This window comes from Nocardioides yefusunii, from assembly GCF_004014875.1.
Classification (GTDB): Bacteria; Actinomycetota; Actinomycetes; order Propionibacteriales; family Nocardioidaceae; genus Nocardioides; species Nocardioides yefusunii.
Genome location: NZ_CP034929.1, coordinates 2,920,355 through 2,976,859, shown reverse-complemented (window position 1 = coordinate 2,976,859; position 56,505 = coordinate 2,920,355). Strand labels below are relative to the sequence as shown.

57 protein-coding genes (2 of these 57 only partly in view) are annotated in these 56,505 nt (G+C 70.0%); 46 read left to right on the top strand and 11 right to left on the bottom strand.

Going from position 1 to position 56,505, the window contains the following annotated elements; all coding sequences use genetic code 11:
• A protein-coding gene (locus tag EOV43_RS13715) for a DUF6318 family protein (protein ID WP_128221794.1) crosses the window boundary here: on the bottom strand, positions 1-206 show its 5' end (the start). It extends 328 nt beyond the left edge of the window; the window shows 206 of its 534 coding nt (coding positions 1-206); it begins with the start codon at positions 204-206; its stop codon lies beyond the left edge, outside the window.
• 113 nt (positions 207-319) lie between these two features.
• Between EOV43_RS13715 and proC the strand changes: the two genes are divergently transcribed.
• From proC to EOV43_RS13685, 6 genes are all read left to right on the top strand, one after another.
• The gene (gene proC, locus EOV43_RS13710) at positions 320-1,120 is read left to right on the top strand and encodes a pyrroline-5-carboxylate reductase (protein ID WP_128221793.1); all 801 of its coding nucleotides are present in this window, start codon (positions 320-322) and stop codon (positions 1,118-1,120) included.
• Positions 1,121-1,178: 58 nt separating this feature from the next.
• Complete coding sequence (locus EOV43_RS13705) at positions 1,179-2,378, top strand: acetoin utilization protein AcuC (protein ID WP_128221792.1); 1,200 nt, start codon at positions 1,179-1,181, stop codon at positions 2,376-2,378.
• A gap of 219 nt (positions 2,379-2,597) precedes the next feature.
• The gene (locus tag EOV43_RS13700) at positions 2,598-2,780 is read left to right on the top strand and encodes a helix-turn-helix domain-containing protein (protein WP_128221791.1); all 183 of its coding nucleotides are present in this window, start codon (positions 2,598-2,600) and stop codon (positions 2,778-2,780) included.
• 117 nt (positions 2,781-2,897) lie between these two features.
• Positions 2,898-2,999 carry a 30S ribosomal protein bS22 gene (locus tag EOV43_RS13695; protein WP_008356322.1) on the top strand — a complete coding sequence of 34 codons (102 nt, stop codon included), beginning with the start codon at positions 2,898-2,900 and terminating at the stop codon, positions 2,997-2,999.
• 13 nt (positions 3,000-3,012) lie between these two features.
• On the top strand, positions 3,013-4,035 hold the full coding sequence (locus tag EOV43_RS13690) for an NAD-dependent epimerase/dehydratase family protein (RefSeq protein WP_128221790.1): 1,023 nt from the start codon (positions 3,013-3,015) through the stop codon (positions 4,033-4,035).
• Positions 4,028-5,041 (top strand): lysophospholipid acyltransferase family protein, encoded by a 1,014-nt coding sequence (locus EOV43_RS13685; protein WP_206611333.1) that lies wholly within the window; start codon positions 4,028-4,030, stop codon positions 5,039-5,041. Before EOV43_RS13690 ends, EOV43_RS13685 begins: the two co-directional genes overlap by 8 nt.
• 25 nt (positions 5,042-5,066) lie before the next feature.
• Here EOV43_RS13685 and EOV43_RS13680 read toward each other — a convergent pair whose 3' ends face one another.
• Positions 5,067-5,957, bottom strand: coding sequence for an HAD family hydrolase (locus tag EOV43_RS13680; RefSeq protein WP_128221789.1), 891 nt, complete (start codon positions 5,955-5,957; stop codon positions 5,067-5,069).
• A gap of 50 nt (positions 5,958-6,007) precedes the next feature.
• Here EOV43_RS13680 and EOV43_RS13675 point away from each other — a divergent pair, with 50 nt between their 5' ends.
• The 15 genes from EOV43_RS13675 to ccsB all read left to right on the top strand — a co-directional run bounded on the left by EOV43_RS13675 (position 6,008) and on the right by ccsB (position 22,113).
• A complete protein-coding gene (locus EOV43_RS13675; protein ID WP_128221788.1) occupies positions 6,008-7,648 on the top strand; it encodes a class I adenylate-forming enzyme family protein in 1,641 nt (546 codons plus the stop codon).
• 53 nt (positions 7,649-7,701) lie between these two features.
• Positions 7,702-7,959 carry a glutaredoxin family protein gene (locus EOV43_RS13670; protein ID WP_128221787.1) on the top strand — a complete coding sequence of 86 codons (258 nt, stop codon included), beginning with the start codon at positions 7,702-7,704 and terminating at the stop codon, positions 7,957-7,959.
• 204 nt (positions 7,960-8,163) lie between these two features.
• Positions 8,164-8,889, top strand: a complete 726-nt coding sequence (locus tag EOV43_RS13665; protein WP_277745775.1) for a redox-sensing transcriptional repressor Rex — start codon at positions 8,164-8,166, stop codon at positions 8,887-8,889.
• Positions 8,886-10,202 (top strand): glutamyl-tRNA reductase, encoded by a 1,317-nt coding sequence (locus EOV43_RS13660; protein ID WP_128221785.1) that lies wholly within the window; start codon positions 8,886-8,888, stop codon positions 10,200-10,202. The genes EOV43_RS13665 and EOV43_RS13660 overlap by 4 nt, the downstream gene beginning before the upstream one ends.
• Positions 10,199-11,122 (top strand): hydroxymethylbilane synthase, encoded by a 924-nt coding sequence (gene hemC / locus EOV43_RS13655; protein WP_128221784.1) that lies wholly within the window; start codon positions 10,199-10,201, stop codon positions 11,120-11,122. Before EOV43_RS13660 ends, hemC begins: the two co-directional genes overlap by 4 nt.
• A gap of 29 nt (positions 11,123-11,151) precedes the next feature.
• Positions 11,152-12,804: a bifunctional uroporphyrinogen-III C-methyltransferase/uroporphyrinogen-III synthase gene (locus EOV43_RS13650; RefSeq protein WP_128221783.1), complete on the top strand. Its 1,653-nt coding sequence runs from the start codon at positions 11,152-11,154 to the stop codon at positions 12,802-12,804.
• 122 nt (positions 12,805-12,926) lie between these two features.
• A complete protein-coding gene (gene hemB / locus EOV43_RS13645; protein ID WP_128221782.1) occupies positions 12,927-13,943 on the top strand; it encodes a porphobilinogen synthase in 1,017 nt (338 codons plus the stop codon).
• Positions 13,944-13,973: 30 nt separating this feature from the next.
• Positions 13,974-14,948 (top strand): hypothetical protein, encoded by a 975-nt coding sequence (locus tag EOV43_RS13640; RefSeq protein ID WP_128221781.1) that lies wholly within the window; start codon positions 13,974-13,976, stop codon positions 14,946-14,948.
• Between the two features lie 130 nt (positions 14,949-15,078).
• Positions 15,079-15,885 carry a hypothetical protein gene (locus tag EOV43_RS13635; protein ID WP_128221780.1) on the top strand — a complete coding sequence of 269 codons (807 nt, stop codon included), beginning with the start codon at positions 15,079-15,081 and terminating at the stop codon, positions 15,883-15,885.
• A 133-nt stretch (positions 15,886-16,018) separates the two neighbouring features.
• Positions 16,019-17,332, top strand: coding sequence for a glutamate-1-semialdehyde 2,1-aminomutase (gene hemL / locus EOV43_RS13630; RefSeq protein WP_128221779.1), 1,314 nt, complete (start codon positions 16,019-16,021; stop codon positions 17,330-17,332).
• The gene (locus EOV43_RS13625; RefSeq protein WP_128221778.1) at positions 17,332-18,030 is read left to right on the top strand and encodes a histidine phosphatase family protein; all 699 of its coding nucleotides are present in this window, start codon (positions 17,332-17,334) and stop codon (positions 18,028-18,030) included. Before hemL ends, EOV43_RS13625 begins: the two co-directional genes overlap by 1 nt.
• A gap of 4 nt (positions 18,031-18,034) precedes the next feature.
• Positions 18,035-18,676, top strand: a complete 642-nt coding sequence (locus EOV43_RS13620; RefSeq protein WP_128221777.1) for a TlpA family protein disulfide reductase — start codon at positions 18,035-18,037, stop codon at positions 18,674-18,676.
• Positions 18,669-19,430 carry a cytochrome c biogenesis CcdA family protein gene (locus EOV43_RS13615; RefSeq protein WP_128221776.1) on the top strand — a complete coding sequence of 254 codons (762 nt, stop codon included), beginning with the start codon at positions 18,669-18,671 and terminating at the stop codon, positions 19,428-19,430. The genes EOV43_RS13620 and EOV43_RS13615 overlap by 8 nt, the downstream gene beginning before the upstream one ends.
• Positions 19,427-21,154 carry a cytochrome c biogenesis protein ResB gene (gene resB / locus EOV43_RS13610; protein ID WP_239022134.1) on the top strand — a complete coding sequence of 576 codons (1,728 nt, stop codon included), beginning with the start codon at positions 19,427-19,429 and terminating at the stop codon, positions 21,152-21,154. Before EOV43_RS13615 ends, resB begins: the two co-directional genes overlap by 4 nt.
• Positions 21,151-22,113 (top strand): c-type cytochrome biogenesis protein CcsB, encoded by a 963-nt coding sequence (gene ccsB / locus EOV43_RS13605; protein ID WP_128221775.1) that lies wholly within the window; start codon positions 21,151-21,153, stop codon positions 22,111-22,113. Before resB ends, ccsB begins: the two co-directional genes overlap by 4 nt.
• Positions 22,114-22,212: 99 nt before the next feature.
• Here the strand turns inward: ccsB and EOV43_RS13600 are convergent, their stop codons facing one another.
• Positions 22,213-22,455, bottom strand: coding sequence for a hypothetical protein (locus EOV43_RS13600; protein ID WP_128221774.1), 243 nt, complete (start codon positions 22,453-22,455; stop codon positions 22,213-22,215).
• A 75-nt stretch (positions 22,456-22,530) separates the two neighbouring features.
• Between EOV43_RS13600 and EOV43_RS13595 the strand changes: the two genes are divergently transcribed.
• Positions 22,531-22,800, top strand: a complete 270-nt coding sequence (locus EOV43_RS13595) for a DUF4229 domain-containing protein (protein ID WP_128221773.1) — start codon at positions 22,531-22,533, stop codon at positions 22,798-22,800.
• A 50-nt stretch (positions 22,801-22,850) separates the two neighbouring features.
• The gene (locus EOV43_RS13590) at positions 22,851-24,137 is read left to right on the top strand and encodes a GNAT family N-acetyltransferase (RefSeq protein ID WP_128221772.1); all 1,287 of its coding nucleotides are present in this window, start codon (positions 22,851-22,853) and stop codon (positions 24,135-24,137) included.
• A gap of 105 nt (positions 24,138-24,242) precedes the next feature.
• Here the strand turns inward: EOV43_RS13590 and EOV43_RS13585 are convergent, their stop codons facing one another.
• Complete coding sequence (locus tag EOV43_RS13585; RefSeq protein ID WP_206611332.1) at positions 24,243-25,157, bottom strand: 1,4-dihydroxy-2-naphthoate polyprenyltransferase; 915 nt, start codon at positions 25,155-25,157, stop codon at positions 24,243-24,245.
• Positions 25,158-25,231: 74 nt separating this feature from the next.
• Here EOV43_RS13585 and EOV43_RS13580 point away from each other — a divergent pair, with 74 nt between their 5' ends.
• Genes EOV43_RS13580 through menD form a run of 4 tightly spaced genes read left to right on the top strand, consistent with a single transcriptional unit; the run spans position 25,232 to position 30,067 of the window.
• A complete protein-coding gene (locus tag EOV43_RS13580; RefSeq protein ID WP_128221771.1) occupies positions 25,232-26,404 on the top strand; it encodes a DUF4185 domain-containing protein in 1,173 nt (390 codons plus the stop codon).
• Positions 26,405-26,445: 41 nt separating this feature from the next.
• Entirely contained in the window at positions 26,446-27,483 is a 1,038-nt protein-coding gene (locus tag EOV43_RS13575; protein ID WP_239022133.1) for an AMP-binding protein, read from the top strand.
• Entirely contained in the window at positions 27,480-28,451 is a 972-nt protein-coding gene (locus tag EOV43_RS13570) for an o-succinylbenzoate synthase (RefSeq protein ID WP_128221770.1), read from the top strand. The genes EOV43_RS13575 and EOV43_RS13570 overlap by 4 nt, the downstream gene beginning before the upstream one ends.
• A complete protein-coding gene (menD, locus tag EOV43_RS13565; protein WP_128221769.1) occupies positions 28,448-30,067 on the top strand; it encodes a 2-succinyl-5-enolpyruvyl-6-hydroxy-3-cyclohexene-1-carboxylic-acid synthase in 1,620 nt (539 codons plus the stop codon). Before EOV43_RS13570 ends, menD begins: the two co-directional genes overlap by 4 nt.
• Before the next feature lie 56 nt (positions 30,068-30,123).
• Here menD and EOV43_RS13560 read toward each other — a convergent pair whose 3' ends face one another.
• On the bottom strand, positions 30,124-31,557 hold the full coding sequence (locus tag EOV43_RS13560; protein WP_128221768.1) for a glycoside hydrolase family 16 protein: 1,434 nt from the start codon (positions 31,555-31,557) through the stop codon (positions 30,124-30,126).
• Between the two features lie 91 nt (positions 31,558-31,648).
• Between EOV43_RS13560 and EOV43_RS13555 the strand changes: the two genes are divergently transcribed.
• Complete coding sequence (locus EOV43_RS13555; RefSeq protein ID WP_128221767.1) at positions 31,649-32,296, top strand: MBL fold metallo-hydrolase; 648 nt, start codon at positions 31,649-31,651, stop codon at positions 32,294-32,296.
• A 78-nt stretch (positions 32,297-32,374) separates the two neighbouring features.
• Here EOV43_RS13555 and EOV43_RS13550 read toward each other — a convergent pair whose 3' ends face one another.
• Complete coding sequence (locus EOV43_RS13550) at positions 32,375-33,700, bottom strand: isochorismate synthase (protein ID WP_128221766.1); 1,326 nt, start codon at positions 33,698-33,700, stop codon at positions 32,375-32,377.
• Positions 33,701-33,765: 65 nt separating this feature from the next.
• On the opposite strand from EOV43_RS13550, the gene EOV43_RS13545 reads away from it, so the two are divergent.
• The 17 genes from EOV43_RS13545 (at position 33,766) to EOV43_RS13460 (ending at position 52,133) form a co-directional block, all read left to right on the top strand.
• Positions 33,766-34,455, top strand: coding sequence for a demethylmenaquinone methyltransferase (locus tag EOV43_RS13545; RefSeq protein WP_128221765.1), 690 nt, complete (start codon positions 33,766-33,768; stop codon positions 34,453-34,455).
• A 261-nt stretch (positions 34,456-34,716) separates the two neighbouring features.
• A complete protein-coding gene (locus tag EOV43_RS13540; RefSeq protein WP_128221764.1) occupies positions 34,717-35,082 on the top strand; it encodes an NADH-quinone oxidoreductase subunit A in 366 nt (121 codons plus the stop codon).
• Positions 35,083-35,206: 124 nt separating this feature from the next.
• Positions 35,207-35,761 carry a NuoB/complex I 20 kDa subunit family protein gene (locus EOV43_RS13535; protein WP_128221763.1) on the top strand — a complete coding sequence of 185 codons (555 nt, stop codon included), beginning with the start codon at positions 35,207-35,209 and terminating at the stop codon, positions 35,759-35,761.
• Positions 35,758-36,462 carry an NADH-quinone oxidoreductase subunit C gene (locus EOV43_RS13530; protein WP_128221762.1) on the top strand — a complete coding sequence of 235 codons (705 nt, stop codon included), beginning with the start codon at positions 35,758-35,760 and terminating at the stop codon, positions 36,460-36,462. The genes EOV43_RS13535 and EOV43_RS13530 overlap by 4 nt, the downstream gene beginning before the upstream one ends.
• A complete protein-coding gene (locus EOV43_RS13525; RefSeq protein ID WP_128221761.1) occupies positions 36,462-37,802 on the top strand; it encodes an NADH-quinone oxidoreductase subunit D in 1,341 nt (446 codons plus the stop codon). Before EOV43_RS13530 ends, EOV43_RS13525 begins: the two co-directional genes overlap by 1 nt.
• Positions 37,799-38,515 (top strand): NADH-quinone oxidoreductase subunit NuoE, encoded by a 717-nt coding sequence (gene nuoE / locus EOV43_RS13520; protein ID WP_128221760.1) that lies wholly within the window; start codon positions 37,799-37,801, stop codon positions 38,513-38,515. Before EOV43_RS13525 ends, nuoE begins: the two co-directional genes overlap by 4 nt.
• Positions 38,512-39,834, top strand: coding sequence for an NADH-quinone oxidoreductase subunit NuoF (gene nuoF, locus EOV43_RS13515; protein ID WP_128221759.1), 1,323 nt, complete (start codon positions 38,512-38,514; stop codon positions 39,832-39,834). The genes nuoE and nuoF overlap by 4 nt, the downstream gene beginning before the upstream one ends.
• On the top strand, positions 39,831-42,341 hold the full coding sequence (locus tag EOV43_RS13510; protein ID WP_128221758.1) for an NADH-quinone oxidoreductase subunit G: 2,511 nt from the start codon (positions 39,831-39,833) through the stop codon (positions 42,339-42,341). Before nuoF ends, EOV43_RS13510 begins: the two co-directional genes overlap by 4 nt.
• Positions 42,338-43,657 carry an NADH-quinone oxidoreductase subunit NuoH gene (gene nuoH / locus EOV43_RS13505; RefSeq protein ID WP_128221757.1) on the top strand — a complete coding sequence of 440 codons (1,320 nt, stop codon included), beginning with the start codon at positions 42,338-42,340 and terminating at the stop codon, positions 43,655-43,657. Before EOV43_RS13510 ends, nuoH begins: the two co-directional genes overlap by 4 nt.
• Positions 43,654-44,235 carry an NADH-quinone oxidoreductase subunit NuoI gene (gene nuoI / locus EOV43_RS13500; RefSeq protein WP_128221756.1) on the top strand — a complete coding sequence of 194 codons (582 nt, stop codon included), beginning with the start codon at positions 43,654-43,656 and terminating at the stop codon, positions 44,233-44,235. The genes nuoH and nuoI overlap by 4 nt, the downstream gene beginning before the upstream one ends.
• The gene (locus tag EOV43_RS13495; protein WP_128221755.1) at positions 44,232-44,999 is read left to right on the top strand and encodes an NADH-quinone oxidoreductase subunit J; all 768 of its coding nucleotides are present in this window, start codon (positions 44,232-44,234) and stop codon (positions 44,997-44,999) included. Before nuoI ends, EOV43_RS13495 begins: the two co-directional genes overlap by 4 nt.
• Positions 44,999-45,298, top strand: coding sequence for an NADH-quinone oxidoreductase subunit NuoK (gene nuoK, locus EOV43_RS13490; RefSeq protein ID WP_128221754.1), 300 nt, complete (start codon positions 44,999-45,001; stop codon positions 45,296-45,298). The genes EOV43_RS13495 and nuoK overlap by 1 nt, the downstream gene beginning before the upstream one ends.
• A gap of 7 nt (positions 45,299-45,305) precedes the next feature.
• Positions 45,306-47,270, top strand: a complete 1,965-nt coding sequence (gene nuoL / locus EOV43_RS13485) for an NADH-quinone oxidoreductase subunit L (RefSeq protein WP_206611331.1) — start codon at positions 45,306-45,308, stop codon at positions 47,268-47,270.
• Between the two features lie 106 nt (positions 47,271-47,376).
• Positions 47,377-48,954 (top strand): NADH-quinone oxidoreductase subunit M, encoded by a 1,578-nt coding sequence (locus EOV43_RS13475; RefSeq protein WP_128221752.1) that lies wholly within the window; start codon positions 47,377-47,379, stop codon positions 48,952-48,954.
• Positions 48,951-50,684, top strand: coding sequence for an NADH-quinone oxidoreductase subunit NuoN (gene nuoN / locus EOV43_RS13470; RefSeq protein ID WP_128221751.1), 1,734 nt, complete (start codon positions 48,951-48,953; stop codon positions 50,682-50,684). The genes EOV43_RS13475 and nuoN overlap by 4 nt, the downstream gene beginning before the upstream one ends.
• Positions 50,672-51,688 carry a polyprenyl synthetase family protein gene (locus tag EOV43_RS13465; RefSeq protein ID WP_128221750.1) on the top strand — a complete coding sequence of 339 codons (1,017 nt, stop codon included), beginning with the start codon at positions 50,672-50,674 and terminating at the stop codon, positions 51,686-51,688. Before nuoN ends, EOV43_RS13465 begins: the two co-directional genes overlap by 13 nt.
• 133 nt (positions 51,689-51,821) lie before the next feature.
• Positions 51,822-52,133, top strand: a complete 312-nt coding sequence (locus tag EOV43_RS13460) for a hypothetical protein (protein WP_128221749.1) — start codon at positions 51,822-51,824, stop codon at positions 52,131-52,133.
• Between the two features lie 259 nt (positions 52,134-52,392).
• On the opposite strand, the gene EOV43_RS13455 is transcribed toward EOV43_RS13460, so the two are convergent.
• A complete protein-coding gene (locus tag EOV43_RS13455; protein ID WP_128221748.1) occupies positions 52,393-52,581 on the bottom strand; it encodes a helix-turn-helix transcriptional regulator in 189 nt (62 codons plus the stop codon).
• A gap of 98 nt (positions 52,582-52,679) precedes the next feature.
• Between EOV43_RS13455 and EOV43_RS13450 the strand changes: the two genes are divergently transcribed.
• Positions 52,680-53,018: a hypothetical protein gene (locus EOV43_RS13450; protein WP_128221747.1), complete on the top strand. Its 339-nt coding sequence runs from the start codon at positions 52,680-52,682 to the stop codon at positions 53,016-53,018.
• Positions 53,019-53,867: 849 nt separating this feature from the next.
• On the opposite strand, the gene EOV43_RS13445 is transcribed toward EOV43_RS13450, so the two are convergent.
• The 4 genes from EOV43_RS13445 to EOV43_RS13430 all read right to left on the bottom strand — a co-directional run.
• Entirely contained in the window at positions 53,868-55,244 is a 1,377-nt protein-coding gene (locus EOV43_RS13445; protein WP_128221746.1) for a phage major capsid protein, read from the bottom strand.
• Positions 55,241-55,759: a helix-turn-helix domain-containing protein gene (locus EOV43_RS13440; RefSeq protein WP_128221745.1), complete on the bottom strand. Its 519-nt coding sequence runs from the start codon at positions 55,757-55,759 to the stop codon at positions 55,241-55,243. The genes EOV43_RS13445 and EOV43_RS13440 overlap by 4 nt, the downstream gene beginning before the upstream one ends.
• Before the next feature lie 139 nt (positions 55,760-55,898).
• Positions 55,899-56,129: a hypothetical protein gene (locus EOV43_RS13435; protein WP_128221744.1), complete on the bottom strand. Its 231-nt coding sequence runs from the start codon at positions 56,127-56,129 to the stop codon at positions 55,899-55,901.
• On the bottom strand, positions 56,126-56,505 hold the 3' portion of the coding sequence (locus tag EOV43_RS13430; protein ID WP_128221743.1) for a hypothetical protein. It continues 238 nt past the right edge of the window; 380 of the gene's 618 nt are visible here — the last part of the coding sequence; the start codon falls outside the window, past its right edge; its stop codon occupies positions 56,126-56,128. Before EOV43_RS13430 ends, EOV43_RS13435 begins: the two co-directional genes overlap by 4 nt.

Here is a 56,505-nt window from a genome sequence, read left to right as displayed (position 1 = left end):
GCCTGAGCGTTATCGAGCTCGTTGAACCAGGTCCGGATGGTGTTCTCCGGGGTATCAGTTCGCCGTGGTTCTTCTGTCTGCTGCGTCTCGCTGGGGGAGGGTGTCGGGTGTGGCGGGGCAACGTCTGTTTTCGGCTCAGCCTCTGCACTGCACGCCCCCAGCAGCGCGACAGCGCTGAGCGCTGCGACCAACCTCTTCATCCCCATGACCCCTCCCGAGTGCTCCCGGCGCCGAAGGTAGCGGTTCGGGACCGTCCCGCGGCAGCGTGTCCGCGGTGCCTGTGGACACCGCCGTCGTGGGGGAGGGGCACAATGACGCCATGACGAAGACGGTGCTGGTCGGTGCAGGTGCGATGGGTGAGGCGATCCTCGCTGGACTCCTGAAGTCGGGACGTCCTGCTGACTCCCTCGTCGTGGTGGAGAAGCGTGCCGAGCGTGCCGCTGAACTCGTCGCCGCGCACGGCGTCACCGTCTCCGACGACCTCGGCGTCGTTGCGGGTGCCGAGCAGGTCCTCCTGGCCGTCAAGCCGCAGGACATCTTCGCCGTCCTCGACGAGATCGCTCCGTCGCTGGCTGCCGGTCAGACCGTCATCTCGATCGCTGCGGGTGTCACCATCGCCTCCATCGAGGCCCGGGTCCCGGCCGGCGTCGCGGTCGTCCGCGTCATGCCGAACACTCCCGCACTGGTCTCCGAGGGCATCTCTGCGCTCTCCGGTGGCCTCGCTGCCACGGGCGCCCAGGTCGCAGCCGCCGAAGAGCTCATGAGCGCCTGCGGCACGGTCGTCGTCGTTCCCGAGAAGCAGATGGACGCCGTCACCGCGGTCTCCGGATCCGGCCCCGCCTACGTCTTCTACGTCATCGACGCGATGGTCGAGGCCGGCGTCCACCTCGGCCTGCCCCGCCCCACCGCGCACCAGCTCGCGGTCCAGACCGTTCTCGGTTCCGCCGTGATGGCCCGCGACACCGGCACCCACCCCGCAGTGCTGCGTGAGCAGGTCACCTCTCCGGCCGGCACCACCGCCGCCGCCCTGCGTCAGCTCGACGAGCGTGGCGTGCGCGCCGCGTTCCTGGCTGCGCTCGAGGCCTGCCGCGACCGTTCCGCGGAGCTTGCCGGGTCCTGAACCCCCGACGCCGCACGTGTGACCCCAATCACGCTTGCGGCGTTGTACCGTCGCGCGCATGCCTGCCTGCACCGGTCCGTCGACCGTCGTCCATGACGCCGCGGTCGCCGAGTACGACTTCGGACCCCAGCACCCGATGTCGCCGCTGCGGGTCGACCTCACGATGCGCCTCGCCGACCAGCTCGGCGTCCTTGCGCACGACGACGCCGACCCTGGCCTCAAGGTCGTCACCGCGCCGATGGCCAGCCTTGAACTCCTCGCCACGGTCCACTCGGAGTCGTTGATCGAGGCGGTCCAGCGGGTCAGCTTCACCGGTCGCGCCGACCTCGCCCACGGCATCGGCACCGAGGACAACCCCACCTTCCCTGCCATGCACCGCGCCTCCGCGCACGTCGTCGGGGCCACCGTCGAAGCCGCGCGTCAGGTCTGGGAGGGCGAGTCGCAGCACTCGGCCAGCATCATCGGCGGCCTCCACCACGCCATGCCCGACAAGGTCAGCGGCTTCTGCGTCTACAACGACGTCGCCGTAGCGATCCAGTGGCTCCTCGACCACGGCGCCGAACGCGTGGCCTACGTCGACGTCGACGCCCACCACGGGGACGGCGTCGAGAAGATCTTCTGGGACGACCCGCGCGTCCTCACGATCTCTCTGCACGAGACCGGTCAGATGCTGTTCCCGGGGACCGGCCACCCCGCCGACCTCGGCGGCCGCGACGCCGAGGGCAGCGCCGTCAACGTCGCGCTCCCGCCCGGGACCGCGGACGCCGGTTGGCTACGGGCCTTCCACGCCGTCGTCCCCGATCTCCTCAAGGAGTTCGACCCGCAGATCCTGGTCAGTCAGCACGGCTGCGACTCGCACATGTCTGACCCGTTGACCCACCTCATGCTCAGCGTCGACGGCCAGCGCGCCGCCCACGCCGCGGTGCACCAGCTCGCCCACGACCACGCAGGTGGCAAGTGGGTCGCCACCGGTGGAGGCGGCTACTCGATCGGCTCCGTCGTCCCGCGGACCTGGACACACCTGTTGGCCGAGGTCGCCGGACGCCCCATCGATCCCGAGACGCCCACGCCGCTCGAGTGGCGCGAGCACGTCGAGCGGCTCCTGGGGGAGACCGGCCCGTTCCTGATGACCGACGGACGCACGCCCGCGTACCGCGACTGGCGCGACGGCTACGACCCCGAGGCGTGGCTCGATCGCGCCATCAATGCGACCCGTACGGCGGCGTTCCCGCTGCACGGCATCGACCCCACGCCCTGACACGCAGCGGTCTGGACCGACCGGATCGAGTCGGATCATCGCTTTTGGGGCATTTCAACTTGCCACGCCGCAGGGTCATCCGATCGGGTTGTGCACCCCTTCCTCAGGCGTCACATCCGGACTATCGTCACAACACACGCCACACGTTTGTGTCGCCGGAGGGGAAGCCGGCGCCGTGGGCGAAGAAGGACGGTGTCAGCCGTGGTGAAGCCCGCCGACATGTCAAACGTCAAGTTCCTGACCATTGCCGAGGTCGCCTCGATGATGCGCGTCTCGAAGATGACGGTGTATCGCCTGGTGCACGGTGGAGAGCTGCCTGCCGTCCGTGTGGGACGCTCCTTCCGGGTCACGGAGACTGCGGTCGACGAGTACCTGCGCAAGAGCTACTTCAACGTGGGCTGAGGCCCACCCCTGTCCACTTCCGCGAGCCGGGTTTCGGTGACGCGGCCCCAGACGGTTACTCTGGTGGAGTTTCGATCGGGTCGTCCCTTCGGCCTGCAGCACGTTGAAAGGTTTCCCGTGGGATCTGTCATCAAGAAGCGCCGTAAGCGTATGGCGAAGAAGAAGCACCGCAAGCTGCTGAAGAAGACGCGCGTTCAGCGTCGCAAGCTCGGCAAGTAAGACTTCGCGGCTCATGGGGAGGGTCGTGCTGGTCACCGGGATTTCCCGGGACGTCGGGCGCCGTTTTGCGCGCCATGCCGCAGCCGACCCCTCCATTGACCGTGTCATAGGTGTGGACGTAGTCCCACCACGCGGTGACATAGGCGAGGTCTCTTTTGTCCGAGCCGACATCCGCAACCCCGTCATCGCGAAGGTCATCGCTCGTGAGAACGTCGACACCGTCGTTCACATGAGCGTGATCGCGACCCCCGGCAAGTCCGGTGGTCGCAACGCGATGAAGGAACTGAACGTCATCGGGACGATGCAGCTCCTGGCCGCCTGCCAGAAGTCGCCGTCGGTCAAGAACCTCGTGGTCAAGTCGACCACCACCGTCTACGGGGCCAGCAACCGCGACCCCGCGATGTTCACCGAGGAGATGGGCCCCCGCGATCTCCCTCGCTCCGGCTACGCCCTCGACGTCTACGAGATCGAAGGGTACGTCCGCGGCTTCGCCCGACGTCGTCCCGACGTCCGTGTGACGACGCTGCGCTGCGCCAACGTCATGGGCCCCCATGTGGTGAGCCCGTTGACCTCCTACTTCCGCATGCCGATCATCCCGATGGTCGCCGGGTTCGACCCGCGCATGCAGTTCCTGCACGAGGACGACCTCTACGACGTCCTGCGGCACGCCGCCACCCACGACGTGGAGGGCACCTTCAACGTCGCTGGTGAAGGCACCTTGCTGCTCAGCCAGGCGATTCGCCGGATGGGCAAGATCGGTGCGCCGGTGCCCAGCTTCGCGGTGGGCCGGTTCGCCTCCCTGCTGCGGTCGGCGAAGCTCTCTGACTTCTCGCCCGAACTGGTCTCCTTCCTCACCTACGGTCGCGGCGTCGACACCACCCGTACCCGCGACGTGCTGGGGTTCCAGCCGCGGCGCACCACCGCAGATACCTTCGACGACTTCCGCGACAGCACCACTGCGCACGCCACGGCGTCCCCGTCCTCGGACACCCCTGTACCACTGACGCCGTTGGGGGCAGGATCGCCACGTGGCTGACGCAGACGTGATCCCTTTCGACGCGGACGACCGTGCCCAGCAGACTGCACAGGAGTCCCCACCGAAGGCGAGCACGTCGTCGACCACGACCCGCGACCGTGGTGCCATCCCCGGCATCCCGATCTCTGACTGGAAGGCAGCGATCGAGAGCGGTGCCCGTGAAGTCCTGGGCTCCGACTGGGAGGGCAAGCTCGCCCACGCCCTGGCGTTCATGCGTCGTCGACTCGAAGGTGACTACACCGTCGACGAGTTCGGCTTCGACGCCGAACTGACCGAGCGACTGCTGCTGGCGATGCTGCGTCCGGTCGCGGAGAAGTGGTTCCGGATCGAGGTCCGAGGCCTGGAGAACATCCCCGCCGACGGCGGAGCCCTCGTGGTCTCCAACCACTCCGGCACGGTCCCGGTCGATGCCCTGATGACGATGTTCGAGGTGCACGACCGCACCGGCCGTTTCCTGCGCCCGCTCGGGGCCGACCTCGTCTTCCGGCTCCCGATGGTGGCGCCGATCGCCCGACGTCTCGGTGCGACGCTGGCCTGTCAGGCCGACGCCGAACGGATGCTCACCTCCGGCGAGCTCGTCGCCGTGTGGCCCGAAGGGTTCAAGGGGATCGGCAAGCCGTTCTCCGAGCGCTACAAGCTCCAGCGCTTCGGCCGCGGCGGCTTCGTCTCCGCCGCGCTGCGCACCGGTGTCCCGATCGTTCCACTCTCGGTGGTCGGTGCCGAGGAGATCTACCCGATCGTCGGCAACCTGCCGTCACTGGCTCGTCTGCTCAACATCCCCTACATCCCGATCACGCCGTTCTTCCCGCTGCTCGGCCCCCTCGGGATGGTGCCGCTGCCGTCGAAGTGGCTCCTGGAGTTCGGCGAGCCGATCCGGACCGATGCCTACGACGCGGTCGAAGCCGAGGACCCGATGCTGGTCTTCAACCTCACCGACCAGGTCCGCGAGACGATCCAGCAGACCCTCTTCACGCTGCTCCTCGAACGGGAGAGCGTCTTCAGGTAGAGCCGTGAGAGCGGCTGCCGGTGGCTCAGAACCGACGTCGCACCGCGGCGGCGCCCAGGACCGCACCGGCCACCGCGCCGCCGATCGCCGCAGCGAACAGTCCGGCACGCACGGCCTTGCGTCCGGTCCGGTAGTCGTGGATCCGCCACCCGTTGGCGCGTGCGTGCGCCCGTAGGGCTGCGTCGGGGTTGATCGCCACCGGGTCGCCGACCAGTGACAGCATCGGCAGGTCGTTGTAGGAGTCGGAGTACGCCGAGCAACGCGCCAGGTCCAGACCTTCTCGTTCGGCCAGCGCCAGCACTGCTTCGGCCTTCGCCGGACCGTGCAGCAGGTCGCCGACGAGCCGGCCGGTGTAGACGCCGTCGGCCCGTTCTGCGACCGTGCCCATCGCGCCGGTCAGGCCGAGGCGTCGAGCGATCGTCGAGGCGGTCTCCTGCGGAGCAGCCGTGACCAGCCAGACGCGTTGACCGTTGTCGAGGTGCATCTGAGCCATCGCGCGGGTGCCTGGCCAGATCCGGTGCGCCATCGCCTCGTCGAAGATCTCCTCGCCGAGTTCCTCCAGTTCGGCCACGGTGTGGCCCTTGATGAAGGCCAGCGCCGCGGACCGCGTCGAGGAGATGTGGTCGGGATTCTCCGAGCCGATGAACCGGAACCAGGCCTGTTTGTAGAGCATGTCGAGCAGGTCGGCGGTGGTGAAGAACTTGCGCCGGTAGAAGCCCTTGGCGAGGTGGTAGATGCTCGCGCCCTGCATGACGGTGTTGTCCACGTCGAAGAACGCGGCAGCGGTGCGGTCCTCGGGAACGTCGAGTGAGTTCTCCACCTCTGCCGACGCGGCGGCCGCCTCTCCGGCCAGCGTCGAGCGCCGCCTCAGGTTGCTGGGGCGGGAGTGAGCACGGGCGTTCTCCGGCGGGTTCACGGGGTCAGACTAGGGGAGCGGACCTGCGTTTTTGTGCCAGTATCACGAGCATGCCTGAACCCACCGACGTCGCTGACCTGGCCGCACTCGCTGCAACCCGGGCGCCCGACCGCCTGGCACTCGTCGAGGCAGGTGGACGCAGCCTCACCTTCGCCGCGCTGGATGAGCAGGTCTCGCGTTTCTCGACCGGTCTGGGCGGCCTCGGCGTCGTCGGCGGGCAGCGGGTGATGCTCGTCCTGGGCAACCGGATCGAGTTCGTCGTCGCACACCTGGGCGCGCTGCGTGCCCACGCCGTCTCGGTGCCGGTGGACCCCCGCACCGGCGTCCCCGACCTGGCCTGGATGATCGCCGACTCCGGCGCCGCGCTCGTGGTCGCCGACGCGCACTCCGTCGCGACCGTGCGCGCGGCCGTCGCGCTGGTCCGCACCGTGGTGGGCGGTGGACACGTGGACGGTCTCGAGGACGTCGACCCCGCCGTCGTCGCGCGCGCCCGCGACCCCCGCATCCTCGTCGCGGGCACGGACCCCCGTGTCGAGGAGGGAGAGACGGCCTGGGCCGACGTCGTGGCCACCGACCCACGTCCGGTCCCGGCCTCGACCGACCCCGAACGGCTCGCTGCGCTGCTCTACACCGTCACGGCCGCGGGCCGACCCCGGGCCGCGATGCTCACCCACCGCGCCCTGCTCGCGAACCTGACCCAGTTCTCGCTGGTCCAACCGGCCACGATGCACGGCGACGACGTCGTCCTCGGTCTCCTGCCTCTGCACCACGTCTACGGACTCAACGCAGTCCTCGGGTCCGCCCTGTGGCACCGCGCCAAGGTGGTCCTCGTCGACCAGTTCCACCCCGAGACCACGCTCGACGTGATCGACGACGAGGCCGTCTCGGTGCTCCCGGTGGCGCCTCCGGTGATCCGGGCCTGGCTCGGGCACCCCGGGCTGCGTGAGCGTCTGGGGCCGGTGCGGCTGGTGCTGTCGGGTTCGGAGCTCCTGCCCGCCGACGTCGCTGCCGAGTTCGCTGCGCAGAGCGGTCTGCCCGTCCATCAGGGCTACGGACTGACCGAAGGGGCACCGGTGGTGACCACCACCCTGGGCGCCGCCGGTCACTCCGCAGCGGGAGACCCCGCGCCCGGCTCGTTCGGGGCGCCGCTTCCGGGGGTCGAGATCGGCATCGTCGACGACGCGACCGGTCGCCCGGCACGCGACGAGCCCGGGCGGCTCCGGATCCGGGGCGAGAACCTCTTCTCCGGTTACTGGCCCGACGGCACCGACGGCCCCGACGCCGACGGATGGTGGGACACCGGTGACGTCGGCTGGACCGACGAGAACGACGAACTGCACCTCGTGGACAGGGCACGCGACGTCATCGTCGTCTCCGGTTTCAACGTGTACCCCTCCGAGGTGGAGGAGGTCGTGGCGACTGCAGCGGGGGTCCGTGACTGTGCCGTGGTCGGTGCTGCTGATCCGACGTCGGGGCAGAGCGTGGTGGCCTACGTGGTCCTTGCTCCCAACTCGGAGGAGCTCGGGGTGCGGATCGCGATCACCGAGGTCGTGCGGGAGCAGCTCGCCCGGTTCAAGCAGCCCTCGCGGGTGGAGTTCGTGGACCGTCTGCCCACCACCGGATCGGGGCGTGTGGCGCGCGGACGTCTGCGTGGCATGGAACGTCGTCGTGCTGGTGGCCTCCTCGGCTGAGACGCCACGTCGTCGGCGCGGCGTCACGCTCGTCCGCGCGGCACAATGGGGGCATGACCGCGTCCTCGGAGGCCTCTGCCCGCGTCACTCTGTACGGCCGTCCCGGCTGCCACCTGTGCGACGACGCCCGTGCGGTGATCGCGCGGGTCTGCGCGGATCTGGGGGAGCAGTTCGTGGAGATCGACATCGACTCCGACGACGAGCTCTACGACCGCTTCGGGGAGGAGATCCCGGTCACCTTCGTCGACGGCAGGCAGCACGACTTCTGGCGGGTCGACGAGACGCGCCTGCGCACCGCTCTGCAGGCCTGAACACGCTCGCATCTCACGCATGTGGTCGCGCATACGTCTCCCGGGCGTTTCGTGATACCCCATCTTGGGTGCCGGTGGGTGGTGTGGTAGCCCCGCCCGGATGCGATTTGTACGGCGGTTCACAAACTCATAAAGTGACAGCGCCGCCTGACCCCAGCTCCGGACATACCGGAGGGTCGGACGACTGGAGAGAAGAGCCCGCCAGTGACCGCACGGAGCATGCCTGAGAGCGCCCGGGAAATTCCCGAGGCGACGGTGGCCCGGCTCCCGGTCTACCTGCGGGCCCTGACTGCGTTGTCGGAGGCCGGAACGGCCACCTGTTCGAGCGAAGACCTTGCTGTCGCGGCAGGGGTGAACAGCGCCAAGCTCCGCAAGGATCTCTCCCACCTGGGCTCGTACGGAACGCGTGGTGTCGGCTACGACGTCGACTACCTGCGCCACCAGATCGCCCGTTTCACCGGCCTCAACCACGACTGGCCCGTCGTCATCGTGGGCATCGGAAACCTCGGTCAGGCGCTGGCCAACTACTCGGGTTTCAGTTCGCGTGGTTTCCACGTCGTGGCACTGCTCGACGCCGACCGTGAGCGCGCCGGCGAGGAGATCGCCGGCCTTCCGGTGCGTCCTCTGGCCGACATCGAGTCCGTCGTCGCCCGGCACGGCGTCACGATCGGTGTGATGGCGGTGCCCACGCATGCTGCACAGACGGTGGCCGACCGGATGGTCGCTGCCGGCATCACCAGCATCCTCAACTTCGCCCCGAGCGTGCTCTCGGTCCCTGCCGGGGTGAATGTCCGCAAGGTCGACATGTCGATCGAGCTCCAGATCCTGGCCTACCACGAGCAGCGCAAGACCCTGCTCGACCAGGCCCGGGGAGCCGATCAGGTCGCCACGGATCTCGGAGAAGTGGCGACCGAGGAGGAGGTGTCATGAGCGTCCTTGTCGTCGGTGTCTCGCACAAGTCCGCGCCGGTCTCGTTGTTGGAGACCCTCGCTCTCGACCCCGAGGGCGCGCGCAAGCTCGTCCTCAACGTCTCCGCGCTGGACCACGTCGGTGAGGCAGCGGTCATCTCGACCTGCAACCGCATCGAGGTCTACGCCGACGTCGACCGCTTCCACGGCAGCGTCGAGGAGATCTCGCGCCTGCTGCTGGGCCGCGCCGACGTCGCCCCGGAGTCGCTCGTCCCGCACCTCTACGTCCACTACGACGACGGTGCCGTCACCCATCTCTTCAACGTCGCGGCTGGCCTCGACTCGATGGTCCTCGGCGAGGGCCAGATCCTCGGCCAGGCACGCGAGGCCCTGCGCGTGGGACAGGAGCTCGACACCGTCGGGCCGGTCCTGAACCTGCTCTTCCAGCAGGCCCTGCGTGTCGGCAAGCGTGCCCACGCCGAGACCGCGGTCGACGCTGCCGGTCCGTCGATGGTCTCGGCCGCGCTCGAGCACTCGATCGGTCGTCGTGGTGGCGTCGCCGGCAAGGACGTCCTCGTCCTCGGCGCCGGTGCGATGGCGTCGCTCGCCGTCTCCACGCTCCAGCGTGAGGGCGCGGCCCGGATCGTCATCGGCAACCGTTCGTTGGCCAACGCCCAGCGCCTCGCCGTCGACTACGACGCCGAGGCCGTCCCGTTGGCCGATGCCCGTGAGCTCATGGGCGAGGTCGACCTGCTGATCACCTGCACCGGTTCGTCCGGCGTCGTCGTGACTGCTGCCCACCTCGCGGCTGCCCGCGGTGACAGGGAGCGCGTCCTCGACGTCGTCGACCTCGCGATGCCCCGTGACGTCGAGTCCGCGGTCGCGGACGTGCCCGGCGTCCGCGTCCTGGGCATCGCCCAGCTCGCCGAGCAGCTCGGTGACGAGCACGACGCGATCCGTGCCGTCGCCGGTGCCCGCGAGATCGTCATGGAGGAGACCGCCTCCTTCCTGTCAGCCCGCCGTCAGGCGTCGGTCACCCCCACCGTCGTCGCGTTGCGCTCGATGGCGACCTCCGTGGTCGAGTCCGAGATGGAGCGTCTCTCCGCCCGCCTCGGCGACGTCGACGAGGCCGTGCTCGACGAGGTGCGCCGCACCGTCCACCGGGTCGCGGAGAAGTTGCTCCACCGCCCCACCACCCGGGTGCGTGAACTGGCCCAGGAGTCCGGAACGGTCTCCTACGCCCACGCGCTGGCCGAGCTGTTCGCGCTCGATCCCGACGCCGTCAGCGCCGTCACCCGCCCCGTCCCCACCCGCGCACAGGGAGTCGAGCGATGACCCGCGTCCTCCGTCTCGGCACGCGTGCCTCGGCACTCGCCACCACCCAGTCCGGCCACGTCGCCGACATGGTGCGGGCGCTCGGCCACGAGGTCGAACTCGTCCTCGTCAGCACCGAGGGCGACGTCAACCGTGCCCCGCTCGCGCAGATGGGCGGCACGGGCGTCTTCGTCTCCGCCCTGCGCGACGCGCTGCTCGACGGGACCGTGGACTTCGCCGTCCACTCCCTCAAGGACCTGCCCACGACGCCGCAGGACGGGATCACGCTCGCCGCGATCCCGCAGCGCGAGGACGTCCGCGACGTCATCGTCTCCCGTGACGGCCTCGCCCTGGCCGACCTCCCGGCGGGCGCGACCGTGGGCACCGGGTCGCCGCGACGTGCGGCCCAGATCAAGGCTCTCGGCCTCGGACTCGAGGTCGTGGGTGTGCGCGGCAACGTGGACACCCGCATCGGCAAGGTGACCAGCGGCGAGCTCGACGCCGTCGTCCTGGCCCACGCCGGAATGAATCGCCTCGGCCGTGACGCCGAGGTGAGCGAGGCCCTCGACCCCAGCGTGATGCTCCCCGCCCCCGGGCAGGGTGCGCTGGCGATCGAGTGCCGCAGCGATGACACCGGCCTGGTCGAGATTCTCGGTGAGCTCGACCATGCACACACCCGCGCAGCGGTGGTGTGCGAGCGCCAGGTGCTGGCCACGCTCGAAGCAGGGTGCTCCGCCCCGCTCGGAGCGTTGGCCGAGGTGGTCGACGCCGACAACGGTGCCGAACTGCGGGTCCGGGCAGTGGCCCTGTCGCACGACGGCACCGTCGTGGTCCGCAACGAAGCGGCCGGTCCTCCCGACGACCCACGGGGCCTGGGAGCCCGTCTGGGGAGCGCGATGCTCGCCGACGGCGCTGCGGCCCTGATGGAAGCAAATGCCTGATGGAAACACCAGTGAGGAATCAGCAGTCCATGACTTCACCGAAGACCCCCGCAGAAAAGCCTGCCCCGACCGGGTGGGTCTCGTTCGTCGGCGGCGGACCGGGTGACCCCGGCCTGCTGACCGTGCGCGCTGTCGAGCTGCTGAAGGCCGCCGAGGTCATCGTGACCGAGGCGCCGGAGCACGAGGCAATGGTCCGACTCGTCATCGGTGTTCCGGCACCGGTCGAGGGTGACGAGACCCCGTACGTCGGCCCGACGTTCGTCGACGGCGGTTTCGCCGACGACGGTCAGCCGCTGACCAACGCCCTGCGTGGCCGACTCGTCGTCAAGCACGGCAAGAAGAGCCGCGTCGTCCGCCTGCTCACCGGTGACCCCTTCACCTACGCCTCGGGCCCCGAAGAGGCCCAGGCGTGTGCGAAGGCGGGCATCGGCTTCGAGATCGTTCCCGGCGTCTCCGCCGTCTCCGCCGTGCCCGCGTACGCCGGCATCCCGCTGACCGACAAGAACCACCGCGAGATGGCCGTCGTGACCTGCGGCGGAACCGTCGACTGGAAGCAGTACGCCGACAACCGCACCCTGGTGCTGCTGTCCGGCGTCGGCGCGATGGGCGAGACCGCGAAGGCGCTGATGGAGGCCGGCCGTTCCCCGCAGACCCCGGTCGCGATCACCCGCGTGGGCACCACCACCGAGCAGTCGACGGTCACCACCACGCTGGAGAACGCTGCCGCCGACATTCGTGCCGCTCGCGTCGCTCCGCCGGCGATCATCGTCGTCGGTGACGTCGTCAACCTGCGCAGCACCCTGTCGTGGTTCGAGACCAAGCCGCTCTTCGGCTGGCGTGTCCTGGTGCCCCGCACCAAGGAGCAGGCCGGTTCGCTGTCCCAGCGCCTGCGCGACTTCGGTGGCGTGCCGGAGGAGGTCCCGACGATCTCCGTCGAGCCGCCCCGCAACCCGCTCCAGATGGACAAGGCCGTCCGCGGTCTCGTCGAGGGTCGCTACGAGTGGATCGCCTTCACCTCCGTGAACGCCGTCAAGGCCGTCCGCGAGAAGTTCGAGGAGTACGGCCTCGACGCCCGTTCCTTCTCGGGCCTCAAGATCGCCTGCGTGGGCGACAAGACCGCTGACGCCGTCAAGGCATGGGGTCTGCGTCCCGACCTGGTCCCCACCGGTGAGCAGTCTGCTCGCGGCCTGGTCGAGGAGTGGCCGCCGTACGACGACGTCCTCGACCCGATCAACCGCGTCTTCCTGCCGCGTGCCGACATCGCCACCGAGGTGCTCGTGACCGGTCTCGGCGAGCTCGGCTGGGAGTGCGACGACGTCACGGCGTACCGCACCGTCCGGGCCGCCCCGCCGCCGGCTCCGACCCGCGACGCGATCAAGACGGGCAAGTTCGACGCGGTGGTCTTCACCTCGTCGTCCACCGTGCGCAACCTCGTCGGCATCGCCGGCAAGCCGCACCCGTCGACGATCATCGCGGTCATCGGTCCCGCCACCGCCAAGACGGCTGAGGAGCACGGTCTGCGCGTCGACGTGCAGGCCGAGCGCCCCGACGTCGACGTGCTCGTCGACGCCCTGGCCGACTTCGGTGCCGCGCGTCGCCAGCAGTTCATCGACACCGGCCTGCCGGTGACGAAGCCGTCGGACCGCAAGGCCTCGGGTCGCCGCAAGGCTGCCGTCAAGTGATCCACTGACCTCACGTCGCAGGTCGCCACGTACGCCCCGTCCGGTTCCGGGCGGGGCGTGCGTGCGTCTCGCGGGACTTCGACGGCGGCGTGCGTCAGGGGGCCGGTGGCAGGATCGTGGGCATGGCCGAGCAGTTCCCCACCGTGTCCTCCCGATCCGCCGTCGAGACCCCGGTGGTGCGACCGCGGCGTCTGCGCACCTCCGAGCCGATGCGTCGCCTCGTGCGCGAGACGTCGGTGGAGCCGCGTCAGCTGGTGCTGCCGGTCTTCGTCAACGAGACCCTGAGTGAGCCGAAGCCGATCGCCTCGATGCCCGGCGTCGTCCAGCACACCTTCGCCTCCCTGCTCGACGCTGCCCGTGAGGCCGCCGACCTCGGTCTGGGCGGCATCATGCTCTTCGGCGTCCCGGCCGAGAAGGACGCGACCGGATCGGGGTCGCTGGATCCCGACGGCGTGCTCAACCGTGCCGTGCGTGAGGTCCGTGAGGCCGTCGGCGACCGTCTCACCGTGATGGCCGACCTCTGCCTGGACGAGTTCACCGACCACGGTCACTGCGGTGTGCTGACTGCCGACGGCACCGTCGACAACGACGCCACCCTGGAGATCTACGCCGCGATGGCGGTCGCGCAGGCCGAGGCCGGCGCCCACGTCGTCGCCCCCAGCGGCATGATGGACGGCCAGGTCGCCGTCATCCGGGACGCCCTCGACGACGCCGGGTTCACCGACGTCGTGATCCTGGCCTACTCCGCGAAGTACGCCTCCGCGTTCTACGGCCCGTTCCGTGACGCCGTGGACTCCTCCCTCGACGGCGACCGCCGCACCTACCAGCAGGACCCCGCCAACGCCCTCGAAGGCATCCGGGAGGCGCTGCTCGACGTCGACGAGGGCGCCGACATGGTGATGGTGAAGCCCGCGATGGGCTACCTCGACGTGCTGCGTCAGGTGAAGGACGCCGTCGACGTGCCAGTGGCCGCCTACAACGTCTCGGGTGAGTACGCGATGGTCGAGGCCGCTGCCGCGAACGGTTGGATCAACCGTGAGGCCGCGATCCTGGAGTCGCTGATCTCGATCCGTCGCGCGGGCGCCGACGTCGTGCTGACCTACTGGGCCGCTGAGGCGGCACGGCTGCTGCGCGGCTGATCCGTCGGTGGGCCGTGGTGGACTGGTCCCATGAACGACGAGGTGCGGACCGCGCGTGAGCTGAACGGTGCCGGGGAGGTGCTCTCGGCGCTGCGGACCGCCGTGGCCAAGCAGCGCAGCGTCGAGGCCGAACTGCTCCTGCTCGCAGCCGAGTGGGGCTTGCTGCACCCGTCCGCCGATGGCACCCAGCAGGCCGCCGACGCGGCCGTGCACTCCGAGGACGGTGAGTTCGAGCCGATCGCCGGTCCGGGCTGCCCGGGAGTGAGTGAGTACTCCGTCGCGGAGTTCGCGACCGCGTTGGGGGTGACGTCCGCGCAGGCGAAGCGGCTGGTCGGCAACGGACTCGAACTCGCCCACCGACTGCCGCGGCTCTGGTCGCGGGTGCAGTCCGGCGACGTCCCGGTCGCTGCCGCACGTCAGGTGGCCGACGCCTCCACCGCCGCGCACCCACCGCTGACCGTCGAGGCGGCGGACTGGCTCGACCAGCGCGTCGCCCCGTTCGTCGGACTCGTCGGACCGGACCAGTTGCGTGAGGCCCTCGACGAGGCCGTGGTCCAGTTCGGGCTCGCAGTCGAGAGCGACGCCGACGTCGTCGCCGGGCCCACGCGCAGCGTCGTCGTGTCCCCGCTCGCCGAGGCCTACTCCGGTCTGGCCCGGGTCGAGGCCGTCCTCGACCTCGCCGACGCCTTCGACCTGGAGCAGGCCGCGGAGTCCGGTGCACGCGATCTGGCGGCGCTGGCTCCGGGCACTGCCCACGCCGAACTGCGCGCCACGGCGCTGGGCGAGCTGGCCCGTCGTCAGAGCTCCTTCGACCTCGGCGGCTCGGCTGCTCGTCGGGTGGACCTCACCCTGCACTTCTCCGCCGTGCTCACCGCCGACGGCGACGTCGAGATCTCCCCGACCGGACGTCTGGCCGAGGCCGGGGGAGTGCTGTTGCGCCACGTGCGGGAGTGGACGCGTGGCAGCCACACCGAGGTGCACGTGCACCCCGTCGTGGACGGGTGAAGAGCCGGGTGAAGGGCGGGGTGAAACGCGGAGTGAAACCTCGTCGTTGACCGGACACGAGGCGTGGAGGCTTGGTGTGCTGCGGGCGTCCTGACGTCCTATGACGTCGTCCCCGACGCCACGGAGCGCCATGAATCCCCTCGATGAAGCCCCTGACCACGTTCTTGCCACCTCCACCGGGCTCGACCGGCGCGCCATGGTCCGGGCCGGAGCCTGGGCGCTGCCGGCCATCTCGGTGGCTGCGGCCTCGCCGAGCTTCGCCTCCTCCCCGACCGTGACCGATGAGCTCCACATGCTCGGTCTCGACGTCAGTTCGTCGACCTCCCACTCCGGAAGCGTCATGTCCGGCGGTCGCATCGCCTTCACCTACCACGTCTCGGGCTCCTACACGGACCAGGGACAGAGCGGTGCCGGACTCGGGACGTCCTTCAGCACCCGCACCACTGCCTCCTTGGGGGGCAGCGCGGGGTTGCGACTCTCGCAGGATCGCCGCGCCATGACCGGCGCCAGTGCCGCCACCCTCTATGGGAGCCGACGGATCTACACGCTCAACGTCACCACCACCGACCCGACGAAGGTGCGAGACCTTGAGTTCACCGTCGCCGGGCTGCAGGTCACGTGGAGCGGGTCCTCCTCGAGCCCGAAGTACTACCGGGTGATGGCTGTCGCTCCGCTCACCGAGGGACTTCTCGTGAGTGCGCGCGGACCGGGGATGTACGCGGTGTCGGCATCCGCGTCCACCGGTGTGCCGGCGCACTCTGCGGCCACCTACTCCTCCACGGCCCAGACCGAGCACGGCACCAACAACTACGTGACCTTCACGAAGCCCGGCCCGCTCACGGAAGTGAAGTTCGCGGTCTGGAACACCGTCAACGCGGACTCCCAGGGGTACTACGACGCCCACCTGGGCAACATCCGGGTGACGCGCGACCTCTGAGCGCAGCCGCGCACGCCCGGGCAGGGCGACGTCGGAGGACGCGGCGCGCACTGCTTGGAGGGCGATCGACGTCACCAAGGTGAGCCTTACTCCGAATGAGACACCGCTTGGTCGGCTGAGCAACAATGACACGGTGACGCTTCCGACCTCAGCAAGCGCAGCTCTCTTCGAGCGCGCCCGGTCCGTGACCCCCGGTGGGGTCAACTCTCCCGTCCGGGCGTTCAACGCCGTCGGCGGCACCCCGCGGTTCATCCGCTCGGCGCAGGGAGCCTGGCTCACCGACGCCGACGGCAACCGCTACGTCGACCTGATCTGCTCCTGGGGGCCGATGCTCCTGGGCCACGCGCACCCCGAGGTGCTGGCCGAGGTCAACGCCGCCGTGCTGCGCGGCACCTCCTACGGCACCCCGACCGAGCCCGAGGTCGAGCTCGCCGAGGAGATCGTGCGGCGCACGACGGCCGAGAAGGTCCGCTTCGTCTCCTCCGGCACCGAGGCCACGATGTCGGCGATCCGCCTCGCCCGCGGCTTCACCGGCCGCGACGTCGTGGTGAAGTTCGCCGGCAACTACCACGGTCACGTCGATGCGCTGCTGGCCTCCGCCGGCTCGGGTCTGGCCACCTTCGCGGTCCCCGGCACGCCCGGCGTCCCGGCGTCGGCCACCGACCTGACCCTCGTCCTGCCCTACAACGACCGCGCCGCCGTCACCGCCGCGTTCGCCGAGCACGGACCCCGCATCGCCGCACTGATCGTCGAGGCCGTCCCGGGCAACATGGGCATCGTCCCGCCCGAGCCGGGCTTCCACGCCTTCCTCGCCGAGACCTGCCGTGCGGCGGGCGCGCTCTTCGTCCTCGACGAGGTGATGACCGGCTTCCGCGCCACCGCCCAGGGCGGATGGGGACTCACCGGCGCCGTCGAGGGCTGGACCCCCGACCTCGTCACCTTCGGCAAGGTCATGGGCGGTGGCTTCCCGGCCGCCGCGTTCGGTGGCCGCGCCGACGTCATGAGCCACCTCTCGCCCGAGGGCAACGTCTACCAGGCAGGCACCCTGTCGGGTAACCCGATCGCGACCACCGCCGGACTCGCGACGCTGCGTCGTGCCACCGACGAGGTGTACGCCCACCTCGACGCTGCCGCGACCACGATCTCCGACGCCGCGTCCGCCGCGCTGACCGCCGCCGGTGTCCCGCACCGTGTCCAGAGCGCCGGCACGATGTTCTCGATCTTCTTCCGCGACGGAGAGGTGAAGAACTTCGCCGACGCATCGGCCCAGGACGAGAAGGCCTACGCCGCCTTCTTCCACGCGATGCTGGAGCAGGGCGTCTACCTGCCGCCCAGCGCCTACGAGGTGTGGTTCGTCTCCGCCGCCCACGACGACGAGGCCGTGGCACACGTCCTCGCTGCCCTGCCGAAGGCCGCCCAGGCCGCTGCTGCCGTTGGAGGCAACTGATGAGCACGCCCGAGTCGACCGGAACCGAGACCACGCTGGTCCACGTCCTGCGTCACGGTGAGGTCAACAACCCCGAGGGCATCCTCTACGGGCGCCGACCCAACTTCCACCTCTCCGCGCTCGGGGTGAAGATGGCCGAGCGGATCGCGGAGTCCATCGGCGACCGCGACATCGTGCACATCCGCACCTCCCCGCTGGAGCGCGCCCAGGAGACCGCCGCACCGCTGGCCGCGCGTCTCGGTCTCACCCCCGAACTGGACCCGCGCGTCATCGAGTCGACCAACCGCTTCGAGGGCATCTCGTTCCGCGACGGTGCGAAGACGCTGCTGCGTCACCCCGAGACCTGGCGCTACCTCTACAACCCGTTCAAGCCGTCGTGGGGCGAGCCCTACACCGAGATGGCCGCTCGCATGAGCGCTGCCGTCGAGGACGCCCGGGACGCCGCCCGCGGCCACGAGGCCGTCGTCGTCTCCCACCAGCTCCCGATCTGGACGCTGCGTCTGCACGCGGAGAAGAAGTCCTACCTGCACGACCCGCGCAAGCGTGAGTGCACCCTCTGCTCGCTGACCACCCTGCACTACGAGGGCGACCGTCTGGTCAAGGTCAGCTACTCCGAGCCGGCGGTCGACCTGATCCCGGCCAAGGACCGCAACGCCGCGTTCTCCGCCGGCGGTACGGACGACGAGAAGCGACCCTGATCCCGTGCACACCCCCCACACCCGCACCACGTCGCGTGGCCTCCTGGGCCGCGTCGTCGTCCTGCTGACCGTTGGCGTCCTGGCCCTGACCGGCTGCTCCTCGCTGAGCACCGGCGAGGGTGACTACGTGGCCGGAGACGGCACCGTGCGTCGGATCGCTGCCGAGGACCGCGACGAGCCGATCGTGCTGAGCGGCAAGAACCTCGACGGCGAGGAGATCTCGCTGGCCGACTACGCGGGCAAGCCCGTCGTCGTCAACGTCTGGTGGTCGGCCTGCCCGCCGTGCCGCAAGGAGCAGCCCGACCTCACCGAGGCCGCCGCGGAGCTGAGGGGTGTCGCCGAGTTCGTGGGCATCAACATCCGTGACTCCGGCGTCGACCAGGCCAAGGGCTACCAGAAGAAGTTCGACGTCCCCTACGACTCCTTCTTCTCGCCCGACGGCAAGGCGCTGATGCCGTTCTCCGGCAAGGTCCCCCCGAACGCGATCCCCTCGACCGTCATCCTCGACGCCGAAGGCCGGGCCGCCGCCTCCATCATCGGCGCGATCCCGTCCAAGCTGACCCTGGTCCAGCTCGTCCAGGACGTCGCCGGTGTGGAGGGCGACGCCGACGGCGACGCCGACGGCGGAGCCGCCTCCGATGGGTGAGACCTTCCAGCAGATCGCAGCCTCGGGTTCCTTGCTCCCCGCGATCGCGGTGGCCACGATCGCCGGCCTGCTCTCGTTCTTCTCGCCCTGCGTGATCCCGCTGATCCCGGGCTACATGTCGTACGCGACCGGCATCTCCGCAGCCGACCTGAACAACCCCGACGCCCCGCGTCGCACCGGCCGGATGCTGCTCGGCTCGACGCTCTTCGTGCTCGGCTTCACCGTCGTCTTCGTGACCGTCGGTGTCCTCTCCGGCGCCGCCGGCAACTTCCTGGCCGAGCACAGCCGCCCGATCACCGTCGTCCTCGGACTCCTGGTGATCCTGCTCGGCCTCTCGTTCGCGGGCTGGTTGCCGTTCCTGCAGCGTGACTGGCGCATCCACAAGGTGCCGGCCGTCGGGATCGCCGCCGCCCCGATGCTCGGCTTCCTGTTCGGCCTCGGCTGGACGCCCTGCCTGGGGCCGACGCTGGCGGTCATCTTCAACCTCGGCTTCAACGAGGGCACCGCCGCGCGCGGCGCGCTCCTGGCCGTCTTCTACTGCCTCGGCCTGGGCGTCCCGTTCGTCCTGGCCGGTCTGGCCTACCACCGGATGCTCGGTGCGTTCTTCTTCTTCCGACGTCACCAGGTGGCCCTGATGCGGATCGGCGGCGCGATGATGGTCATCGTCGGCGTGCTGCTGGTCAGCGGCCTCTGGAACGACTTCACCACGTGGTTCCAGACGTCCCTCAACTCCGAATTCGAGGTGGGCGTGTGAGCAAGCGCCGCAACAAGGACATCCCCCGGGACGCCACCGCGCCCGGCGCCTCCACCGAGGCCAGCGCCGAGACCAGTGCCGCCACCGAGATGAACGCCCGCGAGTTCGGGCGGTGGATCTGGCGTCAGTGGACGTCGATGCGCACCGCGCTGCTGCTGCTCCTGCTGCTGGCCCTGGCCGCCGTGCCGGGATCGGTGATCCCGCAGGAGAACATCGACATGTCGAAGGTGTCGAAGTGGAAGGACGCGCACCCCGATCTCGCGCCCGTCTACGAGAAGCTCGGCCTCTTCGACGTCTACTCCTCGCCGTGGTTCTCCGCGATCTACCTGCTGCTGGTCGTCTCCCTGATCGGCTGCATCGTGCCGCGCCTGCGGGTCTACGCGAAGGCGATGCGCGCCCGTCCGGTGAAGGCACCGCGCAACCTGACGCGCTTCAGCGACAACGCCACGTACACCACCGACGAGGATGTCGACGTCGTCGTCGAACGAGCCCGGGCCCTGCTGAAGAAGCGTCGCTTCCGGGTCGACGTGCACGACGAGTCCGCAGCCAACGCAGGGACCAAGGTCGCCTCGGTGTCCTCCGAGCGCGGTTACCTGCGTGAGGCCGGCAACCTGCTCTTCCACTTCTCGATCCTGGTGGTGATGGTCGGCTTCGCCCTCGGCAGCCTCTTCGGCTACCAGGGCGGCGTGCTGCTGCAGGTCGGCAACGGTTTCTCCAACAACCTCACCCAGTACGACGAGTTCTCCGCCGGTGGTCTCTACGACGCCGACGACATGCCGCCGTTCTCGTTCGACCTCACCGACTTCGACGCCGAGTGGCTCTACTCCGGCGCCGCCGCCGGACAGGCCCGCAAGTTCGTCTCGAAGCTGGAGTACACCGAAGAGCCGGGTGGCGAGCAGAAGTCCTACGACCTCCGCGTCAACCACCCGCTCAACATCTCCGGCACCGACATCTTCCTGATCGGCCACGGCTACGCCCCCGTCGTCACCGTCCGTGACAGCAGCGGCGAGGCCGTCTACTCCGGACCCACGATCTTCCTGCCCCTGGACCAGACGTTCCGGTCGATGGGCGTCATCAAGGCACCCGACGCCGAGGGCGGCCTCGCCTTCGAGGGCGAGCTGTACCCGACGTACGAGTTCGACATGGACCACGGCCCGTACTCCTCGCACGGCAGCCTGATCGACCCGAAGATGTCGCTGCTGGCCTACACCGGCGACCTCGGCCTCGACGCCGGCGTCTCCCAGTCGGTCTACATCCTCGACAAGGCCGGCATGGAGAAGGTCCTCAAGGCCGACGGATCCGACTTCCGCGTCGACATCTCTCCCGGCGAGACGGTGAAGCTGCCCGACGGTCAGGGCTCGATCTCGTTCGACGGCATCGTGAGCTGGAACAAGCTCCAGATCAGCCACACGCCCGGCAAGCTCGTCGCGCTCGCCGGTGTGGTGCTCGCCCTGATCGGCATGATCGGTTCGCTCTACGTCCGTCCGCGTCGCATCTGGGTCCGTGCCCGCCGCACCGAGGAGGGCACCCTCGTCGAGATCGGTGGCCTCGACCGTTCCTCCGGCGGCGACGTCTCCGAAGAGCTCGAGGAGATCCGGGCCGCGCTCGCCCCGGCCACTTCCTCCACCCCCAGCACCCTCCCTGCCGAGACGGACCCCGTCGCGCAGGAAACCCAGCAGTCCCCGCAGCAGGCCGGCGAGACCGGTGAGAAGGAGCAGTCGTGACCGACATCCAGTGGGAGGGCTTCAGCAGTGACGCGCTGTCGGCCGCCGGTGTCATCTACTTCCTGGCGCTGATCAGCCACCTCTTCGAGTGGGCTTCCCAGCGCAACTCGACGGTCGGCAAGGGCGTGACCTCCGACGACGAGACCCGCCGCACCGCGATGGCCCGGATCATCGGCACGACGCTGACCGCGTTCGGTCTCGTCGCCCACCTCGCCTCGCTCGTGGGCCGCGGCATGGCCGCCGACCCCAACCGCGTTCCGTGGGGCAACATGTACGAGTTCGCCGTCGCGGGCACGTTCTTCATGGTCCTCATCTACCTGGTGACGATGAAGAAGTTCCGCCTCGTGTGGATGGCACCGTGGCTGCTGATCTTCGTCACCGCGGTGCTGATGATCGCCGCGATCTGGCTCTACAAGCCGATCTCGCCGCTCACCGAGGCGCTCGACTCGTACTGGCTCGTCATCCACGTCGTCTCCGCCGTCATCGCGACCGCTGCGTTCTCCATCGGCGGCATCCTGGTGGCGCTGTGGCTGGTCAAGAACCGCGCCGAGAAGAAGGCCGCCGCCAACGGCGTCGAGCTCACCGGCTACCTGGCCCGCATCCCCGACGTGAAGACGCTCGACCGGATCTCGTACCGCATGCACGCCTTCGGTTTCCCGGTGTGGACGTTCGCCGTCCTCATCACCGGCCCGATCTGGGCTCACGAGGCCTGGTCGCGCTACTGGAACTGGGACCCCAAGGAGGTCTGGGCGTTCATCACCTGGGTCGTCTACGCCGCTTACCTGCACGCCCGCACCACCGCCGGCATGCGCGGCAAGGTCGCTGCGATCCTGGCGCTGATCGGCATGGCGACGCTGTGGTGGAGCTTCATCGGCGTCAACTTCTTCTCCACCACCTCGGTGCACTCCTACGCCGAGGGTGCTGCGGAGCTGACGACGATCGAGTCGCTCACCCGCTGACGCTCGGCTGGCACACGTCTGACGTACGACGAGGGCCGCTCCTCCTCACCTCAGGGTGGGGGAGCGGCCCTCGTGTCGTTCCCGGCCTGCGGCCGGCTGTCAGGGGGTGTCGGGCTGGTCGTCGTCGCTGGGCTCGTCGCCGGGTTCCTCGTCGTCGTCCTTGCGGCGACGGTTGCGTTCCTTGCGCTGCTCCCACTCGAGGTTGCGCAGGAAGTTGAGGTCGTCGTCGGGAGCAACCGGCTTGGGCGCCTGCTTGCGTCGCGCCACCCGCTTGTCGACGAACATCACGAGGGCGTAGACCACCAGGGCCACGGCGAACACGAACAGCAGGATCTTGAGCACGCACCCAGCCTAGGCGAGGCACCTGAGAGGACCGGCGAAGCAGCGCCGCCACCGGGGGCCGCCTACGATGGCGGGGTGAAGGAGTTCGCTGTCTACAACCTGTTGCGCCTGCTCATGCTCGTGGGTTGGGTGTGTGCCGTGCTTGCCGTCTGGTTCCTCGTGGACGACGCCGTCAGCGACCGCGACTTCCTGCTCGCGCTGATCCTCGCCTTCGTGGCCTCCGGCGTGACCTCGTGGTTCTTCCTCCGCGGTCCCCGTGAGGCGCTCGCCATCCGTCTCGGCCAGCGTGCCGACTCGGCTTCGCGCAAGTACGAAGAGATGCGCAAGGCTCCCGGCGAGGAGTGAACCGCCCCTGAGGGGTGGACGAAGCCCCCTGTCCCGGGGAGTGTGGGGGCATGGAGCTCGACTTCCGTGTCCTCGACCCGCGTGATGCCACCCTGGACCCCGACGTCGTACGGGGCTGGGTGCGTGGCGCCACGCGCGGTTTCCACCTGCCGCTGGTCGACGACGACCGCGCCGACCTGTACGCGCGGCGCTACGCCGCCGACTCCGCCCTCATGCGGGGCGCCTGGCTCCCCGCGGGCAGTTTCGGTGCCGGCCCTGAACCGGTCGCGACGTTGGCGTCGTGGCCCGGCGAGGTCAACACCGGATCCGGTCTCGTCGACGTCCGGATGATCACCGACGTCACCGTCTCCCCGGCACAGCGTCGTCAGGGACTGGCGAGTCGGATGATCGGCGACGAGCTCGCCGACGCCGCGCGCGCAGGGTTCCCGTTGGCGGCGCTGACGGTCACCGAGGGCGGCATCTACCGACGCTTCGGGTTCGGTCCGGCGACGTTCCGGGCCCGGGTCGAGGTGGACGTCTCGGCGCGGTTCTCCGTCGAGCACCCCGACGACGTCGGACTCGCCCAGGAAGGTCGTGTGGGCCGCTGCGTGATCATGCCGCCGGTCGAGATGTGGCCCGTCGTCGACGACGTCTTCCGACGCTGGCACACGGTCACGCGCGGATCGGTGAGTCGTCACGCCGGCTACCAGGACATCGCCACCGGCGCGATCGACTGGGAGACCCAGAAGCCCGTCGACACCCTGCGTGGGGCCGTTCATCTCGACGCCGACGACCGGCCCGACGGGTTCGTGCTGTGGACCCACTCGGGGTGGGAGAACCCCGTCGGCGTGCTGACGGTGACCGACATGGTGGCGCTGTCGTCCTCGGCGTCGTTGGGGCTGTGGGAGTTCCTGGCCGGTATCGACCTGACCCAGAAGGTGACCTCCTACGTCAGCCCGGACGACCGCCTGCGGTGGGCGGTCTCGGACCCGCGCACGGTGAAGCAGACCGCGCTCGACGACCTGCTCTGGCTCCGCGTCCTCGACGTGCCCGCGACGTTGACCTCGCGGCCCTGGTACGGCGACGGCGAGGTGCTCGTCGGGGTCCGGGACCGGCTCGGATTCACCGACGGGACGTGGCGCGTCGTGGTCCGGGACTCCGACGTCGAGGTGACGCGCACCGATGCTGCGGCGCAGGTGCAGGCCGACGTCTCGACGCTCGGGTCGCTGGTGCTCGGGGGAGTGAGCGTGGAGACCCTTGCCGTCACCGGGCGTCTGCGCGGAGACGCGACGGCAGTACGACGACTGGCCTCGATGGCCGACGGCGGCGACGTGCCGTACTGCGCCACCGACTTCTGAGCGATGCCTCCCGCGGCGCTGAAACCAGCGGGACGTCATAGGAATCGAGGGCCCAAGGCCCCGATTCCTATGACGTCCCGGAGAAGAGAAGGAACGGCGCTCGGCTCAGACGAGCAGACCCACAGCCACGCAGCCGGCCCACCACAGCTGGGAGATGCCGGTCGCTGCCAGCACCGGGATCAGCGCCGGGCCACCGGCGCCACCGAGCACCGTGCGGCATGCCGGGGCGGCCTTGACCAGGAACAGCAGGCCGACCAGCACCAGCCAGTCGGTGTTCGCGGCCAGCACGACCACCATCACCGTGGCCACGGCCACCAGCGCCACGTAGAACCAGCGGGTGCGGGCGTCACCCAGACGCACCGCCAGGGTGCGCTTGCCGGAGACGGTGTCGGTGGGGATGTCACGCAGGTTGTTGGTCACCAGCACCGCGCACGAGAGCGCGCCGATGCCGATGCCGCACCACAGCGCGTCGACCTCGAAGGTCTCGGTCTGCACGAACGTCGTACCGATGACGGCCACCAGGCCGAAGAAGACGAACACCATCACTTCGCCCAGGCCGATGTAGCCGTAGGGGTTCTTGCCGCCGGTGTAGAACCACGCCGCGACGATGCAGACCACACCCACCGCGACCAGCCACCAGGCCGTCGTCGCAGCCAGGACGAGACCGGCCACACCGGCGACGCCGAACGCTGCGAAGGCAGCACGCTTCACCGCCGACGGGGTCGCGCGTCCCGAACCGACCAGACGCATCGGGCCGACGCGGTCGTCGTCGGTGCCGCGGATGCCGTCGGAGTAGTCGTTGGCGTAGTTGACCGCCACCTGCAGCGCCAGGGAGACCACCAGCGCCAGCAGCGCCTTCCACCAGACCGCACCGTCGAGGTGGGCCGCGACCGCGGTGCCGGCCAGGACCGGCGCGACGGCGGCGGGCAACGTGCGTGGACGGGCCCCGGCGATCCAGTCGGCCACGGTGGCGGCGGGCTCGGGAGCGGGCGGGGCGGTGCTGCGGTCCTGGTTCGTCACCCATCGATTCTGGCAGGCCACGCAGTGAACACAGACCTCGACGTCGCCGGGGGTGGTGCAACTACCCTTCGGCCATGACGACACGAGCTGACCGACGACGCATCCTCCGACGCGTCACGAAGGTCACCGCGGCGTTCATGGTGATCGTCGTGCTGCTGATCCTCGGTTTCGCCGGCTGGCTGAAGTCGCGCAACGACGGCCCCGACCCGGTCGCGTCGGTGGAGTGCGAACCCTTCGAGCGGCCCCGCACCGTCGAGGACATCAACGACTTCATCGACACTCAACGTCCCGCGCCGGGCTGGGCGGGCGGCGACGTCGGGGCCTCCACCGCGCTCGCCGACGGCCGCAGCTTCTGGGTCTTCGGTGACACCTTGCGTCCCTCCACCGACGGTGGCCCCACGATGGTGCGCAACTCGATCCTGATCATGGGCGACGACTGCGCCGGGGTCTACCGTCCCGCCGACGGCCTCGCCGCGATCCCGGACCGCGACGGCGAGGTCGGCTACTGGCCCACCACCGTCGACTCCGCCCCCGACGGCGAGGGCGGGACCCGCGTCGTCGTCGGACTCACCCGGGTCAAGGCCGTCGGTGACGGCGCCTGGGACTTCCAGGAGCTCGGCGCCAGCGCGGCCCGCTTCCAGGTTCCCGCCGGTGGCGTCCCACAACTCGTCGAGGTCTTCGACATCGGTCCGGACGAGCCCGACCCGTCCAAGCCGTTGTGGAGCGCAGCTGCCTATCTGGCCGACGACGGCACCGTCCACCTCTACGGCACCCGCCGCTCGGAGGAGGACCTCGTCTTCGGGTACTCGTTGCACGCGGCCCGCACCACCGTCCCCGACCTCGCGCACCCCGAACGCTGGGAGTACTGGGACGGGACCACCTGGGTGAAGGAGGAGTCCGAGGCCGTCGCCGTCATCGAGGCCGAGAAGGGCGTCTCGCGTGCGTTGAGCGTCTTCGAACGCGACGGGACCTGGTACGCCGTCAGCAAGCAGGAGGAGTTCCTGGGCTCGGAGATGGTCATCTGGACCTCGCCCACTCCGACCGGTCCCTTCACCGCGACCGGGCCCGTCGCGAGCCTGCCCAGCGACGACGAGGTCGTCACCTACATGGCGCTCGCTCACCCCGAACTGCTCCCTGAGAAGGGCAGTGTCGTGGTCAGCTGGAGCGTCAACGCCGTCGACCCCACCACTCTCCAGAGCGACCCGAAGCTCTACCGGCCAGAGTTCCGACGCGTGCCGTTGCCGTGACCGACTCGGCGCTCGTGGAGTCGGGGGATAGCGTGGGGGCCGTGGATTTCCTGCGCCCGTCCGAAACACCCGCCGAGGCCGTGCAGCAACTGCGCGACTGGTTGGACGCCACGGCTCCGGTCCCGCTGCTGATCGAGACCTCAGGCTCCACCGGACACCCCAAGCGCGTCGTGCTCACCCGCGACGCCGTCCTCGCCTCCGTGCACGCCTCCGCGACCCGCCTGGCAGGTTCCCCCGACGCCACCGGTGGACGCTGGGCGCTGGTCCTGCCGTCCTCCTACGTCGCCGGCGTCCAGGTGATCGTCCGGTCACTGGTCGCCGGACACGACCCCGTCCTGGGCGCCTTCGCCGACGCCGACGGACCGGCCGCGTTCACCTCGCTGGTCCCCACCCAACTGCACCGGATGATGGACTCTCCCGACGACGTCGCCGCGCTGGCTGCGATGGACGCCGTGCTGCTCGGCGGCGGTCCTGTCGACGCCGGACTGCGCGCCCGCGCCGAAGCCGTCGGGATCCGGGTCGTGGCCACCTACGGGGCCTCGGAGACCGCCGGTGGCTGCGTCTACGACGGCCACCCCCTCGACGGCGTCGGCGTCGCGATCGACGCGACCGGACGGGTCAGGTTGGGGGGCCCCACGATCTTCTCCGGCTACCTCGACGACGACGCGCTCACCGCCGAGACCCTCGTCGACGGCTGGTACGTCACCAACGACCTCGGCACCCTCGACCACGACGGTCGCCTGAAGATCCTGGGCCGTGCCGACGACGTCGTCGTCTCCGGGGGCGTCAACGTGCCGCTGCCCGCGGTGCGCACCGCGCTGCTCACCCACGTGGACGTCGACCAGGCCGAACTCGCCGGCGTCGACAGCGTCGAATGGGGGACCGAGGTGGTCGCCGTCGTCGTGCCCGCCGCTGGCCGGACCCCGGAACTCGACGCACTGCGCAACCACGTCGCAGCCACCCACCCCCGTGCCTGGGCGCCGCGCCGCCTCGTCGTCGTCGACGCCCTGCCGCTGCTCGGCAACGGCAAGGTCGACCGCACCGGAGTCCGTGCCCTCGCCGCAGGCGGTGCCGCATGAGCGTCCACGTCTGGTCGGTCCCGCTGCGCAACCGCTTCCGGGGCATCACCGTGCGCGAAGGCGTCCTGATGGGCCGCCGCGGCGACGACGGGATCACCCGCTGGGGCGAGTTCAGCCCGTTCCTGGAGTACTCGCCCGAGGTCGCGCTGCCGTGGCTGCGCGCCGCCGAGGAAGCCGTCGCCGGTGACTGGCCCGTCCCGCTGCGCAGCAGCGTCCCCGTCAACGTCACCGTCCCCGCAGTGGGCCCCGAACGGGCCCGCGAGATCGTCGCCCGCGGCGGCTGCACCACCGCCAAGGTGAAGGTCGCCGACCCCGGCCAGACCCTCGCCGACGACATCGCCCGACTCGAGGCCGTCCGCGACGCGATGGGGCCGGGGGCGAAGATCCGGATCGACGTCAACGGCCTCTGGGACCTCGACACCGCGATCGCCTCGATCCCCGTCCTTGACCGTGCCGCCGGGGGACTGGAGTACGTCGAACAGCCCGTCATGGACGTCGAGGAACTCGCCAAGGTGCGTCGCCGCGTCGACGTCCCGATCGCCGCCGACGAGTCGATCCGTCGTGCCGAGGACCCCTACCGGGTGCGCGACCTCGAGGCCGCCGACGTCGCGGTGCTCAAGGTCCAGCCCCTCGGCGGAGTCCGCGCCTGCCTGCGGATCGCGGAGGACATCGGCCTGCCCGTCGTCGTTTCCTCGGCGTTGGAGTCCAGCGTGGGCATCGCCGCCGGCGTCGCGCTCGCCGCGGCCCTGCCCGACCTGCAGCACGCCTGCGGTCTCGCGACGGTGCAGATGTTCACCGCCGACCTCGCCGACGAGCCGCTGCTGCCGGTCGCCGGCCACCTCCCGGTCCGTGACGTCACCGTCTCCGAGGAGATCCTGCGCCGCCTCGCCGCGCCCAGCGACCGGGCCGCCCACTGGGTGCGTCGAATGGCTGCGGTGCGCACGGTGGGGGAGGATCACTCCCTGTGAGTGACTCCACCGAACTGGCCCGCGCCGTCGTCAGCACCCTGATCGACAACGGTGTGCGGGAAGCGGTCCTGTCGCCGGGCTCGCGCAACGCCCCGCTCTCGTTCGCGTTGCTCGCGGCGTCGCGGTCGGGTGCGATCCGGCTGCACGTGCGGATCGACGAACGCAGCGCCGGCTTCCTCGCCCTCGGCCTGAGCCGCGCTTCCGGTCGCCCGGTGGCGGTGGCCTGCACCTCGGGCACCGCGGTCGCCAACCTCGCCCCGGCTGTCCTGGAGGCCTCGCACGTCGACGCCCAGGTGATCGTCCTGGCAGCAGATCGCCCCGAGTCACTGCGCGGCACCAGCGCCTCGCAGACCACCGACCAGATCGGTCTGCTCCGCGCCCGCACCGTCGACGTCTCCGACGCCTACCAAGTGCGCGGCGAACTGGTGCCGCTGCTCAACTCCGGTGGCCCGGTCCACCTCAACCTGCAGTTCGCCGAGCCGCTGACGCCCGGCGACGACTGGTCCCCGCGTCCGGCCCCGGCCGCAGCGAACGGTTTCGGGATCGCCGCTCCGCGTCGCTCGGCCCGTGCCGCGGTGCTGGATCACGGCCCGCGCACCGTCGTCGTGGCCGGTGACGACGCCGGCGGTCGAGCCCGGATGATCGCCGAACGCGGCGGCTGGCCGCTCCTCGCCGAACCGTCCTCCGGAGCCCGCGACGGCGCCCACGCGCTGCGCACCTACCGCCTGCTGCTCTCCACCGAGCTCGGCGAGCAGGTCGAGCGCGTCATCCTGCTGGGCCACCCCACCCTCAGCCGCCCGGTCTCGCGCCTGCTGGCCCGTCGTGAGGTCCAGGTCGTCGACCTCGACCCGCGGTGGGCGCCGCGCCCCTTCCGCGTCGACGTCTCCGTCCACGACGTCGAGATCCCGACCGCCGACGAGGCCACCGCGACCCGCGACGCGGAGTGGCTGGAGACGTGGCGTCGTGAGGACTGGGCGCTCGGGATGCGGATCGACACGCTCCTGGCCGAGGACGACGCGGTGACCCCCTACGAGGCTGCTGCCGCGGTCGCGAAGTCGTTGCGCAGCACCGACCTGCTCTTCGTCGGCCCCTCCAACCCGATCCGCGACCTCGACCTGATGGCCCCCGTGCGCGGACGCGCCGCCCAGGTGATGAGCAACCGTGGCCTGGCCGGCATCGACGGTGTCGTCTCCAGCGCGATCGGCGCCGCCCTGGCCACCCAGGCCGTCGGCGGCACCCGCGCAGTGGCCCTGATGGGCGACGTCACGTTCCTGCACGACTCCAACGGCCTCGTGATCGGCCCCGACGAGCCGCGCCCTGACCTGACGATCGTCGTGGTCAACGACGACGGCGGGTCGATCTTCGCCGTCCTGGAGCAGGGCGCCCCGGAGTACGCGAACGACTTCGAACGGATCTTCGGCACCCCGCACGGCGTCGACGTGGCGTCGTTGTGTGCCGCGACCCGCACCCCGCACTGGAAGGTGACCTCCGCGCTCGAACTGCAGCACGCGCTGGCGCACCCGGCCGGGGGCATCGAGGTGATCGAGGTGCAGGTGGGTCGCGCCGACCGTCGTGAAATGGACGAACGGATCAAGGCACTCGCTCACCAGAGGTGAGCCAGGCCCTGATCCGTCCGCGGCGGTTCAGGTGCTGCGCAGGGGCGTGCGGTGGATCAGCGTCCGGTCTCCCAGACGCGCACCCAGTCGACGTACATGTGCTGGGGCAGGTTCTTGTCGCCCTTCAGCAGGTGGATCTCGTAGTCGGACGAGAGCAGCGACAGGGCCAGGTACTGCGGCTGGCCGGAGATGCCGGTGTAGGAGCGCCAGGTCTCCTTGCCGTCGATACGGAAGATGTAGTAATTGGGCGTCCACTCGACCGAGTAGACGTGGTACTTGTCCCACCAGTTGTCGCTCTTGTTGGCCAGGAACGACTTGATGTTGGGGATGTAGCCACCGGTCTTGACCCGCACGCCCTGGTTGTTCTGCAGCTTCCAGTGGTACGTGAACGAGGTCATGCCCTGGTTCTTCTTGGAGTAGCGCTCACCGAACGACTCGATGACGTCGATCTCCGCGCCGGTGCGCTTGGGGTCGACGGTGCCGGACTCGTGGACCTGCGGCTGCATCCAGAACGAGCCGTGCTGACCCATCGAGCGGGGGAACTTCATGCGCGCGGCGGCGTAGCCGTACTTGAACGAGTACTTGTTCTGGGTGGAGATGTTGCCGTTGAGGCGCCAGGCGACCTGGGACGACTTTCCGTTGGCGCGCTTGGCCTTGCAGGTGCCCTTCTTGGAGGTGTCCTTGAGGACACTCACCCGGAGCACGCCACCGGACGTGGTGGCCGCCTTCGGGCTGCCCTTCGAGCAGCGACGCAGGCCGTCGGGGTTGTAGTGCTGACGCTGGTGGTTCCAGAACTTGGAGCGCACACCGTTGGAGAAGGTGTCGGTGAAGTCGGCCTTCTTCCAGATCTTGGTGGACGCGGGCGCGGAGGCCTTCTTGCCGACCGCGACGCGGTAGGTGGCCCACGTGCCACGACGCTTGGACTTGGCCTTGAAGACGTAGGTGCCGTTCTTGGCGGTCTTCGCGACGGCGACGTTGACCCACTTCTTGCCCGACTTGGCCTGGAGGCGGACCTGGGTGGTGCGCTTGGGAGAGACGCTCACCTCGATCGCGTTGAGGGCGTTGTCGGGGGAGGCCTTCTTGCTGCCCTGCTGGGCGATGCGCGGCAGGAGACGCATGGTGATCTTGGTGGCGCTCTTGGCGCCGGCCACGGTGGAGACCTGGGCTGCGGTGAGTCCCTTGTCGTCGGCTACGGCCGTCACCTTCCCGGCAGGGGAGGTGGAGACGGTGGCCGTCGAGGTCGTCGAGGCGGAGGTGGAGATGCTGGCCGCCGGGCTGGTGGAACTCCCCGCGGCGGACGAGCTGGAGACAGGCGCCGGTGCGGTGGGCGCCGTGCTGGACGAGCTGGAGGTGGAGGTTGCCGACGAGGCAGGGGCGAGCGTGCCTCGGGAGACGGACTCCGGGCTCTCGGTCGGCCCCTGGGAGCAGGCGGCGAGAAGGGTGAGTGTGGCTGCGACGGTGATCCGGCGTCCGAGCATCGGGTTCCTCATGGTGGTTCTGGACGGGGGTTCTCATCACCCTATCGGCGTAATGTGGGTCACGCAGCAGGACTTTCCGAGGTTCCCACTACCATTCGGGGTCATGAGGATCACGAAGTTCGGGCATGCCTGCGTCCGCATCGAGCACGACAATGCCACTCTCGTCGTCGACCCGGGCGGTCTGACCGACGCCGAGGCCGTCGACGGAGCCACCGGCGTGCTCATCACCCATGAGCACTTCGACCACTACAGCGCCGACCACCTGCGTCGCGTCGACGCCCCGATCTTCACCGTCGCCGGTGTCGCGGCGGCGATCGCCGCCAGCGCCCCGGACCTGTCCGAGCGCGTCACCGTCGTCGCCCCGGGTGAGACGTTCACGGTCTCCGGCGTGACCGCCACCGCGATCGGTGAGCAGCACGCGGTGATCCACCCCGAGTTGCCGATGATCGACAACTCCGGTTTCCTGTTCGACCTCGCCGGCACCGCGGTCTTCCACCCCGGTGACTCGCTCGTCGTCCCGACCCAGAAGGTCGACCTGCTGCTCGCTCCGGCGTCCGCCCCGTGGCTCAAGGCATCGGAGGCCGTCGAGTTCGTGCGCGCCGTCGCCGCAGCCCGCAACGTCCCGATCCACGACGCGATCTACACCGCCCCGGGCCACGGAGTCCTGGACAACCTGATGAACAACCTGGCCGTCCCGCGCGGTCTGGAGTGGACCCGCGTCGCCGTCGGTGAGGACGTACCCGGCCTCTGAAACCCGCGAACCCCACCGATCTGAGTCGTGAAACTGCCGTTTCAGCGACTCAAATCGGTGGGGTTCGGTGCGTCTGGGTCAGTCGGTGGCGAGCGAGTCGCGCACCGGCACGAACTTCGCCTGGGACTCCGCGAGCTCGGAGGCGGGCTCCGAGCCCGAGACGATGCCGCAGCCCGCGAAGAGCCGCACCTGGTTGCCGCTGACGTGGCCCGAGCGCAGCGCGATGCCCCACTCGCCGTCCCCAGCAGCGTCGATCCAGCCCACAGGGGCGGCGTAGCGGGCCCGGTCCATGCCCTCGATCTCGGCGATCAGCGCGGTCGCGGTCGGGGTGGGGGTGCCACCCACGGCCGCGGAGGGGTGCAGGGCCTCGGCCAGTTTCAACGACGACGCAGCCGCCGCGTCGGAGACCACGCCGTTGACGTCGGTGGCCAGGTGCATGACGTTGGGCAGGTGCAGGACGAACGGGCTCTCCGGCACGTTCATCGACGAGCAGTGCGGGCCGAGGGCGTCGGCCACCGAACGGACCGCGTACTCGTGCTCCTCCAGGTCCTTCGACGAGTGCGCCAGCTGACCGGCCAGGGCCAGGTCGCGGGCCTCGTCACCGGTGCGACGGATCGTGCCGGCCAGGATCCGCGAGGTCACCAGACCGCGCTCGCGCCGCAGCAGCATCTCGGGCGTCGCACCGAACATGCCGTCGACGTGGAACGTCCAGCAGGTCGGGTACTGGGTGGCGAGGCGACGCAGCGGCCAGCGCACGTCGACGTCGTCGTCCGCGCGGGCCAGCAGGTCGCGGGCCAGGACCACCTTGTCGAGGTCCCCGGCGTCGATGCGGCGCACCGCGTCGGCGACGACACCCATCCAGGTCTCGCCGTCCAAGGAACCGTCGGAGAACGTGAGGCCGTGCGGGGCGCGGGTCGCGGAGACCTCGGTGCGCCAGACGTCGGCGTCGTCGTCAGTGAGGTCGGCGGGAGCCTCTCCCGCGACGGCGACGGTGGTCACCCACGCGTGCTCACCACGACGACCCACGACGACGCGCGGGACCACCAGCGAGGAGTCGCCGGTGTGGGCGTCGGAGAAGCCGAACGTGCCGAACGCGACCAGACCGGTGCCGGGCTGGGCGACCTCGTCGTTCACCTGTGCGGCCGCCACGACGGTGTTCCACCAGGTGTCGGCGTCGGCGAACCGGGAGGCACCTGACGCGGTGACGCGGGCAGCGACGCCCCATCCGACGAGGCCCTCGCCGTTGCGGATCCAGGCCACCGGTGCGTCCTCGGGAAGCAGGGCCAGCAGGTCGGCGGCATCGGCCACGTCGAGCCTGCGGGTGCGTGCGACCAACCGCACAGGAGGTGCGACTGCCTCCTCGGCGAGTGCGACGGAGGTGCTGCTGGGTGCCGGCTGGTTCACCCGTCCAGCCTACGACCCTGCGGCTGGGTTCCCGTCCCTGACGACCGTCTGACTAGGCTCGGCCCGTGGCCCGCGCAGAACTCGACAAGAAGCCGTCCGACGTCCGACGCATGTTCGACGCCGTCGCCAAGCGCTACGACATCACCAACACGGTGCTGTCGGGAGGCCAGGACGCGATGTGGCGTCGCGAGACGGTTGCTGCCGTCGGTGCGACCAACGGGGAGCTGGTCCTCGACCTCGCTGCCGGAACCGGCGTCTCGTCGGTGGAGTTCGCGAAGGCCGGCGCCCGCGTCGTGGCCTGCGACTTCTCCGTCGGCATGCTGCAGGCCGGCAAGACGAAGCGTCCCGACCTGGCGTTCGTCGCCGGTGACGGCACCCAGCTTCCGTTCGAGGACGACACCTTCGACGCCGTCTCCATCTCCTACGGTCTGCGCAACATCGTCGACCCGCTCCAGGGGCTCGCCGAGATGCGTCGCGTCACCAAGCCCGGCGGCCGGATCGTGGTGGCGGAGTTCTCCCACCCCACCTTCAAGCCGTTCCGTGTGGCCTACCTCGAGTACCTGATGAAGGCGCTGCCCGCGATCGCGCGCGCTGTCTCCTCCAGCCCCGACGCCTACGTCTACCTCGCGGAGTCGATCCGCGCCTGGCCGGACCAGCAGGGTCTGGCCGAGCTGATGGGCGAGGCTGGTTGGAAGGACGCCGAGTGGCGCAACCTGACCGGCGGCATCGTGGCGCTGCACCGCGCGACTGCGTGAGACTGCACCGCGCGACTGCCTGAGAAGCACCGCCTGACACGTTGTTCGAGGCCCGTCTCCCTCTGGGGAGGCGGGCTTTCGTGCATTGTCGCCGAGGAATGACTCCCCTGCGTAACAGTTCATCCCAGATGCGTGACTCAGGTCACGTCGCGGGTCTAGGGTCACAACGCAGGCCCTCTCGTGAAGGTTTTCACAAGGCTGGACGTGTCCGGCCGAACGCCTCCACCCGACGGGCACGTCCCAGGGGAGGGAGAGGCAGACGTGGAGCTCTACACACCGGTCGTCGTCCTCGGCGCGATCGCAGCCCTGTTCGCCGTCGGGTCGATCCTGCTCGCGCAGGTGGTCGGGCCCAAGCGGCACAACCCGATCAAGCTCGACACCTACGAGTGCGGCGTCCAACCCACCCCGCAGCCCGTCGACGGCGGTCGCATCCCGGTGAAGTACTACGTCACCGCGATGCTCTTCATCGTCTTCGACATCGAGATCGTCTTCCTCTACCCGTGGGCCCTCCACTCGGATGCGATGGGACTCTTCGGCTTCGTCGAGATGCTGCTCTTCATCGCCACCGTCTTCGTCGCCTATGCCTATGTCTGGCGCCGCGGCGGCCTCGACTGGGAGGCGTCGTGATCTGCACGCCATCCCTGCGTTCTCGTCCCTCGTCGGCCGCTCCGCTGCGCTGCGCACAGAGGCCGTCGTCGTTCCTCGGCCTTGGCCTGACGCACATCTCACGACGCCTGAGGGGGGAGAAGGCATGAGCATCGAGGACAAGCTCCCCAGTGGCGTCCTGCTGACCACCGTCGAGGGTCTGGCGGGCTACATGCGCAAGGCGTCGTTCTGGCCCGCGACGTTCGGTCTGGCCTGCTGCGCGATCGAGATGATGACGTCGGGTGGCCCCAAGTACGACCTCGGACGCTTCGGCATGGAGGTCTTCCGTGCCAGCCCCCGTCAGGCCGACCTGATGATCGTCGCCGGCCGGGTCAGCCAGAAGATGGCACCGGTCCTGCGCCAGATCTACGACCAGATGCCCGAACCCAAGTGGGTCCTCGCGATGGGCGTCTGCGCCTCCTCGGGCGGCATGTTCAACAACTACGCGATCGTCCAGGGCGTCGACCACGTCGTCCCCGTCGACATGTACCTGCCCGGCTGCCCGCCGCGCCCCGAGATGCTGATCGACGCGATCCTCAAGCTCCACGAGCAGGTCCAGCACACCGCGATGGGCAAGAACCTCGCCGCCGAGACCCTCGAGCGCGAGGACGCAGCCCTCAAGGCCGTCCCGCTCTCGCGGCACGAGGGAGGCCGACGATGACGCAGCCTCCCCAGCAGGGCTCCCCGCAGGGGTCCCCGCCAGAACGTCAGGAACAGACCCGGCGTGCGGTCGGGGTCCGACGCGGCATGTTCGGCGGCCGTGGCACGGGCGACGTCTCCGGGTACGCCGGCCTCGTCCAGCCGGTCCTCGAGCCCGAGTCCGCGCCCCGGCCGTACGGCGGCTGGTTCGACGAGTGCGTCGACGTCCTCTTCGACGTCGTCGGGCCCGACGCAGTGACTCGCGTCGTCGTCTTCCGTGGCGAACTCACCGTGCACGTCCCGCGCGAGCATCTCGTCGCCGTCGCCCGCACCCTGCGCGACGACCCCCGGTTGCGGTTCGAGGTCTGCTCAGGCGTCTCCGGGGTGCACGTCCCCGACGACGCAGGCCGCGAGCACCACGTCGTCACCCACCTGCTCTCCATGACGCACAACCGCCGGGTCCGGGTCGAGGCCACCGCACCCCAGGATGACGCCCGCGTGCCCAGCCTGGTCGGCGTCTACCCGACGGCGGACTGGCACGAACGCGAGGTGTGGGACATGTTCGGCGTCGTCTTCGACGGCCACCCCGCGCTGACCCGGATCCTGATGCCCGACGACTGGCCGGGCCACCCGCAACGCAAGGACTACCCGTTGGGCGGGATCGGCGTGACCTTCAAGGGCGCCACCACCCCGCCCCCGGACCAGCGGAGGTCGTACAACTGATGACACACGCCACCGACGAACCGCTCACCGTCACGGTCACCGGCCAGGACTGGGACGAGATCGCCACCGCCGTCCAGGACCGTCTCCACGACCGCCGCGGAGCCGTCCCCACCCGCGAACGCGTCGTGGTCAACATGGGTCCCCAGCACCCTTCCACCCACGGCGTGCTGCGCCTCATCCTCGAGCTCGAGGGCGAGACCGTCACCGAGGCCCGCTGCGGGATCGGCTACCTCCACACCGGCATCGAGAAGTCGATGGAGTTCCGCACCTGGACCCAGGGCGTCACGTTCTGCACCCGGATGGACTACCTCTCCCCGTTCTTCAACGAGGCCACCTACGTCCTCGGCGTCGAACGACTCCTCGACATCACCGACGACGTTCCCGAGAAGGCGCAGGTGATGCGGGTCCTGCTGATGGAGCTCAACCGGATCTCCTCGCACCTCGTCGCGATCGCCACCGGCGGCATGGAGATCGGTGCGCTGACGGTCATGACGATGGGGTTCCGCGAACGCGAACTCGTCCTCGACCTCTTCGAGACGATCACCGGCCTGCGGATGAACCACGCGTTCCTGCGTCCCGGCGGCGTCGCCCAGGACCTCCCGCACGGGGCCCTCGACGACCTGCGCACGTTCGTCGCGCTAATGCAGAAGCGGCTGCCCGAGTACGCCGCGCTCTGCAACGCCAACCCGATCTTCCGCCGCCGCCTCGACGGCGTCGGGGTCCTCGACCTCGCCGGCTGCACCGCTCTGGGGATCACCGGGCCGCCGCTGCGCGCCACCGGCTACCCATGGGACCTGCGCCGCACCCAGCCCTACAGCGGGTACGAGACCTACGACTTCGACGTCATCACCTGGGACACCGCGGACGCCTACGGACGGTTCCGGGTGCGCCTGGAGGAGATGCAGCAGTCGCTGCGGCTCGTCTCCCAGGCCGTCGACCGGCTCGCCGACCTCGTGGGGGCCCCGGTGATGGTGGCCGACAAGAAGATCGCCTGGCCCAGCCAGCTCTCGGTCGGCGCCGACGGTCTGGGCAACTCCCGCGACCACGTCCGGAAGATCATGGGGGAGTCGATGGAGAGCCTGATCCACCACTTCAAGTTGGTCACCGAAGGCTTCCCGGTCCCGGCCGGGCAGGTCTACGTCCCCGTGGAGTCACCCCGCGGCGAACTCGGCGCCCACCTCGTCTCCGACGGCGGCAAGAAGCCGTTCCGGGCGCACTTCCGGGACCCCTCGTTCGTGAACCTGCAGGGCACCGCGGTGATGAGCGAGGGCGGGACGATCTCCGACGTCATCGTCGCGATCGCCTCCATCGACCCGGTGATGGGAGGCGTGGACCGATGAGCACCGAACCCCTCAGCACCGAACCCCTCAGCACCGAACCGCTCAGCGCCGAGACGGTGGCCGAGCTGGCCAAGATCTCCGCCCGCTACCCGCACAAGCGGTCCGGGCTGCTGCCGATGCTGCACCTCGTGCAGTCCGCCCAGGGCCGGATCACTCCCGAAGGAATCCGGGCCTGCGCCGAGGCCACCGGCACGACGCCCGCCGAGGTGAGCGGCGTCGCGACGTTCTACACGATGTACAAGCGGCGTCAGGTCGGCGACTTCCACGTCGGGATCTGCGTCAACACCCTCTGCGCGGTGCTCGGCGGGGACGAGATCTGGGACGCCGTCTCATCCCACCTGAAGATCGGCCACGACGAGACCGCCACCCGCCGGGGCGGCGACGTCGCGACCGTCTCGCTGGAACGGATCGAGTGCAACGCGGCCTGCGACTACGCACCCGTCGCGACCGTGAACTGGGAGTTCATGGACAACCAGACCCCGGAGTCGGTGCTCGCGTTCGTCGAGGACCTGCGGTCCGGGCGCGAGGTCCGCTCCACCCGTGGGGCCCGGCTGGTGACGTGGCGCGAGGCCGAACGCGTGATCGCCGGGTTCCCCGACGACCTCGCCGACGAAGGACCCTCGGCCGGCCCGGCGTCGGTCCGGGGACGCGAGATCGCCCGTGAACGCGGCTGGACGGCCCCCGAGCCTGCAGAGCCGGGTGAGCAGTCGTGACGACGTTGACGCCCGTCCTCACCGACAACTGGGGCGAGGACCGCTCCTGGACGATCGAGGCCCACGAGGCCCGCGGCGGCTACCGGACCCTCGACACCGCCTTCGCGGCCGGGCCTGACGCCGTCATCGACATGGTCAAGACCGCCGGACTCCGCGGCCGCGGCGGCGCAGGCTTCCCCACCGGCATGAAGTGGGGCTTCATCCCGCAGGGAGCGGACGTCCCCGGCGGCACGAAGCCGAAGTACCTCGTGGTCAACGCCGACGAGTCCGAGCCGGGCACCTGCAAGGACATCCCGCTGATGATGGCCGCGCCGCACACCCTGGTCGAGGGCGTGATCCTGGCCGCGTACGCGATCCGCGCCAACCACGCCTTCATCTACGTCCGGGGCGAGGTCCTGCACGTCATCCGACGTCTCCGCAAGGCCGTCGCGGAGGCCTACATGGCCGGGCACCTCGGCCAGGACGTCCACGGCTCCGGTTGGGACCTCGACCTCGTCGTGCACGCCGGGGCCGGTGCCTACATCTGCGGCGAGGAGTCGGCGTTGCTCGACTCCCTCGAAGGCCGACGCGGTCAACCCCGGCTGCGGCCCCCGTTCCCGGCCCTCGAAGGGCTCTACGCCTGCCCGACGGTGATCAACAACGTCGAGTCGGTCGCGTCGGTGCCCGCGATCGTCGCGAACGGCCCGGAGTGGTTCGCCGCGATGGGGACGGAGAAGTCCAACGGGTTCGGGATCTTCAGCCTCTCGGGCCACGTCGTGAACCCCGGCCAGTTCGAGGCTCCGCTCGGGATCACGTTGCGTGAACTGATCGACCTCGCCGGGGGAGTGCGCCCGGGCCACACACTGAAGTTCTGGACGCCGGGCGGCTCGTCGACGGGCCTGCTGACCGCCGATCACCTCGACGTCCCCCTCGACTTCGAGTCGGTGGCCGCCGCGGGGTCGATGCTCGGCACCCGCGCCCTGCAGGTCTTCGACGACACCACCTGCGTGGTCCGCGCGGTGCTGCGGTGGACGGAGTTCTACAAGCACGAGTCGTGCGGCAAGTGCACCCCGTGCCGCGAGGGAACGTGGTGGCTGGTGCAGGTGCTGAGGCGCCTCGAGGCCGGGCAGGGCAGCGAGACCGACCTCGACCAGCTCCTCGACCAGTGCGACGACATCGCCGGACGCTCTTTCTGTGCCCTGGCCGACGGCGCGGTCTCGCCGATCATCTCCTCGATCACCCACTTCCGCGACGAGTACGTGGCGCACCTGCGTGAGGGCGGATGCCCGTCCGATCCCCGACGCTCCACGGTCTGGGCCCGTGAGGAGGCGCTGTCGTGACTGCGTCCGAGAACGTCATCCCGACCGTGACGCTGACGATCGACGGCGTCACCGTCACCGTCCCGCAGGGGACCCTGGTGATCCGGGCCGCCGAACAGGTCGGGATCGAGATTCCGCGTTTCTGTGACCACCCGCTGCTCGCCCCGGCCGGCGCGTGCCGCCAGTGCTTGGTGGAGGTCGCGACGCCCGGCCCCGACGGCACGATGCGGCAGATGCAGGGCCCACCCGGACGGATGAAGCCGCAGGCGTCCTGCACGCTGGTGGCGTCCGAAGGCATGGAGGTCCGTACCCAGCACACGTCGCCTGGGGCCGAGAAGGCCCAACGCGGCGTCATGGAACTGCTCCTGATCAACCACCCCCTCGACTGCCCGGTCTGTGACAAGGGCGGCGAGTGCCCGCTGCAGAACCAGGCGATGAGCGTCGGACGCTCCGAGTCGCGGTTCGCCGATCAGGGCATGACGAAGCGGACCTTCGAGAAGCCGATCCCGTTGAGCCCGCAGATCCTGCTCGACCGCGAACGCTGCATCGTGTGCCAGCGCTGCACCCGGTTCGCCGACGAGGTCGCCGGGGACGCGTTCATCTCCCTGGTCGAACGCGGTGCGCAGCAGCAGATCGGGATCGCCCCCGAGGCGCCGTTCCTGAGCTACTTCGCCGGCAACACCGTTCAGATCTGCCCGGTCGGGGCCCTCACCTCGGTGGACTACCGGTTCCGGGCCCGGCCCTTCGACCTCGTCTCGACCGAGTCCGTGGCCGAGCACGACGCCTGCGGTGCCGCGATCCGCGTCGACCACCGCCGCGGCAAGGTGGTGCGTCGACTCGCAGGCAACGACCCGGCCGTCAACACCGAGTGGATCAGCGACAAGGACCGCTTCGCGTTCTCCTACACCCGCGCCTCACGCCGGATCACCCACCCGTGGGTCCGCGACCTGCCTGCCGAGGGCTCGGGGCGTCGCAGCCGCGGCGAACTGCGTCCGGCGTCGTGGCCCGAGGCGATCGCCCGTGCCGCAACTGCCCTGCAGGCCGGACCGGTCGGCGTCCTCACCGGAGGACGGATGCCGGTCGAGGACGCCTTCGCGTGGTCGAAGTTCGCCCGCACCGTGCTCCGCACCGACGACGTCGACTTCCGCTCCCGCCCGCACTCCGCCGAGGAGGCGTGGTTCCTGAGCCGGTTCGTCGCCGGGCGTCTCGCCGAGACCCAGGTGCCCACCTACGCCGACCTCGAGGCGGCAGACACCGTCGTCCTGGTCGGGCTCGATCCCGAGGACGAAGCCGGAACGCTCTTCCTGCGGCTGCGCACGGCCGTGAAGGGGTACGGCACCCGTGTGGTGGCGCTCGCGCCGTTCACCACGCGTGGGTTGGCCAAGCTCGACGCCGACGTCCACCACGTCGTCCCCGGACGGGAAGCAGCCCTGCTCGCGACGCTGGACGACCACCTCGCCAGCCCGCAGTCCAGCGGCGTCAGCCTGGGTCGGGGCGACGTCGTCCTGGTCGGGGAACGCCTCGCCACCAGCCCCGGCGCACTCGTCGCCGTCACCGAACTCGTCGCCCGCACCGGCGCTCGACTCGCCTGGGTGCCCCGTCGTGCCGGGGACCGCGGTGCGGTCGAGGCCGGGCTGCTGCCGGGCCTGCTGCCCGGCGGACGACACCTCGAGGCCGCAGCCGACCGAGCCCTGATCGGTGCGGCCTTCGGCGACCTGCCCGAGCAGGTGGGCCGCGATCTGACCGGCATCGTCGCTGCTGCCCGGGCCGAGACGATCACCTCGCTGTTGGTCGGCGGCGTCGACCCCGACGACACCCCCGACCCGTCCGGCTTCCGCACGGCGGTCGCCAAGGCCACCCACGTCGTCTCCCTCGAACTCGCCTGGAGCGACGTGGCACTGGCCGCCGACGTCGTCCTCCCGGTCGCGCCGGTCACCGAACGCGAAGGCACCTTCCTCACGTGGGACGCCCGCGAACGCGGCTTCGAGCAGATCTTCGACGTCCCCGGCTCGCTGCCGGAGTGGCGGGTCCTGTCCGAGATCGCGACCGCGCTGGGACGCCCGTTGGGCTGGGAGAACGTCGACCAACTCCAGGAGGAGATCGCGGCGCTCGGCGGAGCGGCTGCCCCGACCGGGGTCGTCGCTGCGCCACCGCTGCCTGCGCCCGACGCCGGTGGGGGCCACTTCGTGCTGGCCACGCACCGCCAGCTCGTCGACCACGCCTCCCTGCTGGCCGGGCAGGACGCCCTGCTCGCGACGATGCGCCCAGCGGTGGTGGCGATGTCGACCACCGACCTCGACCGGCTCGGTGTCACGCCGGGAGACCTCGTCGACGTCGCCGGTGACCGCGGCGCCTGGACGTTGCCGTGTGCGGTGGCCGACCTGCCCGACGGCGTCGTCTGGATCCCGACCCGTTCCCACGGGCGCGGGGTCTGGGCCGAGCTCGCCGCGCCGGGTCAGGGCGTCGACGTGCGGCCTGCCCGCGTCGCGTCGCCCGTCGTGTCGCCGGACCAGGAGGTGTCGGCATGAACGGCCTCGACCTCTTCGGTCACGACTCCTTCCCCACGGTGCTGCTCAAGGCCGTCGGGGTGTTCCTCGTCCTGGTGCTGCTGACGCTCTTCAACATCTGGTTCGAGCGGCGCGTCGTGGCCCGGATGCAGCACCGGATCGGGCCCAACGTCAACGGCCCCTTCGGACTGCTGCAGTCGCTGGCCGACGGCACCAAGCTGATGTTCAAGGAGGACATCATCCCGAGCGCGGCCGACAAGGTCGTCTTCGTCCTCGCGCCGCTGATCATCGTGGTCCCGGCGTTCGTGACGTTCGCGGTGATCCCGTTCGCCGGTGAGGTGCGGATCCCGTTCACCGACACCGTCACCCCGCTGCAGCTGACCGACATGCCGGTCGCGGTGCTCTTCGTGGTGGCGACGGCCTCGATCGGGATCTACGGGATCGTGCTGGCCGGCTGGTCGTCGGGGTCGACGTACTCGCTGCTCGGCGGGCTGCGCTCCAGCGCCCAGATGATCTCCTACGAGATCGCGATGGGGCTCTCGTTCGTGGCGGTCTTCCTGTTCGCGGGGTCGATGTCGACCTCGGAGATCGTCGAGGCGCAGGACGGGCTCTGGTTCGGGCTGCTCCTGCTGCCGTCGTTCTGCGTCTACGTCGTCGCGATGGTCGGCGAGACCAACCGTGCCCCCTTCGACCTGCCCGAAGCGGAGGGCGAACTCGTCGGCGGATTCCACACCGAGTACTCCGGGATGAAGTTCGCGATGTTCTTCCTGGCCGAGTACATCAACATGGCCACCGTCTCCGCGCTCGCCACCACCCTCTTCCTCGGCGGTTGGCACGCTCCGTGGGGCGTCAGCCACCTGTGGCCCGGCGCCGACGACGGAGCCTGGGGTGCGCTCTGGTTCTTCGCGAAGATGTTCTGCTTCATCTTCGGGTTCATCTGGCTGCGCGGCACCCTCCCGCGCCTGCGCTACGACCAGTTCATGGCGTTGGGCTGGAAGGTCCTGATCCCGGCGTCGCTGGCCTGGATCGTCGTCGTGGCCGGGATCCGTGCGGTCGCCGTCGACGGTGGTTGGTCCCGGACGGTGCTGTTCACGACCGTGTCGGTGCTCGGTGTCGTCGCGGTGGTCGCCTTCCTGGTGTGGCCGCGGCGTCGGGATCGGGTCGAGGTGCCCACCTGCGAGGTCCCGACCCCGGCCGGGCACGACGTCCCGGCGTTCCCGGTCCCGCCGATGCCCGCCGGTGGCCCGGTCCGCGGCGCTGCCGCCCCGCTCGTCTTCGACCCCACGCCCGTGGCGGTTCCCCCAGTCCTCGAGGAAGCGGCAGGTGAGCAGCGATGAGCGAGCAGCAGGAACCACGCGAGTCGTTCACCGACAAGGTCGCCGGCTTCGGGGTGACGTTCACGACGATGTTCCGCGAACCCGTCACCGAGCAGTACCCGTTCGAGAAGCAGCCCACCGCGCCCCGGTTCCACGGACGCCACCAGCTCAACCGCTGGCCCGACGGGCTGGAGAAGTGCGTCGGGTGTGAGCTCTGCGCGTGGGCCTGCCCCGCCGACGCGATCCTCGTGGAGGGTGCCGACAACACCGACGAGGAGCGCTACAGCCCCGGTGAGCGTTACGGCGCGGTCTACCAGATCAACTACCTGCGCTGCATCCTCTGCGGACTCTGCGTCGAGGCCTGCCCGACGCGGGCCCTGACCATGACCAACGAGTACGAACTCGCCGACGACTCCCGCGGCGCCCTGATCTGGACCAAGGAACAGCTCCTCGCCCCGCTCGGCGAGGCGATGGAAGCGCCGCCGCACCCGATGCTGCTCGCCGACGACGCCCAGTCCTACTACCGCGGAGAGTTCGACCCCGCCGCCGTCTCGGCGCTCGCCGAGGAGGCCGTCCGCGACGAGGAGGAGAACTGGTGACCGCCTTCTGGATCCTCGCCCCGGTGATGGTGCTCTGCGCGCTCGGCATCCTGTTCGTCCGCAGCGCCGTGCACGCCGCCCTGCTGCTGGCGGTGGTGATGATCTCGATGGCCGGGCTCTACCTCGGCCTCGAAGCGCCCTTCCTCTTCGTGGTCCAGGTGATCGTCTACACCGGCGCCGTGCTGATGCTCTTCCTGTTCGTGGTGATGCTCGTCGGCGTCGACCACTCCGACGACGCAGGCGAGACGATCCCCGGCCAGCGCGCGGGAGCCGTCGTACTGGGCACGTTGCTGGCCCTGACGTTGGCGATCGGCGTCGCGCAGGTCGGGTTCGGTGCCGCGACCGGGCTGGGGGAGGTGAACGCGGGCGGCAACGTCGAGGCGATCGCCGACCTCCTGTTCAGCCGTTGGGTGCTCGCCTTCGAGGCCACCAGCGCCCTGCTCGTCACCGCCGCGGTCGGCGCGATGATGCTGACCCACCGCGAGGCCGGCCCGCGCGTCACCCAGGCCCGACTCGCCGCCGCCCGGATCCAGGCCTACGCCGAGACCGGGATGCACCCCGGGCCGCGTCCTGCTCCCGGCGTCTACGCTCGCAGCAACTCCGTCGACACCCCTGCGCTGCTGCCCGACGGCAGCCCGGCGCCCGCGTCGGTGCCACGCCCGTTGGCGGGACGTGACCAGGTGCGAGCGGTCGGGCCGGAGGCGGCTCACATCGACGTCGTCCTCGACCAGGTCGCCGGCCGCGTCACGGAGGAGGAGGACTGATGGAGACCGGACCCCTGCTGGTGCTGGCGGCGCTGCTCTTCGCGATCGGAGCGGTGGGCGTGCTGGTGCGCCGCAACGCCCTGGTGGTGTTCATGTGCGTCGAGCTGATGCTGAACGCCTGCAACCTCACCTTCGTCACCTTCGCCCGCCAGCACGGCAATCTGGAGGGGCAGATCGCGGCGTTCTTCGTGATGGTGGTCGCGGCCGCCGAGGTGGTCGTCGGGCTCGCGATCATCATGACCGTCCACCGTTCGCGTCGGACCGCGTCCGTCGACGACGCCCACCTGCTGAGGGGCTGAGGCGGACATGTCCCTTCTTCTGACCGCCGCCGAACACGTGGTGCCCGTCGTCGACCCGACCCCGGCCGAGGGGTGGCTGTCGCTGCTGTGGCTGGTGCCGGCACTGCCGCTGGCCGGCGCGGTGCTCCTGCTGCTGGTTGCCCCGCTGTTGCCCGGCGCTGCGCGGGGCGTGTTCGACCGGGTCGCGCCGTGGGTCGCGACCGCACTGGTGGCGGCGTCGTTCGTCGTCTCGGTGGCGTTGCTCGTCGCGTTGCTCTCCCGCGACAGCGCAGACCGACAGGTCTCCCAACATCTGTGGACGTGGTTCTCCGCAGGCAGCTTCACCGTCGGTTTCGACTTGCTCCTGGACCCGCTCAGCATCCTGTTCCTGTTGCTCGTCACCGGCGTCGCGACGCTCGTCCACGTCTACTCGACCGCCTACATGGCTCACGAAGAACGCCGTCGTCGGTTCTTCGGGTACCTCAACCTCTTCGTCGCCGCGATGCTCGTCCTCGTCCTGGGCGGCAACTACGTGGTGCTGTTCCTGGGCTGGGAGGGCGTCGGGCTGGCGTCGTACCTGCTGATCGGGTTCTGGCAGCACAAGCCGTCCGCGGCAGCGGCCGGACAGAAGGCGTTCGTCACCAACCGGATCGGCGACGTCGGGCTCGCCCTCGGCATCGGTCTGATGGTCGCCAGCTTCGGGTCGGTCGACTTCGCCGCCGTCAGCGCGCTCACCCCGGCGGCCGGGGAGGGGACCATGACCGCGCTCGGTCTGCTGCTCCTGCTCGCGGCCTGCGGCAAGTCTGCGCAGGTGCCGTTGCAGGGCTGGCTGCTCGACGCGATGGAGGGCCCCACCCCGGTCTCGGCGCTGATCCACGCCGCCACGATGGTGACGGCCGGCGTCTACCTGCTGGTGCGTTCCAGCTTCGTCCTCGAGTTCGCCCCCACCGCGCAGACCGCCGTCGTGGTGGTCGCGGTGGTGACGCTGCTCTACGGAGCGGTCCTGGGTTGCGCGCAGGACGACGCCAAGAAGGTGCTCGCCGCCTCCACGATGAGCCAGATCGGCTACATGGTGCTGGCGGCCGGGCTCGGCACTGTCGGGTACGCCTTCGCGATCCTGCACCTGCTCACCCACGGCTTCTTCAAGGCCACGATGTTCCTCGGTGCCGGCTCGGTGATGCACGCGATGGACGACGACGTCGACCTTCGCCACTACGGCGGCCTCGAACGCGTCCTGCCCGCCACCTACGCCACGTTCGCGCTCGGCTACCTGGCGATCATCGGCTTCCCCGGGTTCTCCGGCTTCTGGTCGAAGGACAAGGTGATCGAGACCGCGCTCGCCGAGAACCCGACCGTCGGTCTGCTGGCCCTGCTCGGCGCCGGGATCACCGGTTTCTACATGACCCGGATGTTCCTGATGACGTTCTGGACCCAGAGGCGGTGGCGCGACGGCGTCGAACCGCACGAGTCCCCGAAGGCGATGACCGCCCCGATGATGGTGCTCGCCGTGCTGTCGGTCTTCGGTGGCTTCCTGCTGGTGGGCAACTGGATCGTCGACTTCCTGACGCCGGTGGTCGGGACCGCACCGCACCACGAACTGGCCGTCCCGACCTGGGTGGTGACGCTCGCGGTGACCGTCGTGGTCGCCGTCGGGGTCGCGGCCGCATGGTTCCTGGTCGGGGCCCGACGGGTTCCCGACGTGGCGCCGCGCGGCAACGTCCTGGTCCGGGCAGCACGCGCCGGACTCGGCGTTGACGCAGCCACCGAGGGGCTCGTCGTCGCACCCACCCGTCGCTTGGCGTCGGGCCTGGTGACCTTCGACCGGGCCGTCGTCGACGGAGTGGTCGAGGGCGGCGCGGAGGGTGCCGGGCTCTTCTCGACCCTCGTGCGGAAGGCGCAGAACGGGTACGCCCGCTCGTACGCACTCTCGGCCGTGGGCGGGGCAGTGGCGTTGGTACTGCTGCTGTGGCTGATGGGACCGGGACGCTCATGACCTGCGCATTGAAGGCCGCCGTGACGACCGCCGTGACGACCGACGCGACGACCGCCGTGACGACCGCCGTGACGACCGACGCGATGACGAGGGGAGGACAGCGCTGATGGGTGTACTGACCTGGCTGGTCCTGGTTCCGCTGGTGGGAGCGCTGGTGGTGGCACTCGCCCCGCTCGACGCATCCACGTCCAAGAAGGTGGGGATCGGATTCGGTCTCGCCGCCCTCGTCCTGCCCGTGGTGGTGTGGTTCCGCTACAGCGGCGCTGACGCCGACGCGGGCGGGATGCGGTTCGCCGAGACCCACGACTGGATCACCCTCTTCGGCACCCACTGGGCGCTCGGCGTCGACGGGATCTCGCTGGTGATGGTGCTGCTCACCGCGTTCCTGGTGCCGGTGGTGATGGTGGCGGAGTGGCGTCGGATGGACGAAGGTCGCCCCCGCTCGTTCATGGCCTGGACCCTCGCCCTCGAAGCACTCAGCCTCGTGGTCTTCCTCGCCACCGACGCGCTGCTCTTCTACGTCGTCTTCGAGGCGACCCTGATCCCGGCGTACTTCCTCGTCGCCGGGTTCGGCCGCGAAGGACGCGCCCGTGCCGCCACCAAGTTCCTGCTCTTCCAGCTCGCCGGGGGACTGGTGATGCTGGCCGGGATCATCGGCCTCTACGTCGTCTCCGCCCAGGCGGCGGCACAGTCAGGCAGTCCGGGGGAGACCCCCTCCTACCTGCTCAGCGACCTCGCTGCCCTCGACCTCGACCCCACGACGCAGCGCTGGCTCTTCGTGGCGTTCTTCGTCGCGTTCGCGGCCAAGGCGCCGTTGTTCCCGCTGCACACCTGGCTGGCCGACACCACCGGTCAGGCCTCCGCGGGGACGTCGGTGCTGCTGGTCTGCGTCCTCGACAAGATCGGCACCTACGGGATGCTGCGGTTCTGCCTGGGGCTGCTGCCCGAGGCGTCGGAGTGGGCGACGCCGCTGGTGCTGACCCTCGCGCTGATCTCGGTGGTCTACGGCGCGCTGCTCGCGATCGGCTCCGACGACCTGCTCCGCCTCGTCGGTCTGACGTCGCTGTCGCACTTCGGGCTGATCACCGTCGGGATCTTCGTCTGGTCCCGTCCCGGCGGTTCGGGTGCGGTGCTCTACATGGTCAACCACGGCCTCGCGACCGCGGCGTTGTTCCTCGTCGCGGGCTACTTGGTGCAGCGCACCGGCACCACCTCGATCGCCGCGATGGGCGGGGTGCAGAAGGCGGCACCGGTGCTGGCCGGGCTCTTCGTCGTCGCCGGGATGGCCACCGTCGGGCTCCCGGGCCTGTCGCCGTTCGTCTCCGAGCTCCTCGTCATCGTGGCCGCGTTCGGCTGGGCGTGGTGGGTGGGCGCGGTCGCGGTCACCTCGATCGTGCTGGCCGCCGTCTACGTCCTCTCCGCCTACCGCCGCACCATGACCGGCCCCGAACGGCCTGAGCTCGCGGGCGTCGTCGACCTCTCGGCCCGTGAGGTGTGGGCGCTGGCGCCGGTGCTGGTGGCCCTCGTCGTCCTCGGGGTGCGTCCGGCGCCGGTCCTCGACCCGGTCGACGAGAGCGTCGACCGTCTCTTCACCAGCGTCGGTGTCGTCGATGATCGGCCCGACGTCACCCGTCCCGACCAATCAGCCGAGCAGGCAGCCGAGGCCGAGGAGGTCGCCCCGTGAACGACGTCGCCGAGTTCGCGAAACCGTCGCTGGAGTACGGCCACCTCTCGCCCCTGCTGATCGTTCTGGCCGGAGCGTTCCTGGCGGTGCTGGTGGAGGCGTTCGTCCCGCGTCCGCGCAGGTTCCTTGTCCAGACGCTGCTCACCGCCGTCGTCCTGGTCGCCGCGATCGTGGCGACGCTGGCGGTCTCCCTCGACCTGCCCGAGGCCAGCGGCGTCGACGTGTCGGGGCTGAGCGCCTCCGGCGTCGTCGGGGCGATGGGGTCGTTGGCCCTGGACGGCCCGACGTTCTACCTCTGGGGACTGCTGCTGGTGCTGGCCCTGCTCGGCACGGCGCTCTTCGCCGACCGCAGCGTGGGCGGTCTGAGCAGCTTCGCCGGACAGGCCGCCGTCGCGCCGCAGGACGAGCACGACCAGCCTGCCGCCCGGGCCCGGTGGGAGCAGACCGAGGTGTACCCGCTGCTGCTCTTCGCGGTCGCCGGGGGACTGCTGCTGGTCGCCGCCCACGACCTGCTGGTCCTCTTCATCGCCGTCGAGATCCTGTCCCTGCCGCTCTACCTGCTCTGTGCGACGGCTCGGCGTCACCGCCTGCTCAGTCAGGAAGCGGCCCTGAAGTACTTCCTGCTCGGTGCGTTCGCGTCGGCGTTCCTGCTGATGGGGATCGCGTTCACCTACGGCATCGCCGGTTCCACCACCTACGACGCCGTCGCGGTCGCCGTGGCGGGGGAGGGCGAGGCGGGAGCGCCGGACCGGGTGCTGCTGCTCGCCGCGATCGGTCTGCTGCTCGTCGGCCTCGGGTTCAAGGTGGGCGTCGCGCCGTTCCACGCCTGGACGCCGGACGTCTACCAGGGAGCGCCGAGTCCGCTGGTGGCCTGGATGGCCGCCGCCACGAAGGTCGCCGCGTTCGCTGCGCTGACCCGGTTGCTGCTCAGCGCCTTCGGTTCGGTGCGCGACGACTGGACGCCTGCGGTCGCGGCACTCGCGCTCGTGTCGATGGTCGTCGGCACCCTCTTCGCCCTCACCCAGGATGACGTCAAGCGGCTCCTGGCGTACTCCTCGGTGGCCCACGCCGGGTTCCTGATGGTGGGTCTGCTCGGCAAGCCGTCGAACGAGGCCGATTCCACCGGACTCGGTGTCACCACCGCGGTCCTGATCTACCTGACCGCGTACGCGCTCACCACGGTCGGCGCGTTCGCGGTGGTCTCGACGGTGCGCGAGAGCGGTGCCGACGGAGCGGCTGGGGCCGAGGCGACGTCGTTGCAGAGCTGGCGTGGTCTGGGGCGGCGCGCCCCGTGGACGGCGGCGGCGTTCGGGTTCCTGGTGCTGGCCCTGGCCGGGATCCCGTTGACGTCAGGGTTCGTCGGGAAGTGGGCGGTCTTCGAGACGGCTGCGAGCGACGGTCACTGGGTGGTCGTGGTGGTCGCGGTGCTCACCAGTGGGGTCGCGGCGGCGTTCTACGTCCGGGTGATCGGGCAGATGTTCTTCGCCGAGCCGCTGCCCGTCGCCGTGGTTCGGGAGACGGCCGGAACCGACATCGGGGGTGGTGGCGACACCTCGGTGAGCGTGGCCACCCGCCCTGTTGTGACGCAAGGGACTGAAGTGACGGTCCTGCCGATGACGTGGTTGACCGGGTCCGTGATCGTGGTGGCCGCGGCCGCCACCCTCGTGCTCGGCGTGCTTCCGGACCCATTGGTCGATCTCGTGGGGCGTGCGGGAGAATGGATCAGGTGAGCACTGACGCAACTGCCGGACTGGCCCTCCCCGTCGTCGACGAGGCATTGGCTGAGCGCCTCAAGGAGCGCCTCGCCACGGTCGAGGAGATGCTGGCCGGGTACACCCAGGCCCGCACCACCTACGTCTCCGAGGCTGCGGCTCACCTGATGTCCGCCGGCGGCAAGCGGTTCCGTCCGCTGCTGGTCCTGCTGGCCGCTGAGACCGGCCCCAACCCGGCGGCCGAAGAGGTCTTCAAGTCCGCCTGTGTCGTGGAGTTGACGCACGTCGCGTCGCTGTACCACGACGACGTGATGGACGAGGCCCCGTTGCGTCGTGGTGCCCCCACCGCGAACGCCAAGTACGACAACAACACCGCGATCCTCGTGGGCGACTTCCTCTTCGGACGCTCCTCGGAGCTCACCGCCGACCTCGGTCCTGAGGCCGTCCGGATCCAGGCCCGCACCTTCACCGAGCTGGTCGAGGGTCAGATCCTCGAGGGCGTCGCGCCGGCCGAGGGCACCGACCCGCTGCAGCACTACCTCGAGGTCGTGGACGGCAAGACCGGTTCGCTGATCGCCACCTCGGCCCGCTACGGCGCGATGTTCGCCGGCGCTTCGGAGGAGGTCGTGGAGGCCCTGGCCGCCTACGGCACCATCGTCGGCTCGGCGTTCCAGCTCTCCGACGACATCCTCGACATCGCCTCCGACTCCGAGGACTCCGGCAAGACGCCCGGCACCGACCTGCGCGAGGGCGTCCCGACGCTCCCGACGCTGATGGCCCAGGCCTCCACCGACCCGGCCGACGACCGCCTCAAGGCGCTGCTCGCCGGTCCGATCACCGACGAGGACGAGGTCGCCGAGGCGCTGACGCTGCTCCGCGCGCACCCCGCGATGGAGCGTGCCCAGGCCTACGTCCAGGACCAGGCTGAGCAGGCCAAGGCGCTGCTGAAGGTGCTGCCTGAGGGCGGCGTCCGTGAGGCGCTGGAGACGTTCGCCGACGTGGTGGCCTTCCGCTCCTCCTGATTCACCGCAGACTCCTCGAGGGTCCCGTCCCGCCGTCGTGGTGGACGGGACCTTCGTCGTTCCACGACTGCAGCGTGCAGGTCACGCTCCTGAGGTATGGCCGCGTCGCGTGGCCGCTGCCAAGGTGGAATCCGTGCAGATCAAGGGCAGCCCGCGTCCCCCGGCGCCTGCGCAGACCTTCCAAGGTCAGGCGCAGGCCTTCGCCGCCGCGCAGCAGGCGCCTCCGGCGACACCTACCGCAACGCGCACGCCGTCGGGTCGGCTCGCGGCCCTGGGGCACTTCCTGGTGTTCCTGATGTGCTGCGTTCTCGTCCTCGCCGCCTGCGCGTTGGTCTGGGGCGCGATGCTCCTCGCCGCGTGGATCGGCCCGTGGTTCCTGCCGACGCTGGTGACGCCCGCGGCGGTCATGGTCGCGGTGCTGCTGCTGGCCCGCGCTCGCCCCTGAACCTCTGCGGACGAGAACGACGCAGGGCCGGCTCCCCGAGGGGAGCCGGCCCTGTCGCACTGTGCGCGCGCAGCCCGCGGACGGGCGACGTCGTGCGTCAGCGGTAGTTCTGGTAATGACCCCGCCTGAACCCGATCTGATCGCCAACGGTGAGAAGTGGCTCTGACCTGTGGTTATGCGGTTCTGGCTTGATGGGTGTTTGGGGTGCTTGATGAATCTTTTGCGGACTCTGTGCGGACTGGAGGCGCCGCGGCGCGGGTCACTCGTTGATGGTGCGGCCGTGCTCGCGTGCCCAGGCCACGACGTCGGCGCGCTCCCAGATCTTCCCGGCCTTGAGTACGGCGACGGGATCGGGGAAGTCGTCCCCCTCGGTGAGCTGGTGGACCCGCTGTCGGGACACGTTGAGGAGCTCTGCGATCTCGGCGGCGCCGGCCAGGTTCTCGGGCATGGCCCGATTCTGGCAAACCCCTTGACGAGCGACAAGGGTTCCGTCAATCTAGGTCCTACTTGACGACCGTCGAGGACACGGGATCTAGGGGACCTCGCATGATTACTGCCGCAGCTGCCGCCGACACCTTCACCGACTTCCGTCCTGTGTGCCCGGAGTGGTGCTCGACGCCGGGCGAGCACGAGGCGCGGGACTTCCGTGTGTGTCCGGGCGATGACGAGGGCACGGTGCAGGTGCTGCTCAGGCACGTTGGGCCGCGGTTCGGTCCGTTCCAGGGGCAGGGCGAGGGCGATCTCGTGTCCGGTGCGATGACGCTGACGATCGAGAGCAACCTCGAGGTCCTCAGGCTGGCTGGCTTGAGTGCTGAGTCGGGCGTTCTCCTGGATCTGGCTGACAACGCCGCATCGGCGGCACGCTGGTTGGAGTCTCAGTCCTGAGGACGAGGTGCCGAGGAAGCGCAGTGCCCCACCCGTCACGGGTGGGGCACTGTTGTACTTGGTTCAAGGAACGAGAGAGGAAGCGGACGTGGGCACAGAGCGGGTTGATGTCCCTGAGGCGGAAAAGGTCCAGATGCATGGGCGGAGCATGGCAGCGCGACAGTCGGCAGGCGAGACCGTTTCAACTCTCGGGGTGCACGCAAGAAAAAAATCCCGTGTGAGAAATGGTCGAGGGCGGGGTCAGCATGCGAGGTTCACGCTTAAAAAGTCGGGCAGATCGCCGCGGGAGGTGTGTCCGGGTGCGTGCCTGCGTGCGTGAACGCGTGCCTGCAGCGTGTCGCGGTGCGACTTCTGCATTGCGGCTGAGTCGGGCCGAGGCTGGCCGTGCCTGCCGGCGAGGTCGGCTCTCCTTGGGACTCGCGCTGGCTGAGCCTCGCCCTGGCCGGAGTGGGCTTCAAGGGGCAGCAAGCGAGCCCCCGAGGCAACGTCGGAGACGCTGTCTCGGGGGCTCGTGACCCTGCTCATGGCCATCACACCGACCCGGCCGGGATGGAAGGGATGCGCCGTCGCAGAGCGCTCCCGGACGGGCCTGAGCAGGGAGTCAGGGGGTGGAGGAGGGGCCCTCCGCAGGGGTGGCGGTCCCGGGGAACCACTCGGGCACGAGTTCGCCGGGAGTGAAGACGGCCTGCTCTCCGGTCTCGGGGTGCGTGTAGGTCACGTGGTGCTGGAAGCAGCCTCGGGGCGTGTGAGCCTGTGCCGGGTCCGGTTCCCCGTCGAGGTAGAAGACGGTGGCGGGATCTCTTCGGTGCTCCCCGCCGTCTATGATCAGGGGTTTCTTGCGGCTGGGCATCAAGCCCCCAGAAGAGCGCGGTGCACGGAGAACGCGCTGGAGCGTGCCGGCTGGATGTCGCCGCGCCAGTGGGCGACGATGCCGACCTGGCCGTTCTCGGCGTAGCGCTCGGTGAGGATCTGGATCTTGATCCCGCCGAGGCGCTGGCCGATGAGGAGCTGGGACCAGTTTCCGGCGAACACGTCCGTGGCGGTGGTCATCGTGCCCTTGGTGTAGGACGGGATCTGGTTCGTGACGAAGCTCGGGACAGCCTTGACCGCGTCGGGGACCTGCAGGGGCTGGCCGTCGGTGGCAGTTGCCTTGGCGTACTGGCGGGCCACCTTGGAGTTCCAGAGCAGTCCAGTGGGGGTCTCGTTGCCGTCCTGCACCGTGAACAGGAGATCGATGATCTCGCTCCAGAACGTCGCGGCCGTCTGCGTGGTGCCGTTCGCTGCAGCGGTGCCGAGCACGTTGGCGGGCCGGTTGGCGTTGAGCGCGGCCAAGACACCGCGAGGGTTCGGGGGAGTGGCGAGGTTGATGGCGCCGGCGCCCGTCGTGATGCCGCCATAGAGGCCCGCGACGTCGATCGTGTTCGCGATGGACTGGGAGATGGCCTGCTCGATGAGCTGCTGGCCCTCCTGAGAGTCGTCGAACCACTCGAGAGATGCCACGGTGAGCGCGCTGGCGGTCTTCGCGGTCAGGGTCACGTTGTCGAACGTCGGGTCTGACGCGGTGATGGTGGAGCCCTCGGTGCGGAATCCCGACGTCGGGTCGGAGAGCAGGCGACCGATCTCGACGGTCTTGGTCTCCATCGGGATCAGGGTTGCCCCGGCCTGACCGAGTGCAGAGAGGCTGCGTGCCTGGTCGATGATGGTCGCGGACCAAGAGGTCGGCACGACAGCCGCGCCGCCTCCGCTGGTGGCCAGCGCGCGGACGAAGGAGCCGACGTTCTCATGCGCGCTCATGACGGCCGAGTCCTGGCGCGTTGGCGCGAACTGGGCGACGCGCTGCGTCAGCGTCTCGCCGGAGCGCAGCGCAGCCGGGGCACCCGTGTCGGTGTTGATCCAGGCGCCTCGGGTTCCGAGCTCGGCGGGCGCGCCGGCACCGGAGGCCAGAGAGGGCGAGGGAGACGCGGGTACGCGAACCTCGGCGCGGGCCGTGGCCAGGGCGTCATCCGCGGCGGCGGCCTCGAGGTCAGCGATGGTCCGCTCGATGCCACGCGCCTCGGAGTCGATCTGGCCCTGGCGCTGGCGCAGTTGGGCGACACGCGCTTCGTCGGAGGGCGCGGCGGTGCCGCGCTCGGCGATCTGGGCCAGCTCGTGGACGTTGGTTGCCCGCTCGTTCAGCAGGGACGCCAGCGCGGAGCGCTTGCGGGTGATGAGTTCGTGCAGGGTCATGGGCCCTCGTTTCGTGTGGAGGAGTGAATGAGGTTCACCAGCCAGCGGCCGGCGACCTTGCTGCCTCGCAGGCTCCCGGTGGTGATCCGCTTGCGGACTGCCCTCTCCGAGATGCCCAGCAGGCGTGCCGCCTCTGCTGTTGAGGACCACGGTTGTTCAGCCAAGGGGGTTCTGTCTGCACGAGGTTCCGGAAGCGGAACCGAGGCGCCGACCGACTTGGCCATGCCCGCGGCGTGCTCCAAGTCGCGAGCCCACGGGAGTGCTCCCTGCCCGCGCCACTGCAGTGCGCTGTCGGTGCGAGCAGCTAGCGCCGCGAGGTGTTGCAGTTCGGGCCCGTCGATGATCGCGACGACGCGGCCGTCCATGAGGTGGGGGCGGATCACCTGCGCGGCCTCGGCGGTCGGTGATCGCAGGCCGGGCAACACGGTCCCTTGCCCGTGAGCCGGAGCGTGTCGCACGAGCTCCAGGGCGACCGACACGAGCAGCAGTCGGTTCGGGCCAGGTGCGGCCGGCACGCGAGGCAGGGACGGGGACGCCCTTCGGCGTCCTCTCCTAGCCAGCCTCCACGGCAACCCACCGGGTGCGGCACCGCGGCTACAGCATCAGTCTCTGCGGCCTCGCGCTGCTCTCGGGCGTCGGCGGAGTCGACGGGGATCACGCTCGGTTCTCCCGCCTGCTGGTGTGACGCGAACGCTGCTCGGCTTCGAGGCAGCCTCGAGTCAGGGCCTGCAGTCGGCGGGCCAGGAACTCCACCTTGTTGGCGTCGACCAGTAGTGCTCCGGTCTCGGTGACGCAGGTGATGATGTCGCCGGCCACGCGGTCGGCGTCCTCGAGTGCCTGGCGCACGTCGGCGTACTGGTCCGTGCTCAGGTGCTCGCTGCTCACGACGCCGCCTCCATGCCTTGGGCGTCGGCGAGGGCTGCCCTCACCTTCTCCATTCCATTCATCTCCGCGACCGTCACGCGCGCGTGACGGTGAGTTGCGGTCGGTGAATGAGTGTTGATTCCTGAGGTAGTTCCTTGTGGTTCCTGTACTTCCTTGGGGCGACGGTCAGCGTCGTATGCCTCGCCACTGAGCGTCGTACGTTCGGTCAGTGAGCGTCGTGTGTCCCTGTCGCTGAGCGTCGTGTGCTGCTGTGTCGCGTCTGTCGTCGGTACCGCTTTGCCCACAGGACGATGAGCGTCGTGTGTTCCGGTGAAGTGAAGGAAGTACTCGGCGCGCCTGCCGGTGGCGGACTCCTGGGCGTTGGTGAGCGCGCCGG

What these genes read in the sequence shown, in the direction of transcription:
- EOV43_RS13670 (WP_128221787.1), top strand. Translation starts at nt 7,702, where the DNA reads ATGACCGCGTCCTCGGAGGCCTCTGCCCGCGTCACTCTGTACGGCCGT.
- nuoL (WP_206611331.1), top strand. Translation starts at nt 45,306, where the DNA reads ATGTCCCTTCTTCTGACCGCCGCCGAACACGTGGTGCCCGTCGTCGAC.
- EOV43_RS13615 (WP_128221776.1), top strand. Translation starts at nt 18,669, where the DNA reads ATGGGTGAGACCTTCCAGCAGATCGCAGCCTCGGGTTCCTTGCTCCCC.
- hemC (WP_128221784.1), top strand. Translation starts at nt 10,199, where the DNA reads ATGACCCGCGTCCTCCGTCTCGGCACGCGTGCCTCGGCACTCGCCACC.
- EOV43_RS13555 (WP_128221767.1), top strand. Translation starts at nt 31,649, where the DNA reads ATGAGGATCACGAAGTTCGGGCATGCCTGCGTCCGCATCGAGCACGAC.
- EOV43_RS13660 (WP_128221785.1), top strand. Translation starts at nt 8,886, where the DNA reads ATGAGCGTCCTTGTCGTCGGTGTCTCGCACAAGTCCGCGCCGGTCTCG.
- EOV43_RS13625 (WP_128221778.1), top strand. Translation starts at nt 17,332, where the DNA reads ATGAGCACGCCCGAGTCGACCGGAACCGAGACCACGCTGGTCCACGTC.
- EOV43_RS13445 (WP_128221746.1), bottom strand. Translation starts at nt 55,244, where the DNA reads ATGACCCTGCACGAACTCATCACCCGCAAGCGCTCCGCGCTGGCGTCC.
- EOV43_RS13530 (WP_128221762.1), top strand. Translation starts at nt 35,758, where the DNA reads ATGACGCAGCCTCCCCAGCAGGGCTCCCCGCAGGGGTCCCCGCCAGAA.
- EOV43_RS13465 (WP_128221750.1), top strand. Translation starts at nt 50,672, where the DNA reads ATGGATCAGGTGAGCACTGACGCAACTGCCGGACTGGCCCTCCCCGTC.
- EOV43_RS13705 (WP_128221792.1), top strand. Translation starts at nt 1,179, where the DNA reads ATGCCTGCCTGCACCGGTCCGTCGACCGTCGTCCATGACGCCGCGGTC.
- EOV43_RS13535 (WP_128221763.1), top strand. Translation starts at nt 35,207, where the DNA reads ATGAGCATCGAGGACAAGCTCCCCAGTGGCGTCCTGCTGACCACCGTC.
- EOV43_RS13450 (WP_128221747.1), top strand. Translation starts at nt 52,680, where the DNA reads ATGATTACTGCCGCAGCTGCCGCCGACACCTTCACCGACTTCCGTCCT.
- hemB (WP_128221782.1), top strand. Translation starts at nt 12,927, where the DNA reads ATGGCCGAGCAGTTCCCCACCGTGTCCTCCCGATCCGCCGTCGAGACC.
- EOV43_RS13475 (WP_128221752.1), top strand. Translation starts at nt 47,377, where the DNA reads ATGGGTGTACTGACCTGGCTGGTCCTGGTTCCGCTGGTGGGAGCGCTG.
- EOV43_RS13580 (WP_128221771.1), top strand. Translation starts at nt 25,232, where the DNA reads ATGACGACACGAGCTGACCGACGACGCATCCTCCGACGCGTCACGAAG.
- EOV43_RS13675 (WP_128221788.1), top strand. Translation starts at nt 6,008, where the DNA reads ATGCCTGAACCCACCGACGTCGCTGACCTGGCCGCACTCGCTGCAACC.
- EOV43_RS13700 (WP_128221791.1), top strand. Translation starts at nt 2,598, where the DNA reads ATGTCAAACGTCAAGTTCCTGACCATTGCCGAGGTCGCCTCGATGATG.
- EOV43_RS13640 (WP_128221781.1), top strand. Translation starts at nt 13,974, where the DNA reads ATGAACGACGAGGTGCGGACCGCGCGTGAGCTGAACGGTGCCGGGGAG.
- EOV43_RS13525 (WP_128221761.1), top strand. Translation starts at nt 36,462, where the DNA reads ATGACACACGCCACCGACGAACCGCTCACCGTCACGGTCACCGGCCAG.
- EOV43_RS13590 (WP_128221772.1), top strand. Translation starts at nt 22,851, where the DNA reads ATGGAGCTCGACTTCCGTGTCCTCGACCCGCGTGATGCCACCCTGGAC.
- nuoI (WP_128221756.1), top strand. Translation starts at nt 43,654, where the DNA reads ATGAGCGAGCAGCAGGAACCACGCGAGTCGTTCACCGACAAGGTCGCC.
- EOV43_RS13690 (WP_128221790.1), top strand. Translation starts at nt 3,013, where the DNA reads ATGGGGAGGGTCGTGCTGGTCACCGGGATTTCCCGGGACGTCGGGCGC.
- EOV43_RS13560 (WP_128221768.1), bottom strand. Translation starts at nt 31,557, where the DNA reads ATGAGGAACCCGATGCTCGGACGCCGGATCACCGTCGCAGCCACACTC.
- EOV43_RS13650 (WP_128221783.1), top strand. Translation starts at nt 11,152, where the DNA reads ATGACTTCACCGAAGACCCCCGCAGAAAAGCCTGCCCCGACCGGGTGG.
- nuoK (WP_128221754.1), top strand. Translation starts at nt 44,999, where the DNA reads ATGGAGACCGGACCCCTGCTGGTGCTGGCGGCGCTGCTCTTCGCGATC.
- nuoE (WP_128221760.1), top strand. Translation starts at nt 37,799, where the DNA reads ATGAGCACCGAACCCCTCAGCACCGAACCCCTCAGCACCGAACCGCTC.
- nuoH (WP_128221757.1), top strand. Translation starts at nt 42,338, where the DNA reads ATGAACGGCCTCGACCTCTTCGGTCACGACTCCTTCCCCACGGTGCTG.
- EOV43_RS13635 (WP_128221780.1), top strand. Translation starts at nt 15,079, where the DNA reads ATGAATCCCCTCGATGAAGCCCCTGACCACGTTCTTGCCACCTCCACC.
- EOV43_RS13455 (WP_128221748.1), bottom strand. Translation starts at nt 52,581, where the DNA reads ATGCCCGAGAACCTGGCCGGCGCCGCCGAGATCGCAGAGCTCCTCAAC.
- EOV43_RS13570 (WP_128221770.1), top strand. Translation starts at nt 27,480, where the DNA reads ATGAGCGTCCACGTCTGGTCGGTCCCGCTGCGCAACCGCTTCCGGGGC.
- proC (WP_128221793.1), top strand. Translation starts at nt 320, where the DNA reads ATGACGAAGACGGTGCTGGTCGGTGCAGGTGCGATGGGTGAGGCGATC.